The following is a 56,792-nucleotide window of genomic DNA, read 5'->3' as shown; positions in this document are numbered from 1 at the left end:
TCAGCGGGTGCGGTCGCCGCTTCTGCCGCCGTACGAAGAGGACGAGGAGCGCGGCGCCGATCAGCAGCGGCCCGGCGGTCGGGAGGGCGAGCAGCGGGTCGCCGGCCCCGGCGCGCTTGACGCCGAGGACGCAGCCCAGCACTCCGGCCGCGGCCATGAGCGCGCCGAGGACGTCCCAGGGGCCGTCGGCGGCTCCCCGGGACTCGGGGAGGAGGCGGCGGCCGAGCGGGAGGATCAACGCCATCAGCGGGATGTTGATGAGGAAGACGGAGCCCCACCAGTAGTTCTCGACGAGGAAGCCGCCGAGCACCGGTCCGGTGGCGGCCCCGATCGCGGCGGTGGCGGTCCAGACGCCGATCGCGGTGGCGCGCTCCCGGCGGTCGGGGAAGACCGCGCGGAGGATGGAGAGCGTGGCGGGCATGATCATGGCGCCACCGACGCCGAGCAGCGCGCGGGCCGCGATGAGGACCGAGGGTTCGGTGGCGAGCGCGGCGACCGCCGAGGCGATGCCGAACAGCCCGTAGCCGAGGAGGAGGATCCGCCGTCTGCCGACCCGGTCGCCGAGGGTGCCGAAGAGGATCAGCAGCGACGCGCAGACCAGGGGGTAGGCGTCGACGATCCAGAGCAGCGCGGTGGAGCTGGGGCGCAGGTCCTCGGTGAGCGAGGGGACGGCGACATGGAGGATGGTCGCGTCGAGGGCGACCAGGAGCAGACTGACGCACAGGACGACGAGGACGACCCAGCGGTTGGCTCCGTCGCCGGTGGCGGCGGGCGGTCGTGCTGGGGCCGTGTTCGTCCGCGACATGTACGTACCTCCCAGTGAAGCTCTCGCCCCCGGCGGGCCCCGACCAGGGGATATGGCCCTGGGGCGGCCCGGCATCGAAGGGCGAGTGAGCCGTCAGCGTACGCGAGTTCAAGCGTCGAGCGCGTGGTGCAGCTCTCACCCCGGCGGGCCTCGTGGTGTGGCATACGCCACTCGGGCCGGGTCGCGCGTCGCATGGAATTCCGTACGGACATGCGTTTGAAGCTTTTCCCTCGCGTTCAAACACACTTACGGAATGAGCTTCGCGACAATAGGTCGGAAGGTCATCGGATTTACCGACGGATGCCAGGAATAGGACGGTCGCTGAGACCCACTCCACATCACATCAACATCACGAAGGGAGCGGATCGACCGGGTCGGCTTCTCACTCCCTGTAACGTCGATTGGGTGCGTACCGACATCTTTGCCCGGCTGGACCGGGAGCCGGAACCGCCGAAGATAGAGGTCCCGCGGATGACCCGCACGCGTCTCGCCCTCTTCGGCGGGACGTCGGCGTTCTATCTGGCCATGGTCGTCGCCGTTCTGCTGTCGTCGTGGCTGGTGACCCTCGACTGGAAGATCATGCTCTTCCGGCCCTACCAGCAGTGGCCGGAGATCCACGGTTTCCTCGACTACTACGTCGTCCTCGGCCAGCGCGGGCCCACGGCCGTCATGGTGGCCGCCTGGCTGGGCTGGCGCTCCTGGCGCCAGCACACCCTGCGGCCCCTGCTCTGCCTCGGTGCCGCCCTCCTGCTGCTCAACGTCTCGGTCGGCGCGGTCAAGCTCGGCCTCGGCCGTCTCGGCCCCCACTACGCGACCCAGGTCGGCTCCGCCGAGCTGTTCGCGGGCGGCGACATATTCCCCTCGGGTCACACTGCCAACGCGGTCGTGACCTGGGGCATCCTCGCCTATCTGGCGACCACCCCGAGAGCCAGACGCTATCTGTCGGCGCTCTCGGCCGTGGTCGCGCTCGGCGTCGGCCTCACCACCGTCTACCTGGGCACGCACTGGCTGAGCGACGTGCTGCTGGGCTGGGCCGCCGGGCTGCTCGTCCTCCTGGCGCTGCCCTGGTGCGAGCCGGTCCTCGCGGTGGCCGAGTCGTGGATCCTCGCCGCGCGCGACCGGATCAGGGAGCGGCTGCGGGACCGCCGCCGCCTGGTGCCCTCGCTGCCGGTGGCCTCCGGCGGTCCGCGTCCCGGGTTCTTCCCGCCGCGCCCGCAGGGGTCCGAGGAGCCCGTCAGGGAGCCCGTGGGGGTGGCCGGCGGACGCCGCGCCCCGGTGACCCGGGGCTGACCACCCAGCTGTACGGAAGGGCCCCGGCCGAGATCGGCCGGGGCCCTTCCGTATGCGCGCGTGCGGCCGGTCAGCCGGCCCAGCAGCGGGTGACGGTGCCGCCCTCGACCTCGAAGTTGAGGCGTCCGTGCAGGTACTCCATGGTGATGATCGAGCCGGGCGGCAGGGACCTGACGGTGCTCCAGCCGCGCGTCCTGGCGAGCTGCTCGGCGCCCTTCGCGTCGAGGCCCACATAGGACTCGGGGGCGTCGCGGGGCGGCTGGGGAGTGCGCGATGTGGGTGCCATGTGCCTCACGTTAGTACCTCGGCGGTCACGCTTGTGTCACAAGTTCTCGACATGTGTCCGACGCTACCGCCGTTACTCGGAGGGCCCGTTTCCGGCCGTTTCTCGAGCAATTCCGAAGGCCGCCCATCAGTTCGCACGAACGGCCCGGGAGCCGCGATTCAACGCGCGTAATTCCCTCTTCCCGCGGGCCCGTCCCGAATTGCGTCGGCGACGCGCGCGCGAGCCGCTCACTCTTCCCTTACACAATGCTTACGCTTGCCGAACGCCCGGAGACGCGGAGCCGGGTCGACGGCGAGGCGGAGGCAGCGATGGGCAACGGGACAGTGACCGCAGCCGTCGAATCGACCCCACAGCGGCACGGGCGCGTGCTGATCGACTGGCTCACCACCACCGACCACAAGAAGATCGGCCACCTCTACCTGGTGACCTCGTTCCTCTTCTTCCTGGTGGCCGGGCTGATGGCCATGCTGATGCGGGCCGAGCTGGCCCGCCCGGGGCTCCAGCTGGTCACGAACCAGGAGTTCAACCAGGCGTTCACCCTGCACGGCACGATCATGCTGCTGCTCTTCGCGACGCCCACCTTCGCCGGCTTCGCCAACGAACTGGTGCCGCTCCAGATCGGCTCGCCCGACGTCGCCTTCCCGCGGCTCAACATGTTCTCGTACTGGCTGTTCCTCTTCGGCGGCCTGATCGTGCTCGGCTCGCTCCTGGTGCCCAGCGGACCGCCGGCCTTCGGCTGGACCGCGTACGCGCCCCTCAACAGCCTGCAGCGCACCCCCGGCATCGGCGCCGACCTGTGGATCATGGGCCTCGCGCTCGCGGGCTTCGGCACGATCCTCACCTCGGTGAACTTCCTGGCGACGATCGTCGGGATGCGGGCGCCCGGCATGACCATGTTCCGCCTGCCGATCTTCACCTGGAACGTGCTCTTCACCGCGATCCTGGTCCTGATGGCCTTCCCGGTCCTCGCCGCCGCGCTGCTCGTCCTGGAGGCGGATCGCCGCCTCGGCTCCGTGGTCTTCGAGCCCCAGAACGGCGGCGCGCTGCTCTGGCAGCACCTGTTCTGGTTCTTCGGGCACCCCGAGGTCTACATCATCGCGCTGCCGTTCTTCGGCATCATCAGCGAGATCATCCCGGTCTTCGCCCGCAAGCCGATCTTCGGGTACACGACCCTGATCGCCGCGACGATGGCGATCACCGGCCTCTCGGTGGTCGTCTGGGCCCACCACATGTTCGCCACGGGGGCGGTGCTGCTGCCCTTCTTCTCGCTGCTCTCGTTCCTCATCGCGGTGCCCACCGGGGTGAAGTTCTTCAACTGGACCGGCACGATGCTGCGGGGCTCGCTCTCCTTCGAGACCCCGATGCTGTGGTCCGTCGGCTTCCTGGTGTCCTTCCTCTTCGGCGGCCTCACCGGGGTGATCCTCGCCTCGCCGCCGATGGACTTCCACGTCACCGACTCGTACTTCGTGGTCGCCCACTTCCACTACACGGTCTTCGGCACGGTCGTCTTCGCGACCTTCGCGGGCTTCTACTTCTGGTGGCCGAAGTTCACCGGCCGGATGCTCGACGAACGGCTCGGGAAGATCCACTTCTGGACCCTGTTCGTCGGCTTCCACCTGACCTTCCTGGTGCAGCACTGGCTCGGCGCCGAGGGCATGCCCCGGCGGTACGCCGACTACCTCCAGGCGGACGGCTTCACCACACTCAACACCGTGTCCACCATCGGCGCCTTCCTGCTCGGCAGCTCCACGCTGCCGTTCCTCTACAACGTGTGGCGGACCTGGCGGTACGGGACGAAGGTCGACGCCGACGACCCCTGGGGCTTCGGCCGCTCCCTGGAGTGGGCGACCTCCTGCCCGCCGCCCCGGCACAACTTCGCCGCCGTGCCCCGCATCCGCTCCGAGGCACCCGCCTTCGACCTGCACCACCCGGAGTTCGCCGCCTACGAGCGGATGCGGATCACCGGCCCGCCGCAGGAGGACCGCCCGGCCGGTCGAGCGCCCGGGACAGACGGTCCCTGAGCGCGCGGACCGCCTCCGCGAGCTGCGGCGGGTCGAGCACCTCGAAGTCGAAGCCCATGAACGCCACGTGGAACACCATCGCGTCGAGGCCGGGTGCCCCCGTCCGCAGCAGACAGGTGTCCTCGCCGTCCGCCGTCAGGACCCCGGCAAGAGGGCTGACGACAGCGGCCGCCTCGGCGAGCGGGACGAAGAGCCGGACCGTCGCCTCCGCCGCGTAGGCACGGCCCGAGACGCCCTTCGACACATAGGCGGCCAGGTCCTCGGCGGGCGGTTCGCGGGGCGTGAAGCGCGGGCCGTGCGGTGGTGTCGGCACGATCCGGTCGGCCCGGAAGGTACGCCAGTCCGCCCGGTCCACGTCCCAGGCGACCAGGTACCAGCGGCGCTCGCTGCACACCAGACGGTGCGGCTCCACGGTCCTGCGGGTGGCCGTCCCGCCGTGGTCGCGGTACTCGAACCGCAGCCGCTCGGCGTCCCGGCAGGCATGGGCGAGTTCGGTGAGGACGGCCGGGTCGATCATCTCGCGCGGGGTGCGCAGCATCGGCACGGTGAAGGCGTTGAGGGCGCTCACCCGGCGCCGCAGCCGCCCCGGCAGGACCTGCTCCAGCTTGGCCAGGGCCCGTACGGAACTCTCGCCGATGCCCTCCACGCCCTGCCCGGCGGCGGCGCGCAGGCCGACGGCGACCGCCACGGCCTCCTCGTCGTCGAGCAGCAGCGGGGGCAGTTCGGCCCCGGCGCCCAGCTGGTATCCGCCGCCGGTGCCGGGGCTCGCGTTGACCGGGTAGCCCAGCTCCCGCAGCCGGTCGACATCCCGCCGGACGGTGCGGGGCGTGACCCCGAGCCGGTCGGCGAGGGCGGCGCCGGACCACTCGCGGTGGGCCTGGAGCAGCGAGAGCAGACGCAAGAGCCGTGCTGAGGTCTCCAACATGGCACCGAGTCTGCCAGCCTTCGCGGACGACTTCTGTCCTCGATGGGCGCGATGCGCGGACGTACGGCCCTGGGTGCACCGGAGCCGGTAGTGCCGGTGCCGGGCGGGCCGGAGCCCGCGTCCGCCGCTCCCGGTGCCGTCAGCGGAAGCGGCGGACCAGCCGGCCGGCCTTCGCCTTCAGGGTGTAGACCGCGTCGACGGCCCGGCCCGTCGCCCGGTGGAACGCCGCCCGGCCCGGCGAGTGGCCGCGCCCACGCGCGCCCCGCTCGACCAGCTCCGTCCACAGGGCCTCGTGCCGGGCGGCGATCCGGGCGGGGTCGAAGCGCTCGGAGGCGTCGAGCGCGGCCCGCGCGGTCTTGGCGCGCAGCTCCTCGTCCTCCACGAGCCGGCGCAGCGCCCGCGCGAAACCGGCCACGTCGTCGACCGGCACCAGGAACCCGTCGACACCGTCCTCGATGATCTCGCGCGGCCCGTGCGGGCAGTCGGTGGAGACGACGGGGAGGCCGCAGCGCATCGCCTCGACGATGGTCATGCCGAAGGACTCGCGCTGCGAGGTCACGGCGGCGATCGAGCCCTTGGCCAGTTCGGGTTCCAGCGGGGTCACCGAGCCCATGAGGAAGACCTGCTCGCCCAGACCCCGGTCCTTGATCTGCCGGGTCAGCGGCCCCTTGAGGTCCTGGACGGCGTCCCCGGTGCCGTAGATCCGCAGTGTCCAGTCGGGGTGGTCGGCGGCGACCTCGGCGAAGGCGTCGATCAGCACGTCGTACCGCTTGACCCTGGTCAGCCGGCCGGCGGAGACGACGGTCTTCGCCGCGGGGTCGGCGGGCGGCCCGGAGGGCGCGGGCACGCTGTTGGGCACGCCCTCGATCCGTACGCCGGGCAGCCCGAGCTTCCGGTACGCGCGGGCGTCCGCCTCGGTGACCGTGGTGACGGCGTCGAGGAGCGCGTACTCGTGGCCGATGTCCCGGCGCAGCCGGTAGCTGTGGCCGTCCAGGATCAGGTGCTCCTGGCCGATGAGGACCGGTCCGCGCCGGGCCTGCCGGGTGAGGTGCACGTTGAGGCCGGGGCGGGTGCCGACGAGGACGTCGGCCTCCACTCCGCGCAGGTGCTCCCCGATCCGGGCGTCGGTGAGGGCGCTGTACTGCTTCCAGCGTCCGTCGCCGCGCGGGAAGACCTCGGCGGGGCGGTGGAAGTCGGGGTGGTCGCCGTCGTATCCGGGGCTGTCCTTGCGCAGGTCGACGAGGTGGCGCAGGACCACGCCGGAGGGCAGGCCGAGGAGTGGGTGGTCGCGGTGGCGGAACACCGAGACGATCTCGACCTCGTGACGCTCCGCCAGTTCCTCGGCGAGGGTGAAGGTCGTCCGGATCGTGCCGCCGTAGTGGTAGCCGTTGTGGAGCAGAAAGGAGATTCGCATCGCGCTGCCGGTTCCCCCCGGTCAGTTGATCGGTCGCCCGACTGTACTGCCGGTGACGGGCCGGTGTTCACGGCCGGTGGCCGAGCAGGGGTCGCGGACGGTGGCGGACGGGGCATACGGGCGGTGGCGGACGGGGGCACGGGTGGTGGCGGACTGGGGTTGGGCGTGGTGGCCGGGGGAGGTCACGGCCGGTAGCCGAGCTGGGGCACGGTCGCGCAGTTCCGGGTCATCTCGCCCTGGCTCACCCAGCCCCTGCCGTCCTGCCAACGGGCCACCGACAGGCAGGTGTTCCGGGTCGCGGGCGGGCGCGCCAGGTGCTCGAAGCGGACGGGGAGCAGCAGCCCGCGGGCGGTGTACGGCTCCGGACGGTTCATGAACCGCTCCACGCACGCGCGCGTGAGTCCGTCCGCGGGACAGGAGCGGGCCGCGTCGGTGAACCACATCGCCGCCGCCCAGCCCTCCAGCTGCCACTGGGACAGCGGCCGGTCCCCCATCGCCGCCCGGAACTCGCGGACCGCCGGGTTCCCGGTGTCCTGGTGGTTGCGGCTGGACGCGGTCGCCCACAGGGAGTTCCGGCAGCCGGGGGCGCGGGCGTAGTCGCGGGCGACGGAGGAGGACCAGTTCTGCACGTTGGTCACCTTGGCGTCGACACGTACCCCGAGGGTCTCCATGGCCTCGCAGAGGCGGACGTTTCCGTGGGTGTCCATGGCGTCGAAGAGGACGTCGACGTGCTGGGCCCGCAGATCGGCGGCGACGGCCCGGAAGTCGGGCAGTGCGAAGTCGACCTGCTCCTGGACGACCCGGTAGCCCTCGGCGCGCAGGCCCCGGGTGACCAACCGGGCGTACGCGGCGGACGCGGTCTGGTTGTAGGAGACGACGGCGGCGGTCCTGGCGCCCCGCTCCCTGGCGAACCAGCGGTAGACCTCGGTGCCGCCGTACAGGACCCCGCCCCAGCCGGGTTCCTTCCCGGTGCGCGGGGCGGAGCTGCCGTAGATCCCGTACAGGTGCGGATACGTGTCGTACGCGGGGGTGAGGGGCTGGCCGCCGATGTCGGGGACTCCGGCCTGGGCGACGAGGGGTGCGCCGGCGTAGTCGAGGGCGGTGGTGGCGACGAGGGCGAAGACCTTTCGTTCGTCGACGAGCCGGTGCACGCACGCGTTGCTCCCGACGCCGCTGCCGCCGTCGTCGCAGGTCTCGACCTCGATCCGGCGCCCGTCGATGCCTCCGCGCGCGTTGAGGGCGTCGAACCAGGCGCGGGCCCCGTCACGCGGGCCGGTGAACGCGTCGCCGCCGACCGGGCTGGTGGCGCTGGTGATGATCCCGACGCGGAGCGGCTCACCGCCGGAGGGGTGGGCGGTGGGCCGCGTCTCGAAGGCGCGCTCCGGGAGCCGGCTGCCGCAGGCGGTGAGGAGAAGCAGCAGCAGGCCCAGGAGCAGCGCCGCTCCCGCCTCAGCAGCCCGGAACGGTGACACCGCTCAGCTCGACCAGGCCGCACAGGGTCTTCACGGAGACCTTCCAGGTGTCGTTCTGCAGGACGGAGGTGCCCTTGGCGCCGGGCAGGGCGGGGTTTCCGCCGACCAGCAGGTCGTAGGTCACGTTCGCCCCGGTGGCGGAGGTGAACTCCACCCCGGTGACCTTCGCGGAGGTCATGGCGGCGTTCTTGTCGCCGCCGAAGGCGCCGAGGACGGCCTGCATCCGCTCCCCGTTCTCCAGGAACTTGACCCGCTCGGCGGCCGGGGTCTTCGGGTCGAAGAACGCCGTCCAGTTCCTGATGATCTCGGCCTTGGCGACGACGGGGTCGGCGGGCCGGCCGACGGGGGGCGTGGTCTTCGTCGTCGTGGGCGGGGTGGTGGTCGTTCCGGCGCCGCTGTTGCCGTTGTCGGAGCAGCTCGCCAGGGCGGGGGCAAGAAGCAGCACGCCCGCAGCCGCGAGGACCCCCGCTCGGAGGTGTCCGCCGCGTCGTTCGAAAACCATCTGGCTCACCACCGGATGTCCCTCCGTGCCGTACGGCCCACTGCTTCCAGGGTGGGACGGAACGGGGCATAGTGCAAGGAAGAGACGAGGGAGGCCACCGTGCCGACATCCCGGATCCTGCTGTGGAGCGGTCTCGCGGCGCTCGCCGGAGGGGCGGTGCTGTGCGTGCTCGGCTGGTACGGGATCTCCGGCGAGCGGTTCGCGGAGCGGCAGCTGCCCTATCTGGCCTCGTGCACGGTGCCGGGGGCGGCGCTGATCGTGGCGGGCGCGGTGTTCGTCGTGGCGGGCGCGGTGCTTCCCGTACCCCCTCGGGAGCGGCGGCGTCCGACGGCGCCGGAGGAGGACCAGGCGCCGTCCTCCGACGGTCCGCTCCTCCGGGTCCCCGAAGGGACGCTGGCGCACCGGCCGGACTGCCCCCTGGTGGCGGGCAAGCCGGAGGCCGTGGCGGTGGGAGGGGCCTCCCTGGCCCCCTGTCCGGTGTGTGAGCCGTGGCCTCCCTGACGTACGAGCTGACGGGCGCCGGCCTCGCGGTCGGCAGCGCCGCCGCGCTCACCGGCATCGGTCTGGTCGTCACCCACCGGGCGACGGGCGTGCTGAACCTGGCGCACGGCGCGGTGGCGATGATCTGCGGGTACGTGCTCCGCCAGCTGGTCGTCGTGTGGGGCTGGCCGCTGCCCGCGGGCGCCCTCGTCACGCTCCTCGTCGTCGCCCCCGGCATCGGGCTCGTCCTGGACCGGCTGGTGTTCCGCCCGCTGGCGCGGCGCGAGGCGAACCCGGCGCAGACCCTGGTGGCCTCCATCGGGGTCTTCGTGCTCCTGGTGGGCGCGGCGGTGGTCCTCTGGGGTCCGGGGGCGCGGGACGACGCTCCGGTCCTGCTCGGGGACGATCCCTGGGCCCAGCTGGCGACGGTGCTGGCGCTGGCCTGCCTGGTGGGGGCGGTGACCCGGTGGACCCGGTTCGGGCGGAAGCTGCGGGCGGTGGTCGACAACCGCCCGCTCGCCGTCCTTTCGGGCATCGACGCGGACCGGGTCGCGGCGGCGGGGTGGGTGTTCGGCGCGTTCACCGCCGGGCTCACGGGGGTGCTGCTCGCCCCGTACGTACGGCTCGACCCGTACGGGATGCCGCTGCTCGTCATGGAGGTGATCGCGGTCGCGGTCATCGCCCGGATGCGGTCGCTGCCGGTGGCCGTGGCCGCCGCGCTCGCGATCGGCGTGACCCAGGCCCAGCTGACCCGGCTGCATCCGGAGGGCTGGGCGGGCCCGCTGCTCCAGGCGGTCGGGGCGAACCTTTTCGTGGTGGCGCTGCTGGTCGCCGCGCTCGTCCTGCCGGGGATCGGCGGGAAGGGCCGGGACGCGCTGCCGCCGCCGGCGCGGTCGGGCCGGGTGCCGGGGAGCGTGTGGCCGGTGGTGGTGATCCTGTTCCTCCTGCCGCTCGGCTTCGCGGGCTCCGACCTGCACACGGCCGTCCAGGTCCCGGCGCTGTCGGTGATCCTCCTCTCACTGGTCGTGGTGGCGGGGCGGGGCGGCCAGATCGCGCTGGGGCAGGCGGCGTACGCGGGTCTGGGCGCCCTGTTCACCGCGCTGCTCACCGCCCGGGGGGTGCCGGGTCTGGCGGCGCTCGGCCTGGCGGTGCCGCTGGTGGCCGCGGCCGGCCTCCTGACGGGCGGACCGGCGATCCGCCGCCACGGGCTCGCCCTGGCGCTGGTGACGCTGGCGACCGGGGTGGCGGTGAGCCGCTTCGTCCTCACCCAGCCGTACGCGACGGCGGACCTGTCCCTGGGGCGCCCCGCGGGATTCGCCGACGACCGCGCCTTCTACGCCCTCGAACTCGTCGTCCTCGCGGGCTGCCTCGCCCTGGTGGCGGCCCTGCGCCGGGGCCGTACGGGCCGGGGGCTCGCCGCGCTGCGGGACCACGAGCCGGGCGCGGAGGCGGCGGGCGTCCCGGTGCCCCGCCTGAAGCTCCTCGCCTTCGTCCTGGGCGCGGCCCTGGCGGCCCTCGGCGGCGGCCTTCTGGGCATGGGCGGGCGGGCCTTCGACCCGGAGGCGTACGACCCGGTGCGGGGCCTGCTCTGGTTCGCGGCGGTCCTGGTCCTGGGCGCCGACAGCCTGCTGACCCCGCTGGTGGCGGCGGCCCTCCTGACCACGCTGGACGCGGGCCCGCACGCCGGCGTGGCGGCCCTCGTCCTGGGTCTCCTGGCCGCCTTCACGGCCCGGGTCCCGCCGCTGACGGAGCTGCTGCCCGGCGGGGGTGCGGGCGGTACGGCCGCGGCTGCGCGTGGGGGCGGCGGTCCCACCGACGGGCCCCTCGTCCGGCACACCGAACGGCCAGGACGTACCGGAGTCACGCGGCGGCGCCCGCCCGCCCCCGCCGCCGCCCCCGCTCCCCGCCTCCGTGCCCGCGAGCTCACCCTGGTCCACCCCGGAGGCGTCACCGCCCTCGATCGCGTCTCCCTCGCCCTCTCCCCCGGCCGGGTCACCGCCCTCGTCGGCCCCAACGGCGCCGGCAAGAGCACCCTCTTCGACTGTCTCGCCGGGACCCTGCGGCCCCACCACGGCCGGATCACCCTCGACGGCGCCGACATCACCTCCCGCTCCGCCCACGCCCGCACCAGACTCGGCATCGCCCGCACCTTCCAGCGGCTCGCCGTCTTCCCCACCCTCACCGTCGAGGAGAACGTCCGCGTCGGCGAGGAGCGGGGACACGTCCCCCGGGACCCCGCCGCCGTCGAGCGGAGCCTGCGCCTCCTCGGGCTCGCCGGACCCGTACGGCACGCGCGCGCGGCCGACCTGCCCACCGGGACCCTGCGCCGGGTGGAGCTCGCCCGCGCGCTCGCGGGCCGGCCGCACACCCTGCTGCTCGACGAACCCGCCGCCGGTCTCGACGCCGCCGAGACCGCCGCGCTCGCCCGGGTCCTCACCGCGCTCGCCGCCGACGGCCTGACCGTGCTGGTCGTCGAGCACGACCCGGACCTCGTCGCGGGCATCGCCCACACCGTGCACACCATGGAGGGCGGCCGGATCGTGTCATGAGCGTCGAGATCGCCCTGCGCGCCGCACGGGTCCGCTACGGCCCCCTGGAGGCCCTGCACGGCCTGGACCTGCCCGTCCCGGCCGGCACGGTCACCGTTCTCCTGGGACGCAACGGCTCGGGCCGTACGACGGCGCTGCGCGCGCTCGCGGGCACGGTACGGCTCTCCGCAGGCCGGGTCGTGTGGCGCGGCGCCGATGTCACCCGTCTCCCGGCCCACGCGCGCGTGCGGCGCGGGCTGTGCTTCGTACCGGACCTGGAGGCGGTGTACCCGAGCCTGACCGTCGCCGAGAACCTCGCCCTCACCGCACCCGGCGCCACCGCCCCGTACCCGGAACTCGTCCCTCTCCTCGGCCGGGCCGCCGGAACCCTCTCCGGCGGGGAGCGCCGGATGCTGGCCCTCTCCCGCGCGCTGCTCGCGCCACGCGCGCGCGTGGTGCTGGTCGACGAGCCGTCGCTCGGCCTGGCCCCGCCGGTCGCGGCCCGGACGTACCGGGGTCTCGTGGCGCTCGCCGTGACGGGCGGCGCGGCGGTGGTCCTGGCCGAGCAGCGCGTACCGCGCGGGCTGCCGCCCGGGACGCTCGTGCACGAGTTGCGGCGCGGCTCCCTCGCGTTCAGCGGGGAGCCGGCCGAACTCGGCTGACCGGCGGGAGTGACCTCACAGCGGGTCGAAGCGCAGCATCGTCCCGACGACGACCCGGTTCGGATCGGGCCCGATCAGGTTCCGGTTCGCCGCGTACAGGGCCTGCCAGCCGCCCTTGACGCCGAAGCGGCGGGCGATCGAGCTGAGGGTGTCGCCGGGCTGCACGGTGTGGACGCGCCCGCTCAGGCCGTACCGCTTCGAGCAGACGGGCCAGGCCCCCCAGCCCTGGGTGCGGAGCACCTCCTCGGCGACGGTGATCTGCTGCGGCCGGGTCGCCAGGTCGGCGCGCCGGGCGAACTTCAGTCCGCCGTGCTCGACCCAGGTCGGGTGCCAGAACTGGAGGCCGCCGTAGAAGCCGTTGCCGGAGTTGACGTGCCAGTCGCCGCTGCTCTCGCACTCCGCGACGCAGCCCCAGGGCCACTGGTCGGCCGCGCAGGGGTACGAGGGCACGGCGGCAGCCGCCCGAAGCCCCTCGGAGACGTCCCGCAGCACCGTGGACGCGTCCCGCGACCCGGCGGCGGACGTGTCGGACTCCTCCCGGGCCACGGCGGGCGCCGGGGCGGCCAGGGCCAGCAGCACGGCCGCCGACGACGCCACGAGGGAACCGGCTGTCCACAATCGGATCTTCGACATCGGGGCAGGCTAGGCAGCCCCCCGACGGCCCCGGACCGTGCCGCGCGGAACACTGTTCACATGCCACCCGGTCGGAGTCACGGCCTCTGACGGGCCCCGCCGCACAAGCCGGTGGCAAGTTGCCTCGCTTCCACGCGTGACCCCGGCCGAGCCTGACCCGTTGAACTCGGCATGAGACGCCCGGGAACGGCCCGGCGTCCCCCCGTACCGAGTCCAGGGAGCCCCCGTGCCGCGCATGCTCGACGTCAGCGAGGACGTACGCGCCGAGATCGGCGACGAAGAAGCGGACCGGCTGCTCGCCGGCGACCACGCCCCGGGCAGCTACGACTGCACCTCATGCCGCACGCCGGGGGATTCCGAGCAGGAGCGCACCAGCACGGTGCTGTTCGTCGGCGACGAGACCGCGGTCCTCGCGTTCGCCCACGCCAGTTGCATCCCGTCGCAGGTCGTCCGGGTCGCCGAGGAGCAGCTCCAGGGCGCCGTCGCCTCCATCACGGCGGCGGACACCGCCGACGCGCTCACCGCCGCCCACCCCGAGCAGGCCGTGCTGGGTGTCACCAGCGGCCTCGTCCTGATCCAGGGCGAGCTGCACCCGGCGCTGGTCGTGGAGCCCACCGCCCCGGTGTCCCGCCCGGGTACGGACGCCCTCACCGACGAGTTCCTGCCGCTCCTTGCCGAGCAGGGCTTCCACCAGGTCATGGACCTCGAACAGAAGCCGGCGGCGCTCCCGGGCTGGTCGGTCCTGGTCGCCATGGGGCAGCTGCACTCGGTGCTCCAGCCGGGTCCCGGGGGCGCCGGGCAGGCCGCCTGGTGGCAGGCGCATCAGCCGCTCCAGGTCACCGAGGGCTGGCGCGCGGCGGCCAACAAGTCGCACATGGTGCTGGTCTTCGCGGCCCCGGTGGGCTCGATCGGCCAGCAGCCGCGCGAGGACCTGCTGCGCGACGCGCTGGAGAAGGCCGCCGCGAACGGCCGCCTGGTCGCCGCCGCGATGCCGCTGGCCGGTACCTGATGGAGGACGGCCGCCCGGGCATAAGGCGGGCCCGGATCACCGGCGTACCTCCCGGTACCCCGGCATCGGCCGCGGGGCCCGGCGGGGCCGGGGCTCCGAGGGTGCCGCGGCCGAGGTCGGCGCCGCTTTCGGAGAGCCGCCCGCATCCGACGGGCGGCGGGGTCGTTGGCACCTACGTGCACTCATACGACCCCTTCCTCCCCCCGCATCCGAGTCAGATCCCTGCGATGCGCCCCGCGCGGGACGTCACGGCGGGCTCGCCCACGCCGATCTACGACGCCCTGTACTCGGAGTACCGCAGGTCGTTCCGCACGCTGCCGGGTGACCGCAGCGGCGAGGAGGAACTGAGCTTCCGGGCCTTCGGCACGGCGTCGAGCACGGGGGTCTACGGGAACGGGCAGGGCCACCGGTACGCGGGCGCGTACCCGACGGCCTGGTCGGCGCGGCACTCCCCCACGCAGGTGGCGCTGCCGCCGGGGCCCCGCAAGAGCCTCTAGCGGCACCCCCGGGGGGGGTACGAACGGCGGAGGGCCGGGGCGCGATCGCCCCGGCCCTCCGCCGTTCGTCACCTCGTGGGTGCCACCTCGTGCGTGCTACTTCTTGCGGCTACGCTTCTCGCGCACGCGGACCGAGATGTGGATCGGGGTGCCCTCGAAGCCGAACTCCTCGCGGAGGCGGCGCTCGATGAAGCGGCGGTAGCCGGCCTCGAGGAAGCCCGAGGCGAAGAGCACGAAGCGGGGCGGCTTGGTGCCGGCCTGCGTACCGAAGAGGATGCGGGGCTGCTTGCCGCCACGGATCGGGTGCGGGTGGGCCGCGACGATCTCACCGAGGAAGGCGTTCAGCCGGCCGGTGGGGACGCGGGTCTCCCAGCCGGCGAGGGCGGTCTCGATGGCCGGGACCAGCTTCTCCATGTGACGGCCGGTCTTGGCGGAGACATTGACCCGGGGCGCCCAGGAGACCTGCTGCATCTCGGTCTCGATCTCGCGCTCGAGGTAGTAGCGGCGCTCCTCGTCGAGCTCGTCCCACTTGTTGTAGGCGATGACGATGGCGCGGCCCGACTCGACCGCCGTCGTGATGATGCGCTGGTCCTGGACCGAGATGTTGTCGGTGGTGTCGATGAGGATGACGGCCACCTCCGCCTTCTCGATCGCGGCCGCGGTCCGCAGGGAGGCGTAGTAGTCCGCGCCCTCCTGGAGGTGGACCTTCTTGCGGATGCCGGCCGTGTCGACGAACTTCCACGTCACGCCGCCGAGCTCGATCAGCTCGTCGACCGGGTCGCGGGTGGTGCCGGCCAGCTCGTTGACGACGACGCGTTCCTCGTTGGCGACCTTGTTCAGGAGCGAGGACTTGCCGACGTTCGGGCGGCCGATGAGGGCGATGCGGCGCGGGCCGCCGACGGCGTTGCCGAAGCGCTGCTCGGGGGCCTCGGGCAGCTTCTTCAGGACCTCGTCGAGGAGGTCGCCGGTGCCGCGGCCGTGCAGCGAGGAGACGGGGAACGGCTCGCCGAGGCCCAGCGACCACAGCACGGTGGCGTCGGCCTCGCCGGACTGGCCGTCGACCTTGTTGGCGGCGAGGACGACCGGCTTGCCGGCGCGGCGCAGCAGCTTGACGACGGCCTCGTCGGTGTCGGTGGCGCCGACGGTGGCGTCCACGACGAAGAGGCAGGCGTCGGCGGCCTCGATGGCGTACTCGGCCTGGGCGGCGACGGAGGCGTCGATGCCGAGGACGTCCTGCTCCCAGCCGCCGGTGTCGACGACCTTGAAGCGGCGCCCGGCCCATTCGGCCTCGTAGGTGACGCGGTCGCGGGTGACGCCCGGCTTGTCCTCGACGACGGCCTCGCGGCGGCCGATGATGCGGTTCACCAGGGTCGACTTGCCGACGTTCGGGCGGCCGACGACGGCGAGGACGGGAAGCGGGCCGTGGCCGGCCTCCTCGATGGCGCCCTCGACCTCTTCGACGTCGAAGCCCTCTTCGGAGGCGAGCTCCATGAACTCCGCGTACTCGGCGTCGCCAAGTGCCCCGTGGTCGTGCTGGTCGTTCATGAAGTCCGTTCCTTGATCATTCGTGGTCGGTGGGTCCCCGGGCCGCGGGGCCCACTACTGGGAGTCTCGCTCAGCGCCCGGTGAGGCGCCTGGCGTTTTCCAGGTGCTCGGTGAGCTTGCCCTGGATCCGTACGGTGGCCTCGTCCAGTGCCTTGCGGGTGCGGCGGCCCGAGCCGTCGCCCGCCTCGAAGGCGTCCCCGAAGACGACGTCGACCCGGCCGCGCAGCGGAGGCAGCGCCTTGACCAGCCGTCCGCGGCGCTCGGTGCTGCCCAGGACGGCGACCGGGACGATCGGCGCGCCGCTGCGGACGGCGAAGTAGGCCAGGCCCGCGCGGAGCGAGGCGAAGTCTCCGTCGCCCCGGGTGCCCTCGGGGAAGATCCCGAGGACGCCGCCCTGCTCCAGGACGCCCAGCGCGTTGCCTATCGCGTTGCGGTCGGTGCCGTCGCGGTCGACCTTGACCTGCCCGATGCCCTCCAGGAAGGGCCCCAGCGGTCCGATGAACGCTTCCTTCTTGATGAGGAAGTGCACGGGGCGCGGGGCGGTGCCCATGAGCATGGGGCCGTCGATGTTGTGCGCGTGGTTCACGGCGAGGATGGCGGGACCGGAGGCCGGCACCCGCCAGGCGCCGAGGACGCGCGGCTTCCAGAAACCGTACATCAGGCCGATGCCGATGCGGCGGCCGACGACGGCGCCCTTCGCGGAGGGCAGGGTCACTTGGCGGCCACCCGCCGCTCGTCCACCAGGGTGACCACGCACTCGATGACCTGGTCCAGGGTGAGGTCCGTGGTGTCGACCTCGAAGGCGTCGTCGGCCTTGGCGAGCGGGGAGGTCTTACGGCTGGAGTCGGCCGTGTCCCGCTTGATCAGGGCTTCCTTCGTCGCGTGGACGTCGACGCCCTTGAGCTCGCCGGAGCGGCGGGCGGCACGGGCCTCGGGCGAGGCGGTGAGGAAGATCTTGAGGTCGGCGTCGGGCAGGACCGTGGTGCCGATGTCCCGGCCCTCGACGACGATGCCGTTCTCGGCGCCGCGGGCGATGGACCGCTGGAGTTCCGTGATCAGGCTCCGCACCTCGGGGACGGCGCTGACGGCGCTGACCTTGGAGGTGACCTCTTCGGTACGGATGGGGCCGGCCGCGTCCGCGCCGTCGACGGTGATGGTCGGCCTGGCCGGGTCCGTACCGGAGACGATGACCGGCTTGGCGGCGGCGTTGGCCACGGCGTCGGCGTCGGCGACGTCCACACCGTTGCTGATCATCCACCAGGTGATCGCCCGGTACTGGGCGCCGGTGTCGAGGTAGCTCAGCCCCAGCTTGGCGGCGACCGCCTTCGAGGTGCTGGACTTGCCCGTGCCGGAGGGCCCGTCGATGGCGACGATCACGGATTCCACGGTGGGAACACCTTCCTGGGGTGTGCGGCGGGCCCGGCGGGACGCGGGGACCCCCACAAGGTTACCGAGTCCACGGCACCCGTTCGGCCCCGCCCGCACGGGCGGGGACGCGACGGCGGGGCGGCGCGCGCGACGCGGGGGCTCCGCGGCATGGCCGCGCCCGCGACGGGCGGGCCGCCGCCCCCTCACGTCGTGCGCAGCGACCAGCCCCGTTCCTGCAGCGCCGCCCCCAGCACCGGCGCCGCCGACGGCTCCACCATCAGCTGGACCAGACCCGCCTGCTGCCCCGTCGCGTGCTCGATGCGGACGTCCTCGACGTTGACCCCCGCGCGCCCCGCGTCCGCGAAGATGCGGGCCAGCTCGCCCGGCCGGTCGCTGATGAGGACGGCGACGGTCTCGTAGACGGTGGGGGCGGCGCCGTGCTTGCCGGGGACGCGCGCCCGCCCCGCGTTGCCGCGCCGCAGGACGTCCTCGACGCCCGAGACGCCGTCCCGCCGCTTGTCCTCGTCGGCGGACTGGAGGGACCGCAGCGCCCGCACGGTCTCGTCGAGGTCGGCGGCGACACCGGAGAGCACGTCGGCGACGGGCCCCGGGTTGGCGGAGAGGATGTCGATCCACATGCGCGGGTCGGAGGCCGCGATCCGGGTCACGTCACGGATGCCCTGCCCGCAGAGCCGTACGGCGGACTCCTCGGCCTCCTCCAGCCGCGCGGCGACCATGGAGGACACCAGCTGCGGGGTGTGGGAGACCAGGGCGACCGCCCGGTCGTGGGCGTCGGCGTCCATGACGACGGGGACGGCCCGGCAGAGCGCGACGAGTTCCAGGGCGAGGTTGAGGACCTCGGTGTCGGTGTCCCGGGTCGGGGTGAGGACCCAGGGCCGGCCCTCGAAGAGGTCGGCGGTGGCCGCGAGGGGGCCGGAGCGTTCCTTGCCGGCCATGGGGTGCGTACCGATGTACGCGGAGAGGTCGAGGCCCCGCGCCTCCAGGTCGCGCTTCGGGCCGCCCTTGACGCTGGCCACGTCCAGGTAGCCGCGACCCAGCCCGGCGCTCATGGCCTCGGCGAGGGTGCCGGCCACGTGCGCGGGGGGCACGGCGACGATGACGAGGTCGACAGGGCCCTCGGGGGCCTCGTCGGTGCCGGCGCCGAGCGCGGCGGCCGTGCGGGCGCGCCCCGCGTCGTGGTCGCGGAGGTGGACGGTGACGCCCCGGCCCGCGAGGGCGATCGCGGCGGAGGTGCCGATCAGTCCGGTGCCGATGACGAGCGCTGTTCTCACTGGGCGATGTCCTTGCGCAGGGCGGCCGCGGCGCCGAGGTAGACGTGCGCGATCCGGGACTTGGGCAGTTCGGTCTCGATATGGGCGAGGAGCCGGACGACCCTGGGCATCGCGCCTTCGATGTCGAGTTCCTGTGCGCAGATCAGGGGCACGTCGACGATCCCCAGGTCACGCGCGGCGGCGGCGGGGAAGTCGCTGTGCAGGTCGGGCGTGGCCGTGAACCAGATGCTGATGAGGTCGTCGGCGGTGAGCCCGTTGCGTCCGAGGACGGCGGTGAGCAGCTCCTCGACCTGCTCGCGCATGTGCCCGGCCTCGTCCCGCTCCAGCTGGACGGCTCCTCGGACCGCTCGTACCGCCACGTCGTGCTCCTTCGCCTGCGTCAGTGCTCCGTTCAGCCTAGTCAGCGCCGGGGAGGACGTGTCGCGGCGCCCGCCCTCCGAGACGGAGGGCGGGCGCCCCGGACGGCCGGAGCCGCTGCCGCCTCATGACGGTCAGAGCTGCTGCTGACGGATCAGGTCCTCCAGGGAGCCCTGGGGCACCGAGCCGTTCGGGGTCAGCTTGTCGACTGCCTGCGGCAGCGACCGCGCGATCTGGTCGGCGGCCTCCTGCGGGCTGACCCCGGCGTCCTGGGCGACCTTCCGGAGGGTGTCGTCGGGGAGCGCCTCGGCGATCTGGGCGCCGTCCACGGGCTGGTTCCGGCCGGTGCCGACCCAGGACTGGGCCTGGTCGGCGAGGCCGGACCTGGTGAGCATGTCGACAAGTCCGCCGAGCGGGTTCGAGCCGTTGCCTGCGGCGCCCGCGCCCTTGCCACCGGCGAGGGCGCCGAGCAGGGAGCCGAGGATGCCGCCGGCGCCGCCGCTCTGGGCGCCGGAGCCTCCGAGGAGGCCGCCGAGGAGACTGCCTAGGTCGTCGCCCGCCATGGTCCTGCCTTTCGTCCGGTACGGAAACACGCCCAATGTCACCCGAACCGCCCTGCTCCGCCACTTGGGGTAAGGACGGCCGTACCCGCCTCGCGCGGTAGAACTGTCGACATGTTGCTGCACGTCGTACCGCTCGCCGACTGGTCGGCCTCCCCGGACGCCCCCTACGCCCCCGCGTCCCTCGCCGCCGAGGGCTTCGTCCACTGCTCCCCGGACGAGTCCGGGGCCCTCGCGATCGCCGACGCCCACTACCGGGACGTGGCGGGTCCGCTCCTGGTGCTCGTCGTTCGACGAGGCCCGGCTCTCCGGCGAGGTCCGCCACGAGGGTTCGGGGGGTGCGCTCTTCCCCCATGTGTACGGGCCGATCGAACGGGACGCGGTGACCTCGGCCCTGGAGGTACGGCGGGACGCGGACGGCCGGGCGAGGGAGCTGGCCCCCTGGGCGTAGGACCGGGTCCGGAATGTCCCGCCCGGCCCGCGCGGCGTGTTGCGGGACCCGGCCGCGGCACGGCGCCAAGCTGGGCCGTACGACTTCACGCGCCACGAACCGCCGTACGGTCCTGATCGCCTCCACCGCGGCCCTGACGGCGGGCTGCGGCGGGGGCGACGGCGGTACGGGCACCGCGAGCGCGGATCCGAGCGGCACCGCGTCCTCCGCCCGGACCTCCCTGGCCAGGACCTCCGACATCCCGGTCGGCGGCGGCACGGTCTTCGCGCACGAGAAGGTCGTCGTCACGCAGCCGACGGCCGGGGAGTTCAAGGCGTTCTCCGCGGTCTGCACCCACCAGGGCTGCCTGGTGAACAAGGTCGCGGACGGCACCATCGACTGTCCCTGCCACGGCTCGAAGTACCGGGTCGCCGACGGCGCGGTGGCGGCGGGTCCGGCTCCCCGTTCGCTGCCGGCCCAGCGGATCACCGTCTCGGGGGAAACGATCACCCTCGCGTAACCTGCCCGGCATGACTCCGGACGAGCTGGTGCGCGAGCACACGATCTACTCCTGTGTGATGGGCTCGCGCGCCTTCGGCCTCGCGACCGAGGACAGCGACACGGACGTCCGGGGCGTGTACCTGGCCCCGACGCCGCTGTTCTGGCACTTCGACAAGCCCCCGGCGCATGTGGAGGGGCCCGGCGAGGAGCAGTTCAGCTGGGAGCTGGAACGCTTCTGCGAGCTGGCCCTGCGCAACAACCCGAACGTCCTGGAGTGCCTCCACTCCCCCCTCGTCCGGCACGCCGACGAACTGGGCCGCGAGCTGCTCTCGCTGCGCGGCGCCTTCCTGTCCCGGCGGGCCCACCAGACCTTCGTCCGGTACGCGGGCGGCCAGCGCCGCAAGCTGGAGGCGGACGTACGCCAGTACGGCCACCCGCGCTGGAAGCACGCCATGCACCTGCTGCGCCTCCTGACCAGCTGCCGGGACCTGCTCCGCACGGGCGAGCTGCGGATCGACGTCGGCGAGGAGCGCGACCGGTTCCTCGCGGTCAAGCGCGGCGAGGCGACCTGGCCCGAGGTCGAATCCTGGATGAACCGCCTCCACGAGGAGGCCGACCGCGCCCACGACACGACCCCCCTCCCGGAAACCCCGGACCACGCGCGCGTACAGGACTTCCTGATCCACGCCCGCCGCACCTCGGCCCTGGACGCACTTCCCTAGCGGGCCGTCACCCGGGCCCGGCCACGACGGCGGAGATGTCCGCGCCCGGGGAGAGGCCGAGAGTGAGCGTCATGGGTCAAGCGTCCCAGAGGGCACCGAAGGTCAGCAGGTCGCTCCGGTACTCGATGCGTTCCTCCCATTCCTTCGGCCAGGCCGCGGCCCCGAGGTGGGCTCCGGCGAAGGCGCCCGCCAGGGCGGCGATCGAGTCGGAGTCGCCGCGGGTGCAGGCCGCGCGGCGCAGGGCGGTGAGGGGCTCCTCGGGGAAGAGCAGGAAGCAGAGCAGGCCGGTCGCGAGGGCCTCCTCGGCGATCCAGCCGTCGCCGGTGTACTCGCAGGGGTCGAGCTCCGGGTCGGCCGTGCGCTGGACGGCGTCCAGCCGCTCGAGGACCGCCAGGCACTCGTCCCAGCCCCGCCGGATGAAGGAGAGGGCCGAGGGGTCCTGGGAGCGGGTCCACAGGTCGCCGAGCCAGTGCTCGTGGTAGCGGTCGCGGTTCTCGTACGCGTACGAGCGGAGCTGTCCGACGAGCCCGGCCGGGTCCACGCCCCGCGCGAGCAGGTACACCGCGCGGGCGGTGAGGTCGGAGGCGGCGAGCGCGGTGGGGTGACCGTGGGTCAGGCCGGACTGGAGCTGCGCGGCGCCCGCCCGCTGCTCGTCGCTGAGTCCGGGCACGAGCCCGATGGGCGCGACCCGCATGTTGGCACCGCAGCCCTTGGAGTGGATCTGGCTGGCGTCCTGCCAGAGCCGGTCCGTCGTCAGCAGCTGACAGGCGACCAGGCAGGTGCGCCCGGGGGCGCGGTTGTTCTCCGGTGAGTGGTACCAGTCGACGAACTCGTCGCGGACGGGCCTGGCGAGCCGCAGCGGGGCGAGCACACCCCGGTCCATGGCCGTGCGGATGCCCCGGGCGAAGGCGAGGGTCATCTGGGTGTCGTCGGTGACGTACGCCTTCCCCCCGCTGACGGGCAGAGCCATCGTCCGCCAGGGGCCGACCTTGGCGAGGATCGCCGGCACGTCGTTGAACTCGGTCGGGAATCCCAGCGCGTCGCCGAGTGCCAGTCCGATCAGGGAGCCGGTCGCGGCCTGCTTGGTGGCGGGGTGCGCGAGGTTCATGCGGGGCGTCCTTCCGGTCGCAGGAGGGGCGGGTGGAGGGTGGCGGCCCCGCCCGCCCGGTAGAGGGCGGCCGGTTTCCCCCGTCCGCCGGTGAGGCGCGGAGGTCCTTCCACGGCCTGGACGAAGCCGGGAGTGGTGAGGACCTTGCGCCGGAAGTTGGGGCGGTCGAGCGGGACGCCCCAGACCGTCTCGTAGACCTGCCGCAGCTCTCCGAGGGTGAACTCGGGCGGGCAGAAGGCGGTCGCGAGGCAGGTGTACTCCAGCTTGGCGCCGACCCGTTCACGGGCGTCGGCGAGGATGCGGTCGTGGTCGAAGGCGAGGCCCCTGACCGTGTCGTACGGCGTCCAGCGCGCCTGGGCCGCGTCGCCGCCGCCGCGCGGCTCGGGCAGGTCGGGTACGAGGGCGGCGAAGGCGACCGAGACGACCCGCATCCTCGGGTCACGGTCGGGTTCGCTGTAGGTGCGGAGCTGTTCGAGGTGGAGTCCGGCGACGGTGGCCTCGGAGAGCCCGGTCTCCTCGGCGAGTTCGCGGCGGGCGGCCCGCTCGGCGGACTCGTGGGGCAGGACGAATCCGCCGGGGAGCGCCCAGGCGCCGGCGTACGGTTCCTGGCCGCGTTCGACGAGGAGGACGTGGAGGCGTTCCTCGCGGACGGTGAGGACGGCGAGATCGACGGTGACGGCGAAGGGCTCGAAGGCGTACTTGTCGTACCCCTCGGGACTCGCGGCCGTCGGGGGCGAAGGGGCCGTCGGAGGCGAAGGGGCCGTCGGGGGCTTCGCGTCGGCGTTCATCGGCGTTCCGGCAGCGGGTCGGTGAAGCCCCAGCCCTCGGCGAGCAGCCCGTCGACGGCGGCGACGGCCGCCGCGAGCCGCTCCTCGTGGGGGCCGCTGAGAACGGCCGTCCGGCGGCCGGTGTGGGCGAGCTGGGTGAGGAAGCGCGCGGTCATCCAGGGGCGCAGATGCTCCCCGTCGCGGAGTCCGTCATCCTCGAAGTCGACGCCCCGGTGGTCGGTGAGCAGCCAGAGGTGCTGGCGGCCGTGAGCGGCGATCTCGCCGGTGGCGGTGCTGGCGGTGCCCATGTAGCGCTCGTGCCAGATGGTGGTGGCGAAGGCGTCGGTGTCGCAGAAGAGCACGGGTGAGCCGTCGCGGGCCGCCGCCTCCTCCAGTTCGGCCTGGCGCTGGGCGATGACGGGGAAGTCGGAGGAGTGGAAGGTGACGTCGGACCAGTCGGCGCCGGGGCGTTCGGCGCGGAGTTCGGCGAGTTTGAGTTCGCTGTACTCGCGGCCGTACTCCGGTACGTACCGGGTGCGGGCCCAGATCCCGCCGCGCCGCCGGTAGTGGTCGGCGAGGGCGAGGGCCATGGTGGTGGTGCCGGTGGACTCGGCGCCGAGGACGACGATCCGCCGGGTGAGCGCGGCCCGTACCGGGGCTTCGAGGAATCCCCAGCAGGCGACGGGGTCCGCGCGCACGGCGGTGCCGGAGACGGGGAAGCGGGTGCGGTCGGGGTCGACGCTGACGGACTCGGCGCCGAAACGGCGGCCGAGTTCGTCCCCGTACGGCTCCGAGGTGAAGACGGCGTCGACGCGTTCGGGCACTGCGGCCCGGAAGACGGCCATGTGGGCGGCCCAGACGTCGGGGTCGTGGAGGTCGACGGGGATGTCGTCGACGGCGCCGACGACGAGGGCGTCGGGGTGGATCTCGCGCATCCAGGCGACGCGTTCGTCGAGGGGTACGGATTCCACGGAGGAGGCGCAGACGAGGACGGTGAGGCGTTCGCAGCGCGCGCGGGCGGTCTCGACGAGATGGTGGTGGCCGGCGTGCGGCGGATAGAACTTGCCGAGGACCAGGCCGTGTCCGTAGCGCTTCACGCGGTCGCTCCCACCGGGAGGGCCCGGCGCACGGTGAGGTCCTTGGTCCAGCCGCGCAGGCCGAGGACGCAGAGGGTCATGAAGCCGACGTACAGCAGAGAGGTCAGGTACAGCTCCTTGTACGCGTACAGCGGTACGTAGACGAGGTCGGCGGCGATCCACAGCCACCAGGACTCCAGGCGCTTGCGGCACTGGCCGTAGGTCGCCATGAGGGAGAGCGCGGTCGTCAGGGCGTCCCAGAAGGGGACGGTGGAGTCGGTGACGCGGTCGAGCAGCAGGGTGAGCGCGAGGGTCCCCACCACCCCCGCCGCGAGCAGCCACGTCCACTCGGTGCGCGTGGTGCGGCGCACCGGGAGGGCGTCGGAGCCTGGTCCACCCCCGTGGGTCCAGGTCCACCAGCCGTACGCGGCGAGGGCGATGAAGACGATCTGGAGGCCGGCGTCGGCGTAGAGCCCCGCCTGCGTGAAGAGCAGGACGAAGAACAGGTTGTTGGCGATGCCGATGGGCCAGTTGGCCAGGTGCTGCCGGGCGACGAGCCAGACGCAGAGCGCGCCGCTGCCGAATCCGAGGACCTCGGTCCAGCTGACCGGGGTGTCCAGGACGGTGAAGAGCGGCTGTTGCAGGGGCTCCAGCATGCTTGCGAGGCTCACGCCCGCCTCCTTAAGAGTCATGTTGACTATAAAGGCGGCGGGCTCCGGCCACAAGACCGAAAACCCACGGGCGGCGGGGGCGAGAAGCCCCGGAGCCCCTGAGTCCCTGAGCCCCGGAGCACGAAGAAGCCCGTGACCACCGGGGCGGTCACGGGCTCCTCGCGTACGGCTTACGGCGTACGGCAGGCCTGGGCCTTACATGCCGACTTCCTTCATCAGCATGCCGACCTCCGTGTTGGTGAGGCGGCGCAGCCAGCCCGACTTCTGGTCGCCCAGACCGATCGGACCGAAGGCCGTGCGGACCAGCTTCTCGACCGGGAAGCCGGCCTCGGCCAGCATGCGGCGCACGATGTGCTTGCGGCCCTCGTGCAGCGTGACCTCGACCAGGTAGTTCTTGCCGGTCTGCTCGACCACGCGGAAGTGGTCGGCCTTGGCGTAGCCGTCCTCCAGCTGGATGCCGTCCTTGAGCCGCTTGCCGACCTCGCGGGGCAGCGGGCCGGTGATGGCGGCCAGGTAGGTCTTCTTCACGCCGTACTTCGGGTGCGTGAGGCGGTGGGCCAGCTCACCGTGGTTGGTGAGCAGGATGATGCCCTCGGTCTCCGTGTCGAGTCGGCCGACGTGGAAGAGCCGGGTCTCGCGGTTGTTGACGTAGTCGCCCAGGCACTGGCGGCCGTCCGGGTCCTCCATGGTGGAGACGACACCGGCCGGCTTGTTCAGCGCGAAGAACAGGTGCGACTGGGTGGCGACGGTCAGGCCGTCCACCTTGATCTCGTCCTTCTCCGGGTCGACGCGCTTGCCCTGCTCCAGGACGATCTCGCCGTTGACCTCGACGCGGGCCTGCTCGATCAGCTCCTCGCAGGCGCGCCGCGAGCCCATGCCGGCGCGGGCGAGGACCTTCTGCAGCCGCTCGCCCTCCTGCTCGGCGCCCGGGAATGTCTTCGGGGTCTTGATCTCCGGGCGGCCCTCGTACCGCTCCCGGTTACGCTGCTCGATCTTCGCCTCGAGCTCGCGCGAGCGGGCCGGCGCCTGCCGCTGGCCGTGCGGGCCGCGACGGGGCGGGGTGCCGCCCTGGGGGGACTTGGGGCCGCCCTTGGCGCCACCGCGGGCCGCGGAACCGCGGCCCTTCTTCGGGGCCTCCGCGGGCGGGCTCACGTCGTAGGCGCGCTCCTCGGGGCGAGGCCGGCGCGGGTTGCTCGGGCGCTTCTGGTCGTCACGACCTCCGCCCTGGTAGCCACCGCCACCGCCCTGGTAGCCGCCGCCACCACCGCTGCTGCCGCCCCGGTAACCACCACCGCCACCGCCACCGCTGCCGGAGCCGCTGCCGGAGCCGCCCCGGTAGCCGCCGCCGGAGCCGGAGCCGCCACCCGAGCCGCCCCGGTAACCACCACCGCCACCGCTGCCGGAGCCGCTGCCGGAGCCGCCCCGGTAGCCGCCACCGGAGCCGGAGCCGCCACCCGAGCCGCCCCGGTAGCCGCCACCGCCGCCGGCGCCGCCGCGGCCACCGCCGCCGCTGCCACCACGGCTGCCGCCGCCGCTGCTGCCGCCGCGGCCGCCGCTGTTGCCACCACGGCTCCCGCCGTTGTTTCCGCTGCTGTTCCTGCCGCTGCTGCTTCGCATCAAACTTCCGTCTTGTCGTCGTCGTCCTCACGATCCGGTGCATCCGGATCGAACGACGGGACCCCTTCCAGCGAGTCCGGTTCGACCGCCTCCGCCTCGGGGAGGAAGGGCGCCAGCTCGGGGAGCTCGTCCAGGCCGCGCAGGCCCATCCGCTCCAGGAAGTAGTTCGTCGTCCTGTACAGGATCGCACCTGTTTCGGGTTCCGCGCCCGCCTCCTCCACCAGACCCCGCTGCAGGAGGGTCCGCATCACGCCGTCGCAGTTGACCCCGCGGACCGCCGAGACCCGGGAACGGCTGACCGGCTGGCGGTACGCGACCACCGCCAGCGTCTCCAGGGCCGCCTGGGTGAGCCGGGCCTGCTGGCCCTCCAGGACGAAGGCCTCGACGGCCGCGGCGTGCTCGGCGCGGGTGTAGTAGCGCCAGCCTCCGGCCACCCGCCGCAGCTCGAAGCCACGGCCCTGGACGGTGTACTCGTCGGCCAGCTCGCGCAGGGCGTCCGCGACCTCCCGGGGGGTCCGCTCAAGGACCTTGGCGAGGTGCGCCTCGGTGGCGGGCTCGTCGACGACCATCAGGACGGCTTCGAGGGCGGGCTTGAGGTCGCTCATGCGGGGGCCTCCTGGTCGAATTCGTCGGTCACGGACCCGGCCGGGTCCGTCTCCCCGCCGGTCCAGGAGACCGTGAGGTCCCCCAGGGCGGTCTCCTGGTCCAGGGCGACGACCTTCTCCCGGTAGAGCTCCAGGAGGGCGAGGAAGCGGGCCACCACGGTCAGCGTCTCGTCGCCGACGTCCTCGATCAGCTCGCGGAAGAGCGCCGTCCCGCGCTCGCGCAGCAGCGCGACGACCACGGCGGCCTGCTCGCGGACGCTGACGAGCGGGGCGTGGATGTGGTCGACGTACACCTGGGGCTCGGCCCTGGGCCGCATCGCCTTGACGGCCAGCTTCGCGAAGCCCTCGGCGCCGATGGAGATGACGACCTCGGGGAGCAGCTCGGCATGGTGCGGTTCGAGTCCGACGGTACGGGGGTGGCGGCGGCCCTCGGCCTCCCAGCGCTCCGCGAAGATCGCCGCGATCTTCTTGTACGCCCGGTACTGGAGGAGCCTCGCGAAGAGCAGGTCGCGGGCCTCCAGGAGGGCGAGGTCGGCCTCGTCCTCCACCTCGGCGGCGGGGAGCAGCCGGGCGGCCTTGAGGTCGAGGAGGGTGGCGGCGACGACAAGGAACTCGGTGGTCTGGTCGAGGTCGCCGTCGGGGCCGAGGGCGCGCAGGTGCGCCATGAACTCGTCGGTGACCTGGGAGAGGGCGACCTCGGTGACGTCGAGCTTGTGCTTGGTGATCAGCTGGAGGAGCAGATCGAAGGGCCCCTCGAAGTTCGCGAGCCGCACGGTGAACCGCCCACCGTCACCACCACCGGCCTCGGCTCCGTCACCGGCGGCCCCGGCTCCGTCACCGGCATCGCCGTGCCCGGCCCCGGCAGGCCCCGTACCGCCCTCACAGGCCTCCGTGCCGCTCTCTCCGGCCCCGGCGCCCCCGTCACCGCCCCGAAGGGCCCCGGAGCCGCCGGAGCGGCCCTCGCGGCCCTCGGAGAGGTCTTCCGGCCGGGCGGGCCCGGCCGGCGGGCCCTCGGGCCCGTCCTCCCTGCCCGGGCCCTCAGGCCCGTCAGGCCGCCCCTCGTCCTGTACGGCGGGGCCGGCCGGAGGCCGCTGTGTGGCCTCCTCCGGCTCGCCCGGCCCGCGGCCCAGGAGGCGGCGGGCCGGTGGGCGGGACGTTTCGTCGGGGGCGTGGTGCATGGAGGTCCAGGGGGAACGGGGAGCGAGGCAGCCCGCAGGCTACCGTCAGCGGCCGCGCAGGCGGCGGACGAGGATGCTCGCGTCGCCGCGGGACTCCAGGTCCGCCAGGACGACCGCGACGGCCTCCCGGACGATCCGGCCCCGGTCCACGGCGAGGCCGTGCTCACCGCGGAGCACCAGCCGTGCGTGCTCCAGGTCCATCAGCTCCTCGGCGGAGACGTAGACCGTGATCTTCTCGTCGTGGCGCTCCCGGCCGCTGGGCCGCCGGTTCGGGGCACGACCGCCGCCGCGTCGCCGCCCCGCCGGGGCGGGCACCGCCGCGGCGGGTGCGCCCTTGGCGGCGCCGTCGGGCTCCGCCGTCCTGGCGCGCGGTTCCGTGGTCTCGGAGTCCGCGGAACTGTGCTCCGCGGAGCCCTCGGCCGCCGCCGGGTCACTCTCACCCGCCGGTGCCGGGACGGCCCGGCGGGGTGCGGACGACTGGAGCGCCGTCCCCCCGGTCGTACGGAAGAGTTCGTCGGCGCCGGGCAGACTCACTCGGCGTGACACCGGGCGAGCACCTCCCTGGCGAGCTGGCGGTAGGCGGCGGCGCCCACGGAGTTGGAGGCGTAGGTGGTGATGGGCTCACCGGCGACCGTGGTCTCCGGGAAGCGCACCGTCCGTCCGATGACCGTGTGGTACACGTGGTCGTCGAAGGCCTCGACGACGCGCGCCAGGACCTCACGGCTGTGCACCGTGCGGGAGTCGTACATCGTGGCGAGGATGCCGTCGAGCTCCAGCTCCGGGTTGAGCCGCTCCTGGACCTTCTCGATGGTCTCGGTGAGCAGCGCCACTCCGCGGAGGGCGAAGAACTCGCATTCCAGCGGCACGATGACCTTGTGAGCCGCCGTCAGGGCGTTCACGGTCAGCAGGCCGAGCGAGGGCTGACAGTCGATCACGATGTAGTCGTAGTCGTTCATCAGCGGCTTCAGGGCCCGCTGGAGCGTCGACTCGCGCGCGACCTCGCTGACGAGCTGGACTTCGGCGGCCGAGAGGTCGATGTTGCTCGGCAGCAGGTCCATGTTGGGCACGGCGGTCTTCAGGAGGACCTCGTCCGCCGACATGCCCCGCTCCATGAGCAGGTTGTAGACGGTGAGGTCGAGCTCCATCGGGTTCACGCCGAGGCCGACCGACAGGGCTCCCTGCGGGTCGAAGTCGACGAGCAGCACCCGTCGTCCGTACTCGGCGAGCGCGGCACCCAGGTTGATGGTCGACGTGGTCTTGCCGACGCCGCCCTTCTGGTTGCACATCGCGATGATCTTCGCGGGTCCGTGGTCGGTCAGGGGACCCGGGATCGGGAAGTACGGCAGGGGCCGTCCGGTGGGGCCGATCCGCTCGCGGCGCTGGCGGGCAGCGTCGGGTGCGAGGGTGGCCGCGTACTCCGGGTCGGGCTCGTACTCGGCGTCGGGGTCGTAGAAGTGCCCCTCGGGCACCTCGTCGAAGGCGGCGAAGGGGGTGGACTCTCGGCCCATCTCGTTGCCGGCCGTGGCGTTCACGTGTAGGCCGTCCATCGTCTTCATCGTGTGGGCTGTCGTCATGGGCTGGTGCGTCGCGAAGGTCCGCACCGCGACGGAGCCGATCGGAGCACCTGGCGCACCGCTCCCGGGAGTAATTGTCGACTCATTCACAAGTCGTCTTACCTCCTTGGATGTCACCAGGAACATTTATCGATAGGTCAGCGTGGCACCATGCCGACGGTTGGCGACTCTATGGCGTGTCACCGCTCCGCAGCAACACAATCCGCCGGACCCGGCCCGATGTGTCGGCAACCGAACACGTCTCTGTCAAGGGTGCGCGGGCACGCATCCACACGTTTCAGGGGTGCTCGAATCGGTTAAAGGGTTACGTTCGAGGCGAGTTGGCCGAACGTTACGGCAGGCCCGGAGACACGGCCGGCCGGACCTTGTCGAACAAGGTCCGGCCGGGTGCGTGGATTGACGGCACGCGTTGACGGCGGCGCCGCCGAGGTCAGCCCAGGAGGGTGCTGAGCTCGACGTGCTCGAGGCCGTGCGCCTCGGCGACCTCCTTGTAAACCACCTTGCCGTCATGGGTGTTGAGACCCAGACCGAGCGCGGCGTCGCGGCGCAGCGCCTCGGCCCAGCCGTTGTTCGCCAGCGACACGATGTAGGGCAGCGTGGCGTTGGTGAGGGCGTAGGTGGAGGTGTTCGGGACCGCGCCGGGCATGTTGGCGACGCAGTAGAAGACCGAGTTGTGGACCTGGAAGGTCGGCTCGGTGTGGGTGGTCGGGTGCGAGTCCTCGAAGCAGCCGCCCTGGTCGATCGCGATGTCGACAAGGACACTTCCGGGCTTCATCTTGGCGACGAGCTCGTTGGTGACCAGCTTCGGGGCCTTGGCGCCCGGGATGAGGACCGCGCCGATGACGAGGTCGGCCTCGACGACGGCCTTCTCCAGCTCGTAGGCGTTGGAGACGATCGTCTGCACCTTGGTGCCGAAGATCTTGTCGGCCTCGCGGAGCTTGTTGATGTCCTTGTCGAGCAGGGTCACGTGGAAGCCCATGCCGACGGCGATCTGCGTGGCGTTCCAGCCGGAGACGCCGCCGCCGATGACGACGGCCTTGCCGGCGTGGGTGCCGGGGACGCCGCCGGGCAGGACGCCACGGCCGCCGGCCGAGCGCATCAGGTGGTAGGCGCCGACCTGCGGGGCCAGGCGGCCCGCGACCTCGGACATCGGGGCGAGCAGCGGGAGGGCGCGGTTCGCGGTCTCCACGGTCTCGTACGCGATGGCGGTGGTGCCGGAGGCCAGGAGGGCGTCCGTGCACTCGCGGGAGGCGGCGAGGTGCAGGTAGGTGAAGAGGGTCTGGTCCTTGCGGAGGCGGTGGTACTCCTCCGCGATGGGCTCCTTGACCTTGAGCAGCAGGTCCGCGCTCGCCCAGACCTCGTCGGCGGTGGGGAGGATCTCGGCGCCGGCGGCGACGTACTCCTCGTCCGTGATCGAGGAGCCGACACCGGCGTTCTGCTCGACGATGACCTGGTGGCCGTGGCGGACGAGCTCATGGACACCAGCAGGGGTGATGGCCACGCGGAACTCGTTGTTCTTGACCTCGCGGGGGATGCCGACCTTCATCGTCGATCACGGTCCTTGAATCATGGGGGATATCTGGGGCACTGCGATACATACCCGGATGCACTGCGGCGCACCGGAGCAGACCACGTTCACACGTGGCGCACCCAGTCTAATGAAGGAGTTCCCGCTGTCTAGCCTTTCAAAGTACTAATCTTTGCTGGAGCCACTACGGATTTCGTAGGTAGATGATTCCGTTTCCAGCAGCCTGTCGGCGGCGGCCCGGTGCAGCCGGGCCGCCGCCGGGTCACCGAGCCGGTCGAGGGTGTCGGCCAGCCGCAGCTGGAGCGCTGCCTGGAGCCGGGTGTCCTGGGCGCGCCGGGCCCACTCCACCGCCTCCTCGCAGGTCCGCAGCGATTCCTCGGGCCGTCCGGCGTACTCCTGGACCCGGGCCGCCTCGCTCAACGCCCGCGCGTGGCCCGGGAGATCGTCGAGCCGCCGGTAGCCGGCCGCGGCGGCCCGCCAGTTGCGCAGCGCCTCGCCGTACCGGCCCGCGTAGGTCTGTACGGCGCCGAGACGGGCGTACAGCCGGGCCTGGTCGGCCCGCTCGTCCCGGGCGAGACGCTGGGCGAGCGCCCGCCCGTACCAGTCGCCGGCCCGCTGCCAGTCTCCCAGCTCCTGATAGGAGCCACCTACGGATTCCATTGCGCGACCGGTCGCGTACGGGTCATTTGCTGCGCGTCCGGCATCCAAAGCCAACCGATATCGCAGCAGAGCGTCCTTGGTCCTGCCGGTCCGGGCGTCGAGATCGGCCAGGTTCAGCAGGGCGGCGGCCCGCTCGCGGTGCAGCCCGTGCCGCTCGGCGACGTCCAGGACCAGCTGGTGCAGCCCGTACAGCTCGGGAGCGGCGGCCTCGGCGCCCCGGTGCGCCGCCAGCGCCCGGACCAGGGAGGCGACGAGGCGACGGGCGAGGGTGTCGAGTTCCCCGTCGGCGACGGCGAGCCGGGCGGAGGCGAGCAGGAAGGACTGCCGGGAGCGCAGCCAGAGGGCACCGGCGGCGGCGTTCGGGAAGCGCAGGGCACGCGGCAGCCCGGCCAGCTTCCGGCGGGCGGCCGAGCCCTCGGGTTCGGTGACCGCACGGCAGGACTGGAGGAGCCGTACGGTCCGCTCCAGCATCCGGGCCCGCGCGAGCTGCACCTCGGCGGGCCGGTCGTGCTCCTCCAGTTGGGTGCGGAGGAGGGGGACGAGATGGCCGGGCACCTCGTACTGCCCGTCCTCGACGGCGGTGACGAGCCCCAGAGCGGCGAAGTCGGCGAGGGTGGTCGCGGCGGCCGAGACCGAGCAGCCGGCCAGGGCTGAGGCCGTGTGGGCGTCCGCCCGGCCCAGCGGCGCCAGGGAGAGGAAGCGCAGTATCCGGGCGGCGGGCCCGGCGAGCGCCTCGTGGGCGAGGTGGAAGGCGCGGGTGAGCGGGTCGCCGGCGAGGGCGCGGAGCCGCTTGGCGAGGTCGGCCACGGAGGCGGTGGGCTCGCCGGCCAGCCAGCCGCCGGCGAGGACGACGGCCGAGGGCAGCCCGCCGCACTCCTCGACGAGGGTCTCGGCGGCCTGCGGGTCGACGGTGACGCGTACGGAGCCGGTGAAGGCGGTGAGGAGTTCGATGGCCGACTTGGGGTCGAGCCCGCCGAGGGTGCAGGGCCGTACGTCGGGGATGCCGGTGAGCGGGCCCCGGGCGACGCCCACCACCAGGGTGTCGGGGTCGTCGGGGATCAGCGGGTCGGCCTGCTCGGCGTCGACGGCGTCGTCGAGGATCAGGACGGCGCGGCGGCCGGCGAGGGCGCCGCGGACCAGTTCGGTCAGTTCGTCCTCGGCGGCGCCGGGGGGTTCGGCCACCCCGAGCGCGGCGAGGAGTTCCCGGGCGACGCGGGCGGTGGGGACGGGGTCGCCGCCGGGCTCGGTGAGCCGGGCCCGGAAGATCCCGTCCGGGTAGCGGTCGGCGAGTCCGGCGGCCAGTTCCTCGGCGAGCGCGGTGCGGCCGGAGCCGGGCTTCCCGGCGATGAGCAGGACGCGGGCCCGGGGTGCCTTGCGACCGGTGAGGGTGTCGAGGCCGGTCCGCTCGATGTCGGCGCGCAGGGCCTTCAACTCCCGCTGCCGGCCGAAGAACTGCCGGCTGCCGGCCGCCGCCACCGCCTGATCCGTCACGGGCCACGCTCCCGTCCACCTGCGCACGAGCCGATCCCGCGGGGTCTCCGCACGGGCGATTCCGAGCGTAGTTCAGGGCGGTGCGCCGACCTGGTGGAGCAGGGCGGACACATCCCCCGATCGGATCAACAGATCTTCACACCGGAGGCCCCCATGACGAACCCCCGTCCCCGTGCGGGGACGCACGGGGACGGGCGTTCGCACCGGCTACGCCTCGAACGGCCGGGCCGGCCAAGGCGCCTCCGCCGGGCGCAGGGCGTCAAGACCCTCCCCCGCACGCGCCGCCACCAGCGACAGCACTCCCACCACCAGACAGTTGTTGTGCAGCTCCCCCGCGAGGACGCCCCGCACCAGCTCCGGCAGCGGCACCCGCGCCAGCTCCATGTCGGCCTCCTCCTCGGAGACCTCGAAGCGCTCCCCCTCCGCCTCCGCGACTCCGCGCGCGAGGAAGATCCGTACGGCCTCGTCGCAGCCGCCCGGCGTCGTGTAGACGTCGGTCAGGACGCGCCAGTCCTCCGCCTTGACGTGCGCCTCCTCGTACAGCTCGCGCTGCGCCGCGTGCAGCGGGTTCTCACCGGGCACGTCGAGGAGTCCGGCGGGAATCTCCCAGAGCTTCTGCCGCACGGGGTGCCGGTACTGCCGGAGGACGAGCACGCGGTCCTGCTCGTCGAGGGCGAGGACGGCCACCGAACCGGGGTGGACCTGGTAGTCGCGGCGCGCGACCGTGCCGTCCGGCATGACCACGTCGTCCGTGCGGACACTCGTCTTGTTGCCCTTGAAGGGTGTGGTGGTGGCGACGACGCGCCACTCCTCCGGGGTGTCCTGCACGCGCATCAGTAGTCCTCTCGTACGACAAAACCGGGGTACGGATCCACAGGACCCGTACCCCGGTTACGTTAACGCGCCGTACTACTTGCCCGTCTTGCGCTCGACGGCCGCCTTCACCAGACCCGCGAAGAGCGGGTGCGGGCGGGTCGGACGGGAGCGCAGCTCCGGGTGCGCCTGGGTGGCGACCAGGTAGGGGTGGATCTCGCGCGGGTACTCGACGTACTCGACGAGCTTGTTGTCCGGGGAGGTGCCGGAGAAGACCAGACCGGCCTTCTTCTCCAGCTCCGCGCGGTAGGCGTTGTTCACCTCGTAGCGGTGCCGGTGGCGCTCGTCCACGTACGGCTGGTCGTCGTAGACCTCACGGACGATCGAGCCCTCGGCGAGCTTCGCCGGGTAGAGGCCCAGGCGCATCGTTCCGCCCAGGTCGCCGGCGCCCTCGACGAACGCGAGCTGCTCCTCCATCGTCGAGACGACGGGGTGCGCGGTCGCCGGGTCGAACTCGGTGGAGTTGGCGTCCGGGATGTCCGCCAGGTTCCGCGCGGCCTCGATGACGATGCACTGCAGACCGAGGCAGATGCCGAGCAGCGGCACCTTGTTCTCGCGGGCGTACTGGATAGCGCCGATCTTGCCGTTCACACCGCGGTCGCCGAAGCCACCGGGGATGAGGACCGCGTCGACGTCACCGAGCTGCTTCTGCGCGCCGGCCGGGGTCTTGCACTCGTCGGAGGTGACCCACTTGACCTTGACGCGGGCCTTGTTGGCGAAGCCGCCGGCCCGCATGGCCTCGGTGATCGAGAGGTACGCGTCGGGCAGGTCGATGTACTTGCCGACCAGCGCGACCGTGACCTCGTGCTCCGGGTTGTGGACACGGTCGAGGAGGTCCTCCCAGACGGTCCAGTCCACGTCGCGGAAGGGCAGGTCGAGCTTGCGGACGACATAGGCGTCCAGGCCCTCGGTGTGCAGCACCTTGGGGATGTCGTAGATCGACTTGGCGTCGATCGCGGCGACGACCGCGGCCTCGTCGACGTCGCACATCAGCGAGATCTTGCGCTTGATGGCGGTCGGGACCTCGCGGTCGGCGCGCAGCACGATCGCGTCCGGCTGGATGCCGATGTTGCGCAGCGCGGCGACCGAGTGCTGGGTCGGCTTGGTCTTCAGCTCACCGGAGGGGCCGATGTAGGGCAGCAGCGAGATGTGCACGACGAAGACGTTGTCGCGGCCGACCTCGTGGCGGACCTGGCGGACGGTCTCCAGGAAGGGCAGCGACTCGATGTCGCCGACCGTGCCGCCGACCTCGGTGATGACGACGTCGACGTCGTCGGTCGCCATGCGGCGGATCCGGGACTTGATCTCGTTGGTGATGTGCGGGATGACCTGCACGGTGTCACCGAGGTACTCGCCGCGCCGCTCCTTGGCGATGACCTGCGAGTAGACCTGGCCGGTGGTGACGTTGGCCGAGCCGTCGAGGTCGACGTCGAGGAAGCGCTCGTAGTGGCCGATGTCCAGGTCGGTCTCGGCGCCGTCGTTGGTGACGAACACCTCACCGTGCTGGAAGGGGTTCATCGTGCCCGGGTCGACGTTCAGGTACGGGTCGAGCTTCTGCATCGTGACCCGCAGGCCCCGGGCCTTGAGGAGCGCACCCAGGCTGGAGGCGGTCAGGCCCTTGCCGAGGCTGGAGGCGACACCCCCGGTGACGAAGATGTGCTTGGTCGTCGTGGTTTTGGGCGGCATCGCCAAGAGGGGGCTCCCGTGGTCGCGTTCTGGAGGTGCGTACCGGCGTCCCCTCCGGAAGAATCGGGGGGTGCCGTCGCTGCGGTTGCGGGGTCCTCGGCTGTCGCCGTTTCCCACCGGTCCACGGGGTACCAGGGTATCAGCGACATCGGGAGACCGCTTCCGGCCACACGGGGCAGTCGGGTGTACACGGACGGCGACATGGCGGCGGGGCCCACGGAAGGCGGGGTTCACCCATTTGGAGCAGCGCATCTCTCGTGTGATCACTACGGGCACGGGGGCGCGTCGTATTCTGCTCGGACATCGCCCGCCGAGTCGGCCGGCGCGTCCCGCACACTGGCCGTACGGGCACACAGCACAAGGGCCCGACACCACACACACGGACACCGCACAGACAGCACGCACATCCGTAGCAAGCGCCCCGCGGGGCGGACATGGCCGTTCGACTGGAGTGAAGCACGTGGCCGGGCGCATCGAGGATTACGCACTCATCGGGGACATGCAGACCGCGGCGCTGGTCTGCCGGGACGGCAGCGTCGACTGGCTCTGCCTCCCCCGCTTCGACTCCCACGCGGTCTTCGCCGGACTGCTCGGCACCGAGGAACACGGATTCTGGCGGGTCGGCCCCGCCGGTCCCGCGGACGCCGATCCGGCGCCGGCCGACCGGCGCCGCTACCTGGGCGACTCACTGATCCTGGAGTCCGAGTGGGACACCGGGCGCGGCACGGTCCGGGTGACCGACTTCATGCCACCCCGCGACGGCGCGCCGCAGCTCATCCGGATCGTCGAGGGCGTCTCGGGCCGGGTGCGGATGCGTTCCGCGCTGCGGATGCGGTTCAGCTACGGCCGGATCGTGCCCTGGGTCCACAAGGTCGGCGAGCGCACGGTCGCCGTCGCGGGACCCGACTCGGTGTGGCTGGACACGGACGTCGAGACCCACGGCAAGGACCTGACGACGTACTCCGAGTTCACCGTGAACCCCGGTGACCGGATCGCGTTCACGCTGTCCTGGCAGCCCTCCCACAAGGAGCCGCCGGCGCTGCCGGACCCCGAGGGGTCCCTGGCGGCGACCGCCGAGTTCTGGCGCGAATGGGTCGACCACTGCACGTACCACGGCCCCTACCGGGAGGCCGTGATCCGCTCCCTGATCACCCTCAAGGCGCTGACGTACGCGCCGACCGGCGGGATCGTGGCGGCGCCGACGACCTCACTGCCCGAGGAGATCGGCGGCGTCCGCAACTGGGACTACCGCTACACCTGGCTGCGGGACGCGGCGATCACCCTCTCCTCGATGCTCCGCACCGGCTACCGCGAGGAGGCCCGCGCCTGGCGGGACTGGCTGCTCCGCGCCGTCGCGGGCGACCCGGAGAACCTCCAGATCATGTACGGCATCGCGGGCGAGCGGGAGCTCGGCGAGGCGGAGCTCGACTGGCTCCCGGGGTACGAGAACTCCGGTCCGGTCCGCGTCGGCAACGGCGCCGCCAACCAGCTCCAGCTGGACGTCTACGGCGAGGTCACCGAGGCCCTCCACCTCGCGCACATGACGGGACTCTCCCGCAACGACTACGCCTCACTGCTCCAGATCAAGCTGATCAACTACCTGGAGAAGCACTGGGACCAGCCCGACGAGGGCATCTGGGAGGTGCGCGGCCCGCGCCGCCACTTCGTCCACTCCAAGGTGATGGCCTGGGTGGCCGTCGACCGCACGATCAAGCTGATCGAGTCCGGGGACGCCGACGGCCCGCTGGAGCGCTGGCACGCGCTGCGCGACGAGATCCACCGGGACGTCTGCGAGAAGGGCTACGACGCCGAGCGGAACACCTTCACGCAGTCGTACGGCTCCAAGGAGCTGGACGCCTCGCTGCTGCTCATCCCGCAGATGGGCTTCCTGCCGCCGGACGACAAGCGGGTCATCGGCACGATCGAGGCGATCCAGCGGGAGCTGTCCACGGAGGACGGCTTCGTGCTGCGCTACCCCACCTCCGGCGAGGAGGCCGGCGTCGACGGCCTGGAGGGCGACGAGGGCGCGTTCCTCGCGTGCTCCTTCTGGCTGGCGGACGACCTGGCGATGATCGGCCGCGTGGACGAGGCCCGCACGCTCTTCGAGCGGCTCCTCGCGCTCCGCAACGACCTGGGGCTGCTCGCCGAGGAGTGGGACCCGAGGCTCCAGCGGCAGGTGGGCAACTTCCCCCAGGCCTTCAGCCACGTCCCGCTGATCGACACGGCACTCCGCCTGACGGCGAGCGGGGCGTACGGCGGCTGACGGGGTGGCAGGGGGGTGGCAGCCCCTCCAGCACGCGCGGGACGGGCCCCGGACCTACGATGGGAAGGTCCCGTCCCCCCGCGTGAAAGGGGGGCTCCCATGGGTCCCCACATCTCAGAGAGCGCCCTGTCCGGCCTGATCGAGGACCTGGCCGGTGAGGTGATCATCCCCGGTGGTCCCGGCTACGACGAGGCGCGCGCCCTGCACAACGGCATGATCGACCGGCGTCCTTCGGTGATCGCCCAGTGCGCCACCCAGGCCGATGTGTCCAACGCGATCGTGTTCGGCCGCGAGGCCGAGCTGCCGATCGCGGTCCGCGGCGGCGGGCACAGCGTCGCCGGCACCTCCGTGATCGACGGCGCGCTGGTCGTCGACCTCCGCCGGATGCACGGCGTCGTCGTCGACCCCGAGAACATGACGGTACGGATCGAGGGCGGGGCGACCATGGCCCACCTGGATCACGCGTGCCAGCCCTTCCAGGTGGCGACGACCGGCGGCCGGGCGTCCACCACCGGCGTCGGCGGCTTCGTCCTGGGCGGCGGCTCGGGCTGGCTGGAGCGGAAGTTCGGGCTGGCCAGCGACAACCTGCTCGCCGCCGACCTGATCACCGCCGAGGGCAAGCACGTCCACACGGACGCGGAGGACAACCCCGAACTGTTCTGGGCGCTGCACGGCGGCGGCGGCAACTTCGGTGTGGCGACCTCGCTGACGATGCGGCTGCACCCGCTGCCCCGGCTGAGCATCGCGATGCTGCTCTACCTGCCGGACAACGCGCCCGAGGTGGTGCGCACCTTCCGCGATCTCGGGGCCGGCGCGTCCGACGACATGGGCGGTGGCGCCATCTACCTGCCCGCGCCCCCGATGCCGTTCATCCCCGAGGACCTGGTCGGCAAGCTGGTCTGCGGGGCACTGTTCACGTACACCGGACCGGTCGCCGAGCTCCGCGAGTTCGCGGCGCCGCTGTTCGCGCTGGGTCCGGTGGTCGAGATCGTCATGGACATCCCGTACGTGGAACTGCAGACGATGCTCGACGACCCGCCGGGGCTGCGGAACTACTGGTCGGCCGAGTACCTGCGGGACCTCCCCGACGAGGCCGTGGACATCTTCTGCGACCGGGGCGCCCGCATCCCGGCGTCGACCGCCACCCAGCACGTGCTGTTCCTGATGGGCGGTGCGGTGGCCGCCGGGCCCTCCGAGTACCCGCAGCCGTGGCGCACCGCGCCCTGGGCGGTGCACCCGTTCGCGACCTGGGAGGACCCCGCGTACGACGAGCAGGCGAAGCAGTGGGTGCGCGACGTGCGGGCGGACGTGCGGCCGTGGGCGCTCGACGCGACGTATCTGAACTTCGTCGGCGCCGAGGGCGAGCAGCGGATCGTCTCCTCCTACGGGGAGGAGAACTACCGCCGGCTCGCCGCCGTGAAGGCCGCCTACGACCCCGACAACGTGTTCCGGTACAACCAGAACATCGCACCCGCGGGCTGAGAGGCGGGCGGGCCCGCCCGGCTCAGCTCAGCGCGGCGATCACCTCCTTGGCGGCCCGCTCCCCTTCCGTCGCCCCGCCCTCCATGAAGCCCTGGAAGTCGTAGGAACAGTGCTCGCCGCCGATGTGGACCCTGCCCTGAGCGGTGCCCTCGTACCCGGCGTACCGGTGGAGGTAGCCGACGGGCCAGCAGGCGTACGCGCCGAGGCTGTACGGGTTCTTGTGCCAGGCGGAGAGCTGGGCACGCCCGGTGTACGCCCGTGAGGTGCCGGGGAAGAAGGCGTCGATGCCCGCCAGGTAGCGGGTGACGAGGCTCCGTACGTACGGGTCGGACTCGGTGGAGAAGGGCCCGGCCGGGTTCAGGTTCCTGGCCAGGCTGCCGCCGCCGTACTGGAGGAGGATGCCGCCGGTGCCGCCCTGGACCTTGGTGGTGTCCCAGGTCTGCTGGACCTCGCCGTCGGTGAAGCAGTCGCCGGCCGAGACGCCCGGCCAGGCGCCGGTGCCGCGCCAGGGGCGGGTGCCGAACTGCATGTTGAGCTTGGTGCAGTAGCCCATGCGGGCGTCCCGCAGGAGGCCCCGCATGAGCGGGTCGAAGGCGGCCTGCGAGGTGTCGAGCTGCTGGAGGATCGGCAGCGGGAGACAGAGGATCGTGCGGTCGGCGGTGACGGTCCGGATGGCGCCGGCCTCGTTGAAGGTCAGCGTCTGGGTGCCGTCGGCGTTGGCCCGTACGGCGGTGAGGGACCAGCCCTGGCGCAGGGTGCCGGGGGCGAGGGCCCCGGCGACGGCGTTCGGGAGCCGGTCGTTGCCGCCGACGATGTGGTAGCGCTCGTTGGAGAGGCCCCAGATGTTGAAGTTGCCGGGATTGGTCTGGTAGCCCATCAGCAGGACCAGGGCGAGCGAGGACTGCTCGCTGGTGTCGGCGCCGTACTCGACGTTGTAGGCGACGTCGATGAACCGGCCGAGCGGCGAGGAGTGCCCGCCGGGGACCCGGGACTCGATCCATTCGTACACCGACATGTCGTCGAGTGCGGTGCCGGTGGGGGTGGTCTGGTTCCAGTAGACCTCCCCCGCGTCGGAGAGGTCCCGGCGCAGCGCCTGGTAGACCGCCTTGAAGTCCTCGTCCGCCTGGGCGCGCGGGTAGTAGGCGCCGTTGAACCAGAGGACTTCCTCGGCTCCGTTGGGTCCGCCGCCGAGGAAGTCCTCCACGGTGAGGCCGAAGCGGCGGCAGAGTTCCAGGATCTTCTTGTGGCTGGTGTCGATCAGCTCGCCCCCGATCTCGGAGGTCTGCCCGTACGCCCAGTGGTCGCGCTGGGTCCACATGCGGCCGCCTACCCGGGAGGGGTTCGCCTCGTAGAGCGCCGGGCTCAGACCGGCGTCCTGGAGGGTGAGGGCGGCGGTGAGGCCGGAGATGCCCGCGCCGACGACGGCGATCCGGGCGTTGCTCTTCACCGGCGGGGCCGGGGTGGCGGCGCCGGCCGGAGCGGCCGAGCCGAGGCCTGTCGCACCGGCGCCGACGGCGATCCCGGCGGCTGCGGCGTACTTGAGGAGGGACCGGCGTCCGAGCGCGTCGGCCCGCATGCCGCGCAGCTCGTCGACGGGGATGTTCAGCCGGCGGGCGTCGGCGTGCTCGGCGGCGAGGCGGTTCAGGAGGTGCATCGGGTTGGTGCGTGCCATGGGGCGCTCCTGGAGGTGGGTGGGATCAGCTCTGCGGTACGGCGACGGGGGCGGGTGTCTCTTCGGCGGGGCGCTCGGTGGCGTCCTCCAGGACGATCCGGCCGATGATCTCGTAGCGCTCGGGGCGCTTGGCCTTGAGGTAGAGGCCGAGGCCGAGGCCGCCGAAGAAGACGACGCCGACGATCCAGGGGATCGCCTTGAAGAAGAGGGAGTCGGCGGCGAGACCGGCCGCGGTCTCCATGTTCATGATCAGCAGGACGACGACGGCGATCATCCCGATGCCACCGAGGAGCGGGGCGGTGAAGGTCTTGAACCAGTGCCGGTCCTCGGGGTGGTTCTTGCGGAAGTAGCCGATGACGGCGAAGGAGCAGAGGGTCTGGACGATGAGGATCGCCATCGTGCCGAGGATCGCGAGCAGTGTGTAGAGGTGGATGTACGGGTCCTGGCCGGTGAGCCAGAAGGCGGCGACGAGGCCGACGGCGATCGCGCTCTGCACGTACGAGGCGATGTACGGCGAACCGTGCTTGGCGTGCGTGCGGCCGAGCGCCGGGTGGAGGAAGCCCTCGCGGCCGATGGCGTACAGGTAGCGGGAGGCGCACTGGTGGAAGGCCATCCCGCAGGCGAAGGAACCCGTGAGCAGCAGCCACTGGAAGGCGTCGACCGCCCAGGCGCCGATGAAGGTCCGGGTGGGGGCGAAGAACAGGTCGAGGGGCGAGGCGGAGGCGGACAGCTTCACCGATTCGGCCAGGCCGTTCCCGGCGATCGTCATCCACGACACGTAGATGTAGAAGAGGCCGACGCCGGTGACGGAGATCAGGGTGGCGCGCGGGATGACCCGCTTGGGGTCGCGGGACTCCTCGCCGTACATCGCGGTCGACTCGAAGCCGACCCAGGACCAGAAGGCGAAGAAGAGACCGAGCCCGGCGGAGGTGCCGGTGAAGGCGTTCTTGGGGTTGATCGGCTCGACCGGGATGCCGTCGGGGCCGCCGCCGGCGATCAGGACGGCGGTGGCGACGGCGAACAGCACCGCGATCTCCGCGATGAGCATCACCCCGAGCGCCTTGGCCGTCAGGTTGATGTCGAAGTAGGAGAGCACGGCGGTGACGGCCAGCATGACCGCCGCGTACAGCACCCACGGCACGTCCACGCCGAGCTGGTCGGCCACGGTCGTCTTCGCGAAGTAGGCGAAGACACCGACGATCGAGGCCTCGAAGACGACGTACGCGAGGACGGCGAGCATGCCGGAGGCCATGCCCGCGATACGGCCGAGGCCGTGCGAGATGTAGCCGTAGAAGGCGCCCGCGGCCGTGATCCGCTTGGCCATGGCGACGTAGCCGACGGAGAAGACGGTCAGGACGAGGGTCGCGAAGAGATATCCGGCGGGCGCGCCGGTGCCGTTGCCGAAGCCGACGGCGATGGGGAGGTTGCCGGTCATCGCGGTGATCGGGGCCGCGGTGGCCACGGCCATGAAGACGACGCCGACGAGTCCGACCGAATTCGCCTTCAGCCGGTGGACCTCTGGGGTGGGGTTCTCTGCCATGGCGCGAGAGCATCCTCGCGAGTGATGTAGGCCACAATCGACATGCGGTCGCGCAATTCCCGCCAGGGGGCGACGAGTTGTCGCCCCCGTGCACGAACTGTCCGGTCCCGTGACCGTGGGGTGATGTCGCCGCAACACGGACGCGGGTAGCGTCCGGCTCCATGGACAATCAGGGCGGGATCACCGTGCAGCGGGCGCTCGAGCTCCCGGGTCTGCGCAGCGGGCTCCCGGAGGTCGTGGCCGGCGCGGACCGGCTGCACCGCACGGTGCGCTGGGTACACGCGGGCGAGGTACCGAACATCGCTTCGCTGCTCAAGGGCGGTGAGCTGCTGCTGACCACGGGCCTCGGGCTGGGGACCCGGCCGGCCGAGCAGCGGGCCTTTGTACGGCGGCTCGCCGACCGGGGCATCGCCGCGCTCGTCGTCGAGCTGGGGCCCCGCTTCGCGCGCCTCCCGGCGACGATAGTGGAGACCGCGCGGGCCGCCGGGCTGCCCCTGGTGCAGCTGCACCGCGAGGTCCCCTTCGTGGGCGTCACGGAGGAGATCCACACCGAGATCGTCAACGGCCACTACGCCCTCCAGCGGCAGGCCGAGGAGGTCCACCGGCAGTGCACGGTGGCGCTGCTCGGCGGCGGCGGCATCCCCCAGGTGCTCCGCATCCTGTCCGACTTCGCCGCCAACCCCGTCTTCCTGGAGACCCCCGACGGACAGCTGCTGTACGCGGCGGGCACCGAGTCCGGACCCGCCGACCCGCTCCAGGTCTGGGACGGGCTGCGCGGCCAGCGGGCGGCCCGCGAGTCCGGCCCGCCCACCGGCACGGTCCTCGTCGACGTGCCCGGCGGTGGCCCCGGCATCTCCTCGGTACGGGCCCGCCTGGTCGTCCTCTCGGTCTCCGGCGCCCTCTCCCCCGTGCACCGGATGGCCGCCGAGCGCGCGGCCGGCCTCCTCGCCGTGGTCCTCATGCAGGCACGGCAGGAGGAGGAGCTCGCCGCACGCGGCCGGGGCGACTTCCTGACCGACCTGGCGGAGGGCAGGATCACCGCCGAGGACGCCCCGGCGCAGGCCCGGGTCCTCGGCTTCAAGCCCGGCGACGGCCCGCTGCTCCCGGTGGTGATGCGCCTGGCCTCGGAGCTGTCCCCGTCGGGGAACTGGGCCCTGCTGGCCCGCGCGGTCCTCGAAGAGCTCGCCTCGGTCGGCGTCCCGGTCCTGCTGGGCGTCCGCCCGGTCGAGGGACGGGTGCCGCTCCTGCTGGGCCTGCGCTCGGAGACGGAGCGCACGGCGGTCGCCGACCGGGTCGCGGCGGCGCTGCGCGCCGGCGTGGCACGGGCCGGCCTGGAACGCACCGGGGTGCACCCGCCGGTCGTCGTGGTCGGCGTCGCCGGCAGCTGGGCGGCTGCCTCGGCGGGCCTGCGGCACGCGGCGGAGACCGCGACGGCCGCGCAGGGCCTCTCGGAACTCCCCTGGTACGACGCCCGGCGCCTCGACATCGACCTGCTGCTGTGGCGGCTGCACTTCCACGGGGACACGGTCCTCGCGGCGTTCGTGGACCGTGCGATCGGCCCGCTCCGCGAGCACGACCGCACGTCCCGGCCGCCGCTCCTGCCGACGCTGGAGACGTATCTGGCGCACGCGGGCCGCAAGGCGGAGACAGCCCGGGAGCTGCACCTCAACCGGCAGACCCTCTACAACCGTCTGGCCCGCATCTCGGAACTCCTGGGCACGGACCTGGACGACCCCCAGACGGTGCTGGCCCTCTCGCTGGCCCTCAGGGCCCGCCGACACACGACGTAGGAAGGCGCCGTGAGGGGCGGGCGTTCCACCCCGCGGAGCGCCCGCCGCCCGGGCTACCGCCCCGTCAACTCGTCGTAGACGCTCAGCACATGCGCCACGGTCTCGTCCTCGGTGGGCCACGACCTCGCCTGCACCCGACCGGCCGCCGCCAGGTCCATCCGCCGCTCCGTGTCGTCGAGCAGCCCCCGCACCGCGGCCGCGAGGGCGCCCGCGTCCCCGTACGGCACCAGTTCAGCCGCGTCCCCGACCAGTTCCGGCACTCCGCCGACCGCCGTGGCGACGAGCGGCACCCCGAGGCGCAGCGCTTCCTGGGCGAGCAGCGACCGCGCCTCCCACCGGGAAGGCAGCACGGCGATGTCCGCCGCCGCGAGCAGCTCGGCGACGTCCTCCCGCCGCCCGATCAGCCGGACCGGCAGACCCTCGTCCATGATCCGCCGCTGGAGTGCGGCACGTTCGCAGCCCTCCCCGGCGATCACGAGGAGCGGCTGAGGGTCGAGATCCCGCCACTCCCGTGCCGCGTCGAGCAGCGTCCGGTATCCCCGGCCCCGTTCGAGCGCCCCGACGGCCATCAGCAACGGCCGCTCGACGGCGCCGAGTTCGGCACGGGCCTTGCCGTCGTGCAGGCATACGGGCCCACGGGCGGGCGGCACGGTGACGGGGGCGAGCCGGGCGTCACGGGCGCCGCGCCGCCGGGCCCGGTCGACCAGTTCGGAGGAGGTGGCGAGGACGACGGTCGCGGCGCGCACGGTCCTGCGCTCCAGGAGCCGGAGCACCCCGCCGGGCGCTCCGCACACCTGGTTCCGGCCGTCCCAGGTGGTGACGAGCGGAGCGCGACCGCTCACCACTGCCCCCGCCCCGGACAACGCGAGCGCGGCCCGGACGGAGGCCTGCAGGCCGTGGGCGTGGACCACGTCGGCGCCGATGCAGGCGTTGCGCAGCGCCGCGATCGTGGCGGGGTCGCCGAGGCGCGGCAGGGGCACGAAGTGCGCGCCGGCGCCGAGGTAGTCGTAGACGCGGTCGAGTTCGGCCGGGGCGCACACGGTCACCCGCACGCCCCTCGCCACCAGCCCCGAGGCAAGTGATCGGACGTGAGCGCTGCTGCCCGCGCTGCCGCCGCCCAGCACTTGGACCGTACGGAGCTGTGTCACCCGCCCAAGGATGCCACCCGCGCCCCGGACCGTACGCACGTTCCGCGACCGAAGTGGCGTGATTCCCGCCGCTGTTCCCTTGCACGGACGGAGTACGGCTCCGGGACCCGAACCCGCGGTTCACCCACTCGGGCGAGCGCACGAGACCCCGCGCGCGCCCCTGGGGGGCCTTGTGCGCTCCCCTGAGCCCGCGTGTCCCTCACCCGCAGTCGGCACCGCAGCCGACGACGGCGCCAGAGCCCGACCCCGAGTCCCGCCTCGGGGCAGAGCCCGAGTCCGCCCCCGAGCCAGAGCCCGAGTCCACCCCCGACGCCATTCGCTCCGCCCAGACCGCCGCGCCGACCAGTCCCACCGCGTGGGCGGCCAGCCCGAGCCGCCCGTTGCCCGCGACGATCGCGCTGCCCACGGCGGCGCCGAGCGCGTGCGCGCCCGCGTCGCCGAGCATGGTGCGCTCGCCGAAGTCGTCCCCGAGGACGGCCGCGACCGCCCCCATGGGGGCGGCGGCGAGCGGCCCGCGCAGCAGGCCGGGCGCGGCGAGGGCGAGCACGGTCAGTCCGGCCCGTCCCGGCCGTACGTCCGCCAGGTTGACCAGATGGGCGGTACCGGCGATGACGACCCCGGCGAGGAGCCTGTCCACGGCCCGCTCCTTGAGCAGCGCACCCGCCACGAGCGACGCGGCGCCGATCCCGAACAGCTTGACGACCCCGCTGGTCACCTCGCCGTCGCGCAGCGCCGCCAGATGCGTCCGGAATCCGCGCCGGTGGTCGCCCTTCACGTCGTCGTACCCCCCGCAGGCACCGGCGGCCAGCACGACGAACGCGGCGGGCCCGCTCCCAGTGCCGGCCGCGGCCCCGAGGGCCACGGCGGGCCCGGCGCACAGATCGACCGTCCGCCCGGCGTGGTTCACCCGCGTCCAGCGCCCGCCCCCGGACACCTGCCCGCCGGACGCTTCGGACACCCGCCCGCGCAGCCCCTCGTACACCACCCTGCTCACCCCGGCGGCCCGGACGAAGGCGGCGATCCGCCCACCCGTCCCCCGGGCCGGGCCCGCGGGCTTCACCCGTCCGCCCGAGCCGTGGCGAGCAGCTCCTCCGCGTGGGCCCTGGCCGTCTCGGAGTCCTCCTGGCCGGCCAGCATCCGGGAGAGTTCCCGTACCCGCTCCTCGCCCTCGAGGACGGTGACGCCGGACCGGGTCACGGACCCGTCGTTGGTCTTCTCCACGAGCAGCTGCCGGTCGGCGAAGGCCGCGACCTGCGGAAGGTGGGTGACGACCACGACCTGCGCGGACTTGGCGAGCTTGGCGAGCCGGCGGCCGATCTCGACGGCCGCCTTGCCGCCGACACCCGCGTCGACCTCGTCGAAGAGATAGGTCGGCACGGGATCGACCCCGGCGAAGACGACCTCCACGGCGAGCATCACCCGGGACAGCTCACCACCGGACGCGCCCTTGGCGATGGGCCGGGGCGGGGCGCCGGGGTGCGGGGCGAGCAGCAGCTCGACCTCGTCGGCGCCGGACGGGCCGTAGGCGACCCGGCGTCCGCCGACCTCGACCCCCTCGGGGTCCTCGGTCTGCGCGATGGCGAAGGACACGCGCGCGTGCGGCATGGCGAGCGAGGCGAGTTCGGCGGTGACCGCGTCGGCGAACCGGGCGGCGGTCTCCGTGCGCGCGTCGGTGAGCCGCTGCGCGAGCACCGAGAGCTCGTCCCGCAGCCGGTCGCGCTCGGCGGTGAGTTCCTCCACGCGGTCGTCGTCGCCGTCCAGCTCGCCGAGCCGGTCCGCGCTCTCCTCGGCCCAGACGAGGACGGTGGCGATGTCCTCCCCGTACTTCCGGGTCAGCTGCGTGAGCAGGGCGCGCCGCTCCTCCACTGCGGCGAGCCGCAGCGGGTCGGCGTCGAGGTTGTCGGCGTATCCGGCGAGTTCGGTGGCCACGTCACCGAGCAGGATGGAGATCTCCCCCATCCGGTCGGCGAGCGCGGCGAGCGCCGGGTCGTGGGACCGTACGGCCTCCAGGGCCCGCCCCGCGCCCGCGACGAGCATCGTGGCGTCGACGGACTCGGGATCCTCGGGAACGCCCGCGAGCGCGGCGTGCGCGAGCGCGGCGGCGGAGGCCAGGGCCTCGGCGTGCCCGAGCCGCTCCGCCTCGGCGGCGAGTTCGGTGTCCTCCCCGGCGCGCGGGGCGACGGCCTCGATCTCACCGAGCCCGAACCGCAGCAGATCGGCCTCCTGGGCCCGCTCCCGGGCCCGGGTGGTGATCTCGTCGAGTTCGCCGGAGATCGCACGCAACCGCCGGTAGGCCTCGCCGTAGGCGGCGAGCGGTCCGGAGACGGCCCCGCCGGCGTACCGGTCGAGCGCGCCGCGCTGCCGGGCGGGCTTGAGCAGGCCCTGCTGGTCGGTCTGGCCGTGGACGGCGACGAGTTCGTCGGCGAGTTCGGCGAGCAGCCCGACGGGCACCGAGCGCCCGCCGAGGTGGGCCCGTGAGCGCCCCTCGGCGGAGACGGTACGGCTGACGAGCAGCACCCCGTCGTCCAGCTCCGCCCCGGCCTCCTCGGCGCGTACGGCGGCGGGCGCGCCCGGGGGCACGCTGATCCGCCCCTCGACGACGGCCGAGGCCGCGCCGATCCGCACCAGGGCCGGGTCGGCACGTCCGCCGAGCAGCAGCCCGAGGCTGGTCACCACCATGGTCTTGCCCGCACCGGTCTCACCGGTCACCGCGGTGAAGCCGGGCGACAGCTCGACCACCGCGTCGTCGATGACCCCGAGCGACCGTATCCGCATCTCCTCCAGCACGCCCCAGACCATACGAGGTTTCCCTGCCGCGACGCGACATCACCCCCGGGCGTAACCCTCCGGCGCGCCGATCGTTCCGGCCTCCGGGAGGTGGAGGCACACCCCGCACGGAGGGGCCCCGGCCCGCCCCGTACGGAGGGAGCTCAGCGGGCCCCGCCGCGCCACCCCGACACCGGCAGCGCGAACTTGGCGACGAGCCGGTCCGTGAAGGAGGCGTGGTGCAGCCGGGCGAGCCGGACCGGAACGGCGCCCCGCCGCACCTCGACCCGCGCTCCGGCCGGGAGTTCCACCGTCCGCCGCCCGTCGCACCAGAGCACCCCGTGCGGGGTGTGCGGTTCGACCTCGACGGCGAGCACCGATTCGGGGGTGGTGATCAGTGGCTTGGCGAAGAGGGCGTGGGCCCCGATCGGGACCATGAGGAGCGCCTCGACCTCGGGCCAGACGACCGGGCCGCCCGCCGAGAAGGCGTAGGCGGTGGAGCCGGTCGGTGTCGCGCAGATCACCCCGTCGCAGCCGAAGCCGGTCACGGGGCGCCCGTCGATCGCGAGGACGACCTCCAGCATCCGTTCGGGGGACACCTTCTGCACGGCCGCCTCGTTGAGCGCCCAGTCCCGGTGCAGGACGTCGCCGTTCTCGTACACGACGACGTCGAGGGTCATCCGCTCCTCGACCTCGTACGCCTTGGTCACGACCCGGTCGACGACCTTGTCCAGGTCGTCGCGCTCGGCCTCCGCGAGGAAGCCGACCCGGCCGAGGTTGACGCCGAGCATCGGCACGCCGGAGGCGCGGGAGAACTCCGCGCCGCGCAGCAGGGTGCCGTCGCCGCCGAGGACGACGAGGAGTTCACAGCCGTCGAGCGCGTCGGAGCAGGCCTCCGGCACCTTCTCGACGGACGGCGGCAGCGGCAGGTCCGCGGCCTCTGCCTCCAGGACGCGGACGCCGATGCCGCAGCGCAGCAGCCCGAGGACCACCAGTTCGGCGCTGCGCACGGCGGCCGGCCGGCCGGTGTGCGCGAGCAGGAAGACGGTACGTGGTGCGGTCTCTGGTGCTGTTGCCGTTGAGCTCAACGAGGTCCTTCCGCCACGGCGCGGTCGACATCCGCCGGATCCAGCGCGGGCGCGCCTGCCCGCAGCCACAGAAAGTACTCGACGTTGCCGGAGGGGCCGGGCAGCGGGCTCGCGGTGACGCCCAGGACACCGAGCCCGAGCTCGGCGGCCCGCCGGGCCACGTTCTTCACGGCGTCCGCGCGGAGTTCGGTGCTCCGGACGACTCCGCCGGTGCCGAGCCGCTCCTTGCCCACCTCGAACTGCGGCTTCACCATGAGGACGAGGTCGGCGCCGGGCGCCGTACAGGCCGTGAGCGCGGGCAGGACGAGGCCCAGCGGGATGAAGGACAGATCACCGACGACCAGGTCGACGGGGACGCCGTCGATCGCTTCGACCGTCAACTCGCGTACGTTCGTACGGTCCTTCACGGTGACCCGCTCGTCGCTCTGGAGCGACCAGGCGAGCTGCCCGTAGCCGACGTCGACGGCGACGACATGGGTGGCGCCCGCGCGCAGCAGGACGTCGGTGAAGCCGCCGGTGGAGGCTCCGGCGTCCAGGGCCCGCCGGCCCTCGACCTTCAGCCCGAGCGGGACGAAGGCGGCGAAGGCCCCGGCGAGCTTGTGGCCGCCGCGCGAGACGTAGTCGGGGTCCGAGTCGTCCTGGACCACGACGATGGCCGCGGCGGTCTCGACCTGGGTGGCGGGCTTGGTGGCGACGGTCTTGCCGACGGTCACCCGGCCCGCGGCGATCAGCTGACTGGCGTGCTCGCGCGAGCGCGCGAGCTTGCGCCGGACCAGCTCGGCGTCGAGACGGCGGCGTGCCACTCCTGCCACGTTCGGTTCAGCTCCTGTTTTCGTGCGGACGGGGGGCGGGGTGCGCGTCGAGCGAGGTCAGCTCGGCGCGCAGTCCTCGGTGTACATCCTCGTACACCTCCAGGTGTCCGTCCGCCGGGAGGTCGTCCACCTCGGCGAGACGTGCCAGGTGGGCGTCGATGCCGGGATGCCCGGTGGGCTGCCGCTCGACCCCGAGCGGAGCGGCCCCGGCGGGCTCGTGGGCGTCCCTCGGGGCCACCGCGTCCGCCGGCTCCGGTACGGGCTCCGCGGCCTCGGGCCGGGGCGTCGCGTCGTTCATGGCCACGACGCTACCGCGAACCCCTGGGGTACGGTCGACGGCGATGGCGACGATCACGGAGTGCCGCGGCGCACTCGAGAAGCTCTCGGACAACCTCGCACGGGCGGACGGCGGCGTGCGCGGGGCTGCCGCGCTCGACCGCACGCTGAGCTGCCACGTCACGGACCTGGACAGCACGTTCACGGGCCGCCTCGCGGACGGCCGGATCCATGTCGAGTCCACGGTGGAGGGCCCGCCGAGGTCCAAGGCCCAGATCCGGCTGGCGATGACCGGCGACGACCTGGTGGCGATGGTGGGCGGCGAGCTGAACTTCGCGAAGGCCTGGGCGTCGGGCCGGGTGAAGCTGGAGGCGGGCTTCCGCGACCTGCTGCGTCTCCGCTCCCTGCTCTAGGACCTGTCGTCATACTCCCGTCGTCGCCCGAAGGGCGGCCCCGCGGCGTCCGGTGCGTGCTCTCGGCGTGCCGGGCGGAAGCCCTCGTACGGGACGCACTCGGGCCTTTCGCCCGGCACGGCGAGAGCGCGTGCCAGGCATCGTGGGGCAGGCGGGAGTGTGACGACAGGTCCTAGCGGGCGTACGACCCCGCCACCTGCCCCCGTTCCGGCCCCAGCCCCTGCCCCACCGGCTCCGACGCCCCCTCGGGCCTCGGCACCCGTGCCTTGCGCCCCGCCGGTACGACCAGCGGCGTCCCCGTCTCGGGGTCGTCGATGACCTGGCAGCGCAGCCCGAAGACCCGCTCGACCAGCTCGGCGGTCACGACCTCGGCCGGCGGGCCCTCGGCGACCACCTCGCCGTCGCGGACGGCGATGAGGTGGGTCGCGTACCGGGCCGCGTGGTTGAGGTCGTGCAGGACGGCGACGAGCGTCCGCCCCTGGGTCTCGTGCAGCTCCGCGCACAGGTCGAGGACGTCGATCTGGTGCTGGATGTCGAGGTACGTCGTCGGCTCGTCGAGCAGCAGCAGCGGGGTCTGCTGGGCGAGCGCCATGGCGATCCAGACGCGCTGGCGCTGACCGCCGGACAGCTCGTCCACGTACCGCCCGGCCAGTTCGGCGACGCCGGTCGCCTCCATCGACTCCCGGGTGATCCGCTCGTCCTCCGGGGACCACTGCCGCAGCAGTCCCTGGTGCGGGTAGCGGCCGCGGGCGACGAGGTCGGCGACGGTGATGCCGTCGGGCGCGACGGAGGTCTGCGGCAGCAGGCCGAGGGTCTTGGCGACCTTCTTCGCGGGCAGCGAGTGGATCGACTGCCCGTCGAGCAGGACGCGCCCCCGGGTGGGCTTCAGCATCCGGGAGAGGGCCCGCAGCAGGGTGGACTTGCCGCAGGCGTTCGGCCCGACGATGACGGTGAACGAGTCGTCGGGGATCTCGACCGACAGCTCGCGGGCGATGACCCGCTGCTCGTACGCGAGGGTGACCGATTCCGCGCTCAGGCGCTGCTGCCGACCGTCCATGCCCGTACTCCCGTATACCCTCAGCCCCAATGAAGTTAGGTTAGCCTACCCAACTTACAGCCCTAGTCGCGCCAGCGCCTTCCCCGCGTCCGCCGTCCCCCCGGCGTCGGCCGCCGACCAGGCGGCCCCGCAGAGCGCCCGCACCCCGTCCATCACGTCCGCGCCGGCTCCCTCCCCGCCGTCGAGCAGCAGCTCGCCCTCGCTCACCGAAGCGCGCCACCCGCCGCACACGAACCCGCCGTCCCCGTCGGCGACGACCTCCGGCTGCGCCACCAGCAGCCCCCGCAGATCGGCCGCCACATACGTCGGCCGGTGCTCCGGCACGGCCCTCAGCAGCTGCGGCACGTCCGTCACCCCGGTCAGCACGAGCAGCGAGTCGACCCCGCCGTTGAACGCGCCCTCGATGTCGGTATCCAGCCGGTCCCCGACCACCAGCGGCCGTCGCGCACCGGTCCGCAGCACCGTCTCCCGGTGCATCGGCGGCAGCGGCTTCCCCGCCACCTTCGGCTCCACCCGGCCGCCCGTGGCGATCCGTACGACCTCCACCGCCGCCCCGTTCCCCGGCCCGATCCCCCGCGCACCGGGAATCGTCAGGTCCGTGTTCGAGGCGTACCAGGGCAGCCCCCGCGCCACCGCGAAGCTCGCCTCCGCGAACCGCGCCCAGGGCATGTCGGGCCCGCCGTACCCCTGGACGACCGCCACCGGGCCGTCATCCGCCGAGTCCACCGGCACGAGCCCCCGCTCGCGCAGCGCGACCCGCAGCCCCTCGCCGCCGACGACGAGCACCCGGGAGCCCGCCGGCACGTCGTCGGCGATCAGCCGGGCCACCGCCTGCGCCGAGGTGATGACGTCCCCGGCCACGGCCGGCACGCCCAGCTCCGTGAGGTGCTCGGCGACCGCGTCCGGCGTCCGCAGCGCGTTGTTGGTGACGTACGCCAGGTGCATCCCGCCGGCCCGTGCCGTCCCGAGCGCGTCGACGGCGTGCGGCACCGCCTCCCCTCCCGCGTACACGACACCGTCCAGGTCGAGGAGGGCCGTGTCGTACGCCTCGCTCAGCGGCGGCGCGCTGCCTCCCGGCCGATTCCCGCCGACGTCCTGCTGTCCCTGGCCGTCCCGCACCGTCACCGCACACTCCTCGTTTCACCGGGTGGAAAACCCCCGCTCCCCCGATCATCGCTCATGCCCGTCCCCCACATACGATGACGAGATGAACACCTCAGGTCACGCGGCCGCCGACGTCCGCGACGACGCCGCAGGGCTGCGCCTGGCCCCGTTCCGTGGGCTCCGATACGTCCCCGAGCGGGTCGGCAGCCTCGCCGCCGTGACGTCTCCCCCCTACGACGTCGTCGTCCGACCTGACGGACTTCTCCATCTCGAATCGGCCGACCCCCACAACATCGTCCGACTGATCCTCCCGCAGGCGATCACCGCCGGCACCCGCCACCGCAAGGCCGCCGTCACCCTCGACCGCTGGCTCGCGGACGGCGTCCTCGCCCCGGACCCCGAACCCGCGCTCTATGTGTACGAGCAGCACGGCGACGGCATCCTCCAGCGCGGCGTCATCGGCGCCCTGGAGCTCTCGACCCCGACCGAGGGCGTGGTCCTCCCGCACGAGGACGTCATGCCGCACGTCGTCGAGGACCGGGCGGCCCTGATGCGGACCACCGCCGCCAACCTCGAACCCCTGCTCCTCACCTATGTCGGGCGGGAGTCCAGTGGCGCGGACGAGGTCATCGAGCGGGCCGTCCAGAGCGAACCGCTGCTCTCCACCACGACGGAGGACGGCTTCCACCACCGGCTGTGGGCGGTGACCGACCCGGCCGAGCAGGCCGTCGTCGCCGCCGAGCTCCTCCACCACCAGGCACTGATCGCCGACGGCCACCACCGTTGGGCGACCTATCTCCGCCTCCGCGAGGAGCACGCCTCGCCGGGCCCCTGGAACCACGGCCTTGTCCTCCTCATCGACACCGCCCGCTACCCGCTGCGGGTCCGCGCCATCCACCGTCTCCTCAACCGGCTGCCGGTCGCCGACGCCCTCGCGGCCCTCGGCGACTCCTTCCGGGTACGACGGATCGAGGGGGCCCTGCCGGACGCCCTGGCCGCCCTGGAAGCCGCCACGGCCGAGGGGAACGCGTTCCTCCTCGCGGGCGACGGCACCTTCCACCTCGTCGACCGCCCGGACCCCGCCCTGCTCGACCGCACGATCCGCGCGGACCGCCCGGAGGCCTGGCGCACCCTGGACGCGACGGTGCTGCACTCCACGCTCCTGGAGCACGTCTGGGGCATCCCGGACGCCCCCGAGGACATCTCCTACATCCACGACACGCAGGCGGCGGTGGCTCAGGCGGAGCGTCGCGGCGGTACGGCGGTCCTCATGCACCCGGTACGCGAGGAGGTCGTACGGGACCTCGCCCGCCAGGGCGTCACGATGCCCCGCAAGTCGACCAGCTTCGGCCCGAAGCCGGCGACGGGCCTGGTCCTGAGAAGCCTCGCGCTGGACTGAACGACCCCACGGAACGAGAAGAGGGCGGCACCCCCGGAGGGGTGCCGCCCTTCATCGCTTACGGACCGCGTCAGGCCTTGTCGCCGGCGCTGTCGTCCCGCACGTCCTCGTCGAGGTCGTCGTCGAGGATGTCGTCGTCCTCGTCATCCTCGTCGTCGTCCAGGTCGACGACGTCGTCCGGGGCGTCCTCGGACTCCGCCTCCGACTCGTCGAACACGTCGACGAACTCGACCCCGTCCATCTCGGCGAGTCGGTCCGAGGCGTCCGTGGCCCCGTCCTTGTCGGACTCCAGAGCCTTGGCGAACCACTCGCGCGCCTCGGTCTCGCGGCCGGCGGCCAGCAGGGCGTCGGCGTAGGCGTACCGCAGGCGCGCGGTCCACGGGTGCACGGCGCTGGAAGCCAGCTCGGGGCTCTGCAGCGTCACGATGGCCGCGTCGAGCTGCCCCAGGTCGCGGCGGGCGCCGGCGGCCACGAGCCGCATCTCGACCTGACCGGCCTTGTCGAGCTTCTGCACCTCGGGCTCGCCGGCCATCGCCAGCGCCCGCTCGGGCCGGCCGAGGCCGCGCTCGCAGTCGGCCATGACGGGCCACAGCTCCACGCCACCGCTCATCCGGCGGGCGGCACGGAACTCGGCCAGCGCCTCGGAGTACTTCTGCGTCGCGTACGCGGCGAAGCCGGCGGCCTCGCGCACGGCGGCGACACGGGAGGCGAGCCGCAGGGCGACACGCGAGTACCCGTACGCCTGCTCCGGGTCCTCGTCGATCAGCTGGGCGACCATGACCAGGTTGCGGGAGACGTCCTCGGCCAGCCCCTTGGGCAGGCTCATCAGTTCCTGACGCACGTCCGGGTCGATCTCCTCACCGGTGACCTCCGGCGGGATCGGCAGACGCTTGATGGGCGCGCGGTCGCTGCGCTCGCGGTCGCCGCGGTCGTCACGGCGCCCGTAGCCACCCCGGTCGTCGCGGCCACGGAACCCGCCACGGCTGTCGCCGCCACGGTCGTCCCGGCCACGGAAGCCACCGCCGCGGTTGTCACCGCCACGGTCGTCGCGCCGGAAGCCACCGCCACGGTTGTCGTCCCGACGGAACGAGGAGGGACGCTCATCACGCCGGTCGTCACGACGGAAGCCGCCACCGGCACGGTTGTCGTCCCGACGGTCGTCACGCTGACCGTACGAGGGACGCTCGTCCCGACGGAACGACGAAGGACGCTCATCACGCCGGTCATCGCGACGGAAGCCACCGCCGCCGCCACGGTTGTCGCCACCGCGGTCGTCACGGCGGAAGCCGCCACCGCGGTTGTCACCACCGCGGTTGTCGCCGCCACGGTCATCGCGGCGGAAGCCGCCACCACGGTTGTCGCCGCCACGGTCGTCACGCTGACCGTACGAGGGACGCTCGTCCCGACGGAACGACGAAGGACGCTCATCACGCCGGTCGTCACGACGGAAACCACCACCGCGATTGTCACCGCCACGGTTGTCCCCGCCACGGTCGTCGCGCCGGAAGCCACCGCCACGGTTGTCGCCACCACGGTCGTCACGGCGGAAGCCGCCACCACCACGGTTGTCGTCACGACGGAAGCCACCGCCGCCGCCACGGTTGTCGCCACCGCGGTTGTCATCGCGACGGAAACCACCGCCACCACGGTTGTCGCCACCACGGTCGTCACGCTGACCGTACGAGGGACGCTCGTCCCGACGGAACGACGAAGGACGCTCATCACGACGGTCGTCACGACGGACACCACCGCCACCACGGTTGTCGCCACCACGGTCGTCACGGCGGAAGCCGCCACCACCACGGTTGTCGTCACGACGGAAGCCACCGCCGCCGCCACGGTTGTCGCC

At 72.9% G+C, this 56,792-nt stretch carries 51 protein-coding genes and 2 pseudogenes (1 of these 53 running past the window's edge); 15 read left to right on the top strand and 38 right to left on the bottom strand.

From position 1 onward, the window contains the following. Positions 1-805: the 5' portion of an MFS transporter gene (locus ABT154_RS09945; RefSeq protein ID WP_351855219.1), read on the bottom strand. Its footprint begins 932 nt before the window's first position; the window shows 805 of its 1,737 coding nt (coding positions 1-805); its start codon is at positions 803-805; its stop codon lies off the left edge, out of view. Between the two features lie 405 nt (positions 806-1,210). Between ABT154_RS09945 and ABT154_RS09940 the strand changes: the two genes are divergently transcribed. After that, a complete protein-coding gene (locus tag ABT154_RS09940; RefSeq protein WP_317877602.1) occupies positions 1,211-2,095 on the top strand; it encodes a phosphatase PAP2 family protein in 885 nt (294 codons plus the stop codon). Between the two features lie 70 nt (positions 2,096-2,165). Here ABT154_RS09940 and ABT154_RS09935 read toward each other — a convergent pair whose 3' ends face one another. After that, positions 2,166-2,381 (bottom strand): I78 family peptidase inhibitor, encoded by a 216-nt coding sequence (locus ABT154_RS09935; RefSeq protein WP_351855217.1) that lies wholly within the window; start codon positions 2,379-2,381, stop codon positions 2,166-2,168. Between the two features lie 308 nt (positions 2,382-2,689). On the opposite strand from ABT154_RS09935, the gene ctaD reads away from it, so the two are divergent. After that, the gene (ctaD, locus tag ABT154_RS09930) at positions 2,690-4,402 is read left to right on the top strand and encodes an aa3-type cytochrome oxidase subunit I (RefSeq protein ID WP_351855765.1); all 1,713 of its coding nucleotides are present in this window, start codon (positions 2,690-2,692) and stop codon (positions 4,400-4,402) included. Here the strand turns inward: ctaD and ABT154_RS09925 are convergent. From ABT154_RS09925 to ABT154_RS09910, 4 genes are all read right to left on the bottom strand, one after another. Further along, positions 4,341-5,327: a helix-turn-helix transcriptional regulator gene (locus ABT154_RS09925; protein ID WP_351855215.1), complete on the bottom strand. Its 987-nt coding sequence runs from the start codon at positions 5,325-5,327 to the stop codon at positions 4,341-4,343. The two genes, ctaD and ABT154_RS09925, sit on opposite strands and share 62 nt — an antisense overlap. 139 nt (positions 5,328-5,466) lie before the next feature. Continuing rightward, positions 5,467-6,741 carry a glycosyltransferase family 4 protein gene (locus ABT154_RS09920; RefSeq protein WP_351855213.1) on the bottom strand — a complete coding sequence of 425 codons (1,275 nt, stop codon included), beginning with the start codon at positions 6,739-6,741 and terminating at the stop codon, positions 5,467-5,469. A 182-nt stretch (positions 6,742-6,923) separates the two neighbouring features. Beyond that, positions 6,924-8,213: an ABC transporter substrate-binding protein gene (locus ABT154_RS09915; protein ID WP_351855210.1), complete on the bottom strand. Its 1,290-nt coding sequence runs from the start codon at positions 8,211-8,213 to the stop codon at positions 6,924-6,926. Continuing rightward, the gene (locus ABT154_RS09910; protein WP_351855208.1) at positions 8,191-8,715 is read right to left on the bottom strand and encodes an MTB12 C-terminal domain-containing protein; all 525 of its coding nucleotides are present in this window, start codon (positions 8,713-8,715) and stop codon (positions 8,191-8,193) included. The genes ABT154_RS09915 and ABT154_RS09910 overlap by 23 nt, the downstream gene beginning before the upstream one ends. Before the next feature lie 99 nt (positions 8,716-8,814). Here ABT154_RS09910 and ABT154_RS09905 point away from each other — a divergent pair, with 99 nt between their 5' ends. The 3 genes from ABT154_RS09905 to ABT154_RS09895 are packed head-to-tail and all read left to right on the top strand — an operon-like array spanning position 8,815 to position 12,385. Continuing rightward, positions 8,815-9,216 carry a hypothetical protein gene (locus tag ABT154_RS09905; RefSeq protein ID WP_351855206.1) on the top strand — a complete coding sequence of 134 codons (402 nt, stop codon included), beginning with the start codon at positions 8,815-8,817 and terminating at the stop codon, positions 9,214-9,216. Then, positions 9,204-11,744 carry an ABC transporter permease subunit gene (locus tag ABT154_RS09900; protein WP_351855203.1) on the top strand — a complete coding sequence of 847 codons (2,541 nt, stop codon included), beginning with the start codon at positions 9,204-9,206 and terminating at the stop codon, positions 11,742-11,744. Before ABT154_RS09905 ends, ABT154_RS09900 begins: the two co-directional genes overlap by 13 nt. Continuing rightward, positions 11,741-12,385: an ATP-binding cassette domain-containing protein gene (locus ABT154_RS09895; RefSeq protein WP_351855200.1), complete on the top strand. Its 645-nt coding sequence runs from the start codon at positions 11,741-11,743 to the stop codon at positions 12,383-12,385. Before ABT154_RS09900 ends, ABT154_RS09895 begins: the two co-directional genes overlap by 4 nt. A gap of 15 nt (positions 12,386-12,400) precedes the next feature. On the opposite strand, the gene ABT154_RS09890 is transcribed toward ABT154_RS09895, so the two are convergent. Next, positions 12,401-13,018, bottom strand: a complete 618-nt coding sequence (locus ABT154_RS09890) for a LysM peptidoglycan-binding domain-containing protein (RefSeq protein ID WP_351855197.1) — start codon at positions 13,016-13,018, stop codon at positions 12,401-12,403. A gap of 226 nt (positions 13,019-13,244) precedes the next feature. Here ABT154_RS09890 and ABT154_RS09885 point away from each other — a divergent pair, with 226 nt between their 5' ends. Both ABT154_RS09885 and ABT154_RS09880 read left to right on the top strand, forming a co-directional pair. After that, complete coding sequence (locus ABT154_RS09885; RefSeq protein ID WP_351855194.1) at positions 13,245-14,027, top strand: DUF8842 C-terminal domain-containing protein; 783 nt, start codon at positions 13,245-13,247, stop codon at positions 14,025-14,027. Positions 14,028-14,254: 227 nt separating this feature from the next. Beyond that, positions 14,255-14,524 (top strand): hypothetical protein, encoded by a 270-nt coding sequence (locus tag ABT154_RS09880; RefSeq protein ID WP_502969478.1) that lies wholly within the window; start codon positions 14,255-14,257, stop codon positions 14,522-14,524. Between the two features lie 96 nt (positions 14,525-14,620). Here ABT154_RS09880 and der read toward each other — a convergent pair whose 3' ends face one another. The 6 genes from der to ABT154_RS09850 form a co-directional block, all read right to left on the bottom strand. Further along, positions 14,621-16,069 (bottom strand): ribosome biogenesis GTPase Der, encoded by a 1,449-nt coding sequence (der, locus tag ABT154_RS09875; protein WP_317875839.1) that lies wholly within the window; start codon positions 16,067-16,069, stop codon positions 14,621-14,623. A 70-nt stretch (positions 16,070-16,139) separates the two neighbouring features. After that, a complete protein-coding gene (locus tag ABT154_RS09870; protein ID WP_351855188.1) occupies positions 16,140-16,784 on the bottom strand; it encodes a lysophospholipid acyltransferase family protein in 645 nt (214 codons plus the stop codon). After that, positions 16,781-17,455 carry a (d)CMP kinase gene (gene cmk, locus ABT154_RS09865; protein WP_502969477.1) on the bottom strand — a complete coding sequence of 225 codons (675 nt, stop codon included), beginning with the start codon at positions 17,453-17,455 and terminating at the stop codon, positions 16,781-16,783. Before cmk ends, ABT154_RS09870 begins: the two co-directional genes overlap by 4 nt. A 185-nt stretch (positions 17,456-17,640) precedes the next feature. Beyond that, positions 17,641-18,729: a prephenate dehydrogenase gene (locus ABT154_RS09860; RefSeq protein WP_351855185.1), complete on the bottom strand. Its 1,089-nt coding sequence runs from the start codon at positions 18,727-18,729 to the stop codon at positions 17,641-17,643. Then, positions 18,726-19,088, bottom strand: coding sequence for a chorismate mutase (gene aroH, locus ABT154_RS09855; protein ID WP_317875842.1), 363 nt, complete (start codon positions 19,086-19,088; stop codon positions 18,726-18,728). The genes ABT154_RS09860 and aroH overlap by 4 nt, the downstream gene beginning before the upstream one ends. Before the next feature lie 132 nt (positions 19,089-19,220). After that, complete coding sequence (locus ABT154_RS09850) at positions 19,221-19,649, bottom strand: YidB family protein (RefSeq protein WP_351855181.1); 429 nt, start codon at positions 19,647-19,649, stop codon at positions 19,221-19,223. Between the two features lie 111 nt (positions 19,650-19,760). Here ABT154_RS09850 and ABT154_RS09845 point away from each other — a divergent pair. From ABT154_RS09845 to ABT154_RS09835, 3 genes and pseudogenes are all read left to right on the top strand, one after another. Then, positions 19,761-20,097, top strand: a pseudogene (locus ABT154_RS09845) (DUF952 domain-containing protein). A gap of 13 nt (positions 20,098-20,110) precedes the next feature. After that, a complete protein-coding gene (locus ABT154_RS09840) occupies positions 20,111-20,596 on the top strand; it encodes a Rieske (2Fe-2S) protein (RefSeq protein ID WP_351855178.1) in 486 nt (161 codons plus the stop codon). A 10-nt stretch (positions 20,597-20,606) separates the two neighbouring features. Continuing rightward, positions 20,607-21,299: a nucleotidyltransferase domain-containing protein gene (locus ABT154_RS09835; protein ID WP_351855176.1), complete on the top strand. Its 693-nt coding sequence runs from the start codon at positions 20,607-20,609 to the stop codon at positions 21,297-21,299. A 76-nt stretch (positions 21,300-21,375) separates the two neighbouring features. Here ABT154_RS09835 and ABT154_RS09830 read toward each other — a convergent pair whose 3' ends face one another. From ABT154_RS09830 to pyrG, 13 genes are all read right to left on the bottom strand, one after another. Continuing rightward, entirely contained in the window at positions 21,376-22,407 is a 1,032-nt protein-coding gene (locus ABT154_RS09830) for an ADP-ribosylglycohydrolase family protein (protein WP_351855173.1), read from the bottom strand. Then, the gene (locus ABT154_RS09825; protein ID WP_351855170.1) at positions 22,404-23,195 is read right to left on the bottom strand and encodes an NUDIX hydrolase; all 792 of its coding nucleotides are present in this window, start codon (positions 23,193-23,195) and stop codon (positions 22,404-22,406) included. Before ABT154_RS09825 ends, ABT154_RS09830 begins: the two co-directional genes overlap by 4 nt. Next, the gene (locus ABT154_RS09820) at positions 23,192-24,271 is read right to left on the bottom strand and encodes an AAA family ATPase (RefSeq protein WP_351855167.1); all 1,080 of its coding nucleotides are present in this window, start codon (positions 24,269-24,271) and stop codon (positions 23,192-23,194) included. The genes ABT154_RS09825 and ABT154_RS09820 overlap by 4 nt, the downstream gene beginning before the upstream one ends. Continuing rightward, entirely contained in the window at positions 24,268-24,921 is a 654-nt protein-coding gene (gene pnuC, locus ABT154_RS09815; protein ID WP_351855164.1) for a nicotinamide riboside transporter PnuC, read from the bottom strand. Before pnuC ends, ABT154_RS09820 begins: the two co-directional genes overlap by 4 nt. A gap of 195 nt (positions 24,922-25,116) precedes the next feature. Beyond that, the gene (locus ABT154_RS09810) at positions 25,117-26,538 is read right to left on the bottom strand and encodes a pseudouridine synthase (protein WP_351855161.1); all 1,422 of its coding nucleotides are present in this window, start codon (positions 26,536-26,538) and stop codon (positions 25,117-25,119) included. Further along, positions 26,538-27,143, bottom strand: a complete 606-nt coding sequence (scpB, locus tag ABT154_RS09805; protein WP_351855158.1) for an SMC-Scp complex subunit ScpB — start codon at positions 27,141-27,143, stop codon at positions 26,538-26,540. The genes ABT154_RS09810 and scpB overlap by 1 nt, the downstream gene beginning before the upstream one ends. After that, a complete protein-coding gene (locus tag ABT154_RS09800) occupies positions 27,140-27,916 on the bottom strand; it encodes a segregation and condensation protein A (RefSeq protein ID WP_502969476.1) in 777 nt (258 codons plus the stop codon). The genes scpB and ABT154_RS09800 overlap by 4 nt, the downstream gene beginning before the upstream one ends. A gap of 450 nt (positions 27,917-28,366) precedes the next feature. Beyond that, complete coding sequence (locus ABT154_RS09795; RefSeq protein ID WP_351855761.1) at positions 28,367-28,855, bottom strand: hypothetical protein; 489 nt, start codon at positions 28,853-28,855, stop codon at positions 28,367-28,369. Then, positions 28,852-29,877 carry a ParA family protein gene (locus ABT154_RS09790; protein ID WP_261993048.1) on the bottom strand — a complete coding sequence of 342 codons (1,026 nt, stop codon included), beginning with the start codon at positions 29,875-29,877 and terminating at the stop codon, positions 28,852-28,854. Before ABT154_RS09790 ends, ABT154_RS09795 begins: the two co-directional genes overlap by 4 nt. A gap of 448 nt (positions 29,878-30,325) precedes the next feature. After that, entirely contained in the window at positions 30,326-31,441 is a 1,116-nt protein-coding gene (gene ald / locus ABT154_RS09785; protein WP_351855152.1) for an alanine dehydrogenase, read from the bottom strand. A gap of 147 nt (positions 31,442-31,588) precedes the next feature. Then, positions 31,589-33,574, bottom strand: coding sequence for an AAA family ATPase (locus ABT154_RS09780; RefSeq protein ID WP_351855150.1), 1,986 nt, complete (start codon positions 33,572-33,574; stop codon positions 31,589-31,591). A gap of 207 nt (positions 33,575-33,781) precedes the next feature. Then, on the bottom strand, positions 33,782-34,408 hold the full coding sequence (locus ABT154_RS09775; RefSeq protein WP_317875608.1) for an NUDIX domain-containing protein: 627 nt from the start codon (positions 34,406-34,408) through the stop codon (positions 33,782-33,784). 75 nt (positions 34,409-34,483) lie between these two features. Continuing rightward, on the bottom strand, positions 34,484-36,133 hold the full coding sequence (gene pyrG / locus ABT154_RS09770) for a CTP synthase (protein WP_351855147.1): 1,650 nt from the start codon (positions 36,131-36,133) through the stop codon (positions 34,484-34,486). Positions 36,134-36,593: 460 nt separating this feature from the next. Between pyrG and ABT154_RS09765 the strand changes: the two genes are divergently transcribed. Next, positions 36,594-38,396 (top strand): glycoside hydrolase family 15 protein, encoded by a 1,803-nt coding sequence (locus tag ABT154_RS09765; protein WP_351855144.1) that lies wholly within the window; start codon positions 36,594-36,596, stop codon positions 38,394-38,396. A 99-nt stretch (positions 38,397-38,495) separates the two neighbouring features. After that, entirely contained in the window at positions 38,496-39,878 is a 1,383-nt protein-coding gene (locus ABT154_RS09760) for an FAD-binding oxidoreductase (RefSeq protein WP_351855142.1), read from the top strand. A 22-nt stretch (positions 39,879-39,900) separates the two neighbouring features. Here the strand turns inward: ABT154_RS09760 and ABT154_RS09755 are convergent, their stop codons facing one another. Continuing rightward, entirely contained in the window at positions 39,901-41,550 is a 1,650-nt protein-coding gene (locus ABT154_RS09755; RefSeq protein ID WP_351855140.1) for a flavin monoamine oxidase family protein, read from the bottom strand. Positions 41,551-41,575: 25 nt separating this feature from the next. Continuing rightward, positions 41,576-43,090, bottom strand: coding sequence for an APC family permease (locus tag ABT154_RS09750; protein ID WP_351855138.1), 1,515 nt, complete (start codon positions 43,088-43,090; stop codon positions 41,576-41,578). 161 nt (positions 43,091-43,251) lie between these two features. Here ABT154_RS09750 and ABT154_RS09745 point away from each other — a divergent pair, with 161 nt between their 5' ends. Continuing rightward, positions 43,252-44,880, top strand: a complete 1,629-nt coding sequence (locus ABT154_RS09745) for a PucR family transcriptional regulator (RefSeq protein WP_351855135.1) — start codon at positions 43,252-43,254, stop codon at positions 44,878-44,880. A gap of 53 nt (positions 44,881-44,933) precedes the next feature. Here the strand turns inward: ABT154_RS09745 and ABT154_RS09740 are convergent, their stop codons facing one another. The 6 genes from ABT154_RS09740 to ABT154_RS09715 form a co-directional block, all read right to left on the bottom strand. Next, positions 44,934-46,028, bottom strand: coding sequence for a glycosyltransferase family 4 protein (locus tag ABT154_RS09740; RefSeq protein ID WP_351855133.1), 1,095 nt, complete (start codon positions 46,026-46,028; stop codon positions 44,934-44,936). 199 nt (positions 46,029-46,227) lie between these two features. Then, the gene (locus ABT154_RS09735) at positions 46,228-47,088 is read right to left on the bottom strand and encodes a hypothetical protein (RefSeq protein ID WP_351855131.1); all 861 of its coding nucleotides are present in this window, start codon (positions 47,086-47,088) and stop codon (positions 46,228-46,230) included. Then, a complete protein-coding gene (recN, locus tag ABT154_RS09730) occupies positions 47,085-48,827 on the bottom strand; it encodes a DNA repair protein RecN (RefSeq protein ID WP_351855128.1) in 1,743 nt (580 codons plus the stop codon). The genes ABT154_RS09735 and recN overlap by 4 nt, the downstream gene beginning before the upstream one ends. A gap of 131 nt (positions 48,828-48,958) precedes the next feature. Then, positions 48,959-49,882: an NAD kinase gene (locus ABT154_RS09725; RefSeq protein ID WP_056557640.1), complete on the bottom strand. Its 924-nt coding sequence runs from the start codon at positions 49,880-49,882 to the stop codon at positions 48,959-48,961. Beyond that, positions 49,879-50,694 carry a TlyA family RNA methyltransferase gene (locus ABT154_RS09720; RefSeq protein ID WP_351855125.1) on the bottom strand — a complete coding sequence of 272 codons (816 nt, stop codon included), beginning with the start codon at positions 50,692-50,694 and terminating at the stop codon, positions 49,879-49,881. Before ABT154_RS09720 ends, ABT154_RS09725 begins: the two co-directional genes overlap by 4 nt. Before the next feature lie 7 nt (positions 50,695-50,701). Further along, complete coding sequence (locus ABT154_RS09715; protein ID WP_351855122.1) at positions 50,702-50,992, bottom strand: hypothetical protein; 291 nt, start codon at positions 50,990-50,992, stop codon at positions 50,702-50,704. A 43-nt stretch (positions 50,993-51,035) separates the two neighbouring features. Between ABT154_RS09715 and ABT154_RS09710 the strand changes: the two genes are divergently transcribed. After that, a complete protein-coding gene (locus tag ABT154_RS09710) occupies positions 51,036-51,383 on the top strand; it encodes an SCP2 sterol-binding domain-containing protein (RefSeq protein ID WP_351855120.1) in 348 nt (115 codons plus the stop codon). Between the two features lie 172 nt (positions 51,384-51,555). Here ABT154_RS09710 and ABT154_RS09705 read toward each other — a convergent pair whose 3' ends face one another. Both ABT154_RS09705 and ABT154_RS09700 read right to left on the bottom strand, forming a co-directional pair. After that, on the bottom strand, positions 51,556-52,440 hold the full coding sequence (locus ABT154_RS09705; protein WP_351855117.1) for an ABC transporter ATP-binding protein: 885 nt from the start codon (positions 52,438-52,440) through the stop codon (positions 51,556-51,558). Between the two features lie 54 nt (positions 52,441-52,494). Next, positions 52,495-53,565 (bottom strand): HAD hydrolase-like protein, encoded by a 1,071-nt coding sequence (locus ABT154_RS09700; protein WP_351855115.1) that lies wholly within the window; start codon positions 53,563-53,565, stop codon positions 52,495-52,497. An 82-nt stretch (positions 53,566-53,647) separates the two neighbouring features. Here ABT154_RS09700 and ABT154_RS09695 point away from each other — a divergent pair, with 82 nt between their 5' ends. Continuing rightward, positions 53,648-54,943 carry a DUF1015 domain-containing protein gene (locus ABT154_RS09695; RefSeq protein ID WP_351855112.1) on the top strand — a complete coding sequence of 432 codons (1,296 nt, stop codon included), beginning with the start codon at positions 53,648-53,650 and terminating at the stop codon, positions 54,941-54,943. Positions 54,944-55,013: 70 nt separating this feature from the next. On the opposite strand, the gene ABT154_RS09690 is transcribed toward ABT154_RS09695, so the two are convergent. After that, a complete protein-coding gene (locus tag ABT154_RS09690; RefSeq protein WP_351855758.1) occupies positions 55,014-55,769 on the bottom strand; it encodes a tetratricopeptide repeat protein in 756 nt (251 codons plus the stop codon). A gap of 114 nt (positions 55,770-55,883) precedes the next feature. Continuing rightward, positions 55,884-56,645, bottom strand: a pseudogene (locus ABT154_RS33920) (hypothetical protein); the annotation flags it as partial. Positions 56,646-56,792 lie beyond the last annotated feature (147 nt).

The organism is Streptomyces sp. NPDC001728, from assembly GCF_040297565.1.
Classification (GTDB): domain Bacteria; phylum Actinomycetota; class Actinomycetes; order Streptomycetales; family Streptomycetaceae; genus Streptomyces.
The sequence above is the reverse complement of the archived record's forward strand: the minus strand, read 5'-3'. Positions and strand labels throughout refer to the sequence as shown.

What these genes read in the sequence shown, in the direction of transcription:
- ABT154_RS09850 (WP_351855181.1), bottom strand. Translation starts at nt 19,649, where the DNA reads ATGGCGGGCGACGACCTAGGCAGTCTCCTCGGCGGCCTCCTCGGAGGC.
- ABT154_RS09835 (WP_351855176.1), top strand. Translation starts at nt 20,607, where the DNA reads ATGACTCCGGACGAGCTGGTGCGCGAGCACACGATCTACTCCTGTGTG.
- ABT154_RS09705 (WP_351855117.1), bottom strand. Translation starts at nt 52,440, where the DNA reads ATGGACGGTCGGCAGCAGCGCCTGAGCGCGGAATCGGTCACCCTCGCG.
- ald (WP_351855152.1), bottom strand. Translation starts at nt 31,441, where the DNA reads ATGAAGGTCGGCATCCCCCGCGAGGTCAAGAACAACGAGTTCCGCGTG.
- ABT154_RS09755 (WP_351855140.1), bottom strand. Translation starts at nt 41,550, where the DNA reads ATGGCACGCACCAACCCGATGCACCTCCTGAACCGCCTCGCCGCCGAG.
- ABT154_RS09895 (WP_351855200.1), top strand. Translation starts at nt 11,741, where the DNA reads ATGAGCGTCGAGATCGCCCTGCGCGCCGCACGGGTCCGCTACGGCCCC.
- recN (WP_351855128.1), bottom strand. Translation starts at nt 48,827, where the DNA reads ATGGTCTGGGGCGTGCTGGAGGAGATGCGGATACGGTCGCTCGGGGTC.
- ctaD (WP_351855765.1), top strand. Translation starts at nt 2,690, where the DNA reads ATGGGCAACGGGACAGTGACCGCAGCCGTCGAATCGACCCCACAGCGG.
- ABT154_RS09890 (WP_351855197.1), bottom strand. Translation starts at nt 13,018, where the DNA reads ATGTCGAAGATCCGATTGTGGACAGCCGGTTCCCTCGTGGCGTCGTCG.
- ABT154_RS09880 (WP_502969478.1), top strand. Translation starts at nt 14,255, where the DNA reads ATGCGCCCCGCGCGGGACGTCACGGCGGGCTCGCCCACGCCGATCTAC.
- ABT154_RS09810 (WP_351855161.1), bottom strand. Translation starts at nt 26,538, where the DNA reads ATGCGAAGCAGCAGCGGCAGGAACAGCAGCGGAAACAACGGCGGGAGC.
- ABT154_RS09690 (WP_351855758.1), bottom strand. Translation starts at nt 55,769, where the DNA reads ATGAGCCTGCCCAAGGGGCTGGCCGAGGACGTCTCCCGCAACCTGGTC.
- pyrG (WP_351855147.1), bottom strand. Translation starts at nt 36,133, where the DNA reads ATGCCGCCCAAAACCACGACGACCAAGCACATCTTCGTCACCGGGGGT.
- ABT154_RS09760 (WP_351855142.1), top strand. Translation starts at nt 38,496, where the DNA reads ATGGGTCCCCACATCTCAGAGAGCGCCCTGTCCGGCCTGATCGAGGAC.
- ABT154_RS09920 (WP_351855213.1), bottom strand. Translation starts at nt 6,741, where the DNA reads ATGCGAATCTCCTTTCTGCTCCACAACGGCTACCACTACGGCGGCACG.
- scpB (WP_351855158.1), bottom strand. Translation starts at nt 27,143, where the DNA reads ATGAGCGACCTCAAGCCCGCCCTCGAAGCCGTCCTGATGGTCGTCGAC.
- ABT154_RS09910 (WP_351855208.1), bottom strand. Translation starts at nt 8,715, where the DNA reads ATGGTTTTCGAACGACGCGGCGGACACCTCCGAGCGGGGGTCCTCGCG.
- ABT154_RS09925 (WP_351855215.1), bottom strand. Translation starts at nt 5,327, where the DNA reads ATGTTGGAGACCTCAGCACGGCTCTTGCGTCTGCTCTCGCTGCTCCAG.
- ABT154_RS09710 (WP_351855120.1), top strand. Translation starts at nt 51,036, where the DNA reads ATGGCGACGATCACGGAGTGCCGCGGCGCACTCGAGAAGCTCTCGGAC.
- ABT154_RS09935 (WP_351855217.1), bottom strand. Translation starts at nt 2,381, where the DNA reads ATGGCACCCACATCGCGCACTCCCCAGCCGCCCCGCGACGCCCCCGAG.
- ABT154_RS09790 (WP_261993048.1), bottom strand. Translation starts at nt 29,877, where the DNA reads ATGAAGACGATGGACGGCCTACACGTGAACGCCACGGCCGGCAACGAG.
- ABT154_RS09775 (WP_317875608.1), bottom strand. Translation starts at nt 34,408, where the DNA reads ATGCGCGTGCAGGACACCCCGGAGGAGTGGCGCGTCGTCGCCACCACC.
- ABT154_RS09750 (WP_351855138.1), bottom strand. Translation starts at nt 43,090, where the DNA reads ATGGCAGAGAACCCCACCCCAGAGGTCCACCGGCTGAAGGCGAATTCG.
- ABT154_RS09825 (WP_351855170.1), bottom strand. Translation starts at nt 23,195, where the DNA reads ATGAACGCCGACGCGAAGCCCCCGACGGCCCCTTCGCCTCCGACGGCC.
- ABT154_RS09830 (WP_351855173.1), bottom strand. Translation starts at nt 22,407, where the DNA reads ATGAACCTCGCGCACCCCGCCACCAAGCAGGCCGCGACCGGCTCCCTG.
- der (WP_317875839.1), bottom strand. Translation starts at nt 16,069, where the DNA reads ATGAACGACCAGCACGACCACGGGGCACTTGGCGACGCCGAGTACGCG.
- ABT154_RS09695 (WP_351855112.1), top strand. Translation starts at nt 53,648, where the DNA reads ATGAACACCTCAGGTCACGCGGCCGCCGACGTCCGCGACGACGCCGCA.
- ABT154_RS09745 (WP_351855135.1), top strand. Translation starts at nt 43,252, where the DNA reads ATGGACAATCAGGGCGGGATCACCGTGCAGCGGGCGCTCGAGCTCCCG.
- ABT154_RS09840 (WP_351855178.1), top strand. Translation starts at nt 20,111, where the DNA reads ATGTCCCGCCCGGCCCGCGCGGCGTGTTGCGGGACCCGGCCGCGGCAC.
- ABT154_RS09715 (WP_351855122.1), bottom strand. Translation starts at nt 50,992, where the DNA reads ATGAACGACGCGACGCCCCGGCCCGAGGCCGCGGAGCCCGTACCGGAG.